Origin of the sequence: Burkholderia sp. BCC1640 (genome assembly GCF_902833125.1) — a bacterium.
GTDB classification, from domain to species: Bacteria; Pseudomonadota; Gammaproteobacteria; order Burkholderiales; family Burkholderiaceae; genus Burkholderia; species Burkholderia diffusa.
Map to the genome: position 1 here is coordinate 1 of NZ_CADFEF010000038.1, position 57,671 is coordinate 57,671.

At 66.2% G+C, this 57,671-nt stretch carries 51 protein-coding genes and 2 pseudogenes; 19 read left to right on the forward strand and 34 right to left on the reverse strand.

Annotated features, from left to right (window positions below):
• The 16 genes and pseudogenes from HWX25_RS29265 to HWX25_RS29335 all read right to left on the reverse strand — a co-directional run.
• A partial coding sequence (locus HWX25_RS29265) for an Ig-like domain-containing protein (protein ID WP_208457052.1) occupies positions 1-2,755 on the reverse strand: 2,755 nt, incomplete at its 3' end.
• A 551-nt stretch (positions 2,756-3,306) separates the two neighbouring features.
• The gene (locus HWX25_RS29270) at positions 3,307-4,542 is read right to left on the reverse strand and encodes a tetratricopeptide repeat protein (protein WP_244135288.1); all 1,236 of its coding nucleotides are present in this window, start codon (positions 4,540-4,542) and stop codon (positions 3,307-3,309) included.
• A gap of 191 nt (positions 4,543-4,733) precedes the next feature.
• The gene (locus tag HWX25_RS29275; protein ID WP_175911942.1) at positions 4,734-5,336 is read right to left on the reverse strand and encodes a lytic transglycosylase domain-containing protein; all 603 of its coding nucleotides are present in this window, start codon (positions 5,334-5,336) and stop codon (positions 4,734-4,736) included.
• A gap of 86 nt (positions 5,337-5,422) precedes the next feature.
• Positions 5,423-5,995, reverse strand: a complete 573-nt coding sequence (locus HWX25_RS29280; RefSeq protein WP_347879268.1) for a pilus assembly protein — start codon at positions 5,993-5,995, stop codon at positions 5,423-5,425.
• Between the two features lie 45 nt (positions 5,996-6,040).
• A pseudogene (locus HWX25_RS33925) lies at positions 6,041-6,235 on the reverse strand (TadE family protein); the annotation flags it as partial.
• The gene (locus HWX25_RS29285) at positions 6,195-6,539 is read right to left on the reverse strand and encodes a DUF192 domain-containing protein (RefSeq protein WP_175911945.1); all 345 of its coding nucleotides are present in this window, start codon (positions 6,537-6,539) and stop codon (positions 6,195-6,197) included. The pseudogene HWX25_RS33925 and the gene HWX25_RS29285, both read right to left, overlap by 41 nt.
• Positions 6,536-7,417, reverse strand: a complete 882-nt coding sequence (locus HWX25_RS29290; RefSeq protein WP_175911947.1) for a type II secretion system F family protein — start codon at positions 7,415-7,417, stop codon at positions 6,536-6,538. Before HWX25_RS29290 ends, HWX25_RS29285 begins: the two co-directional genes overlap by 4 nt.
• A 36-nt stretch (positions 7,418-7,453) precedes the next feature.
• Positions 7,454-8,302 (reverse strand): type II secretion system F family protein, encoded by an 849-nt coding sequence (locus tag HWX25_RS29295; protein WP_175911949.1) that lies wholly within the window; start codon positions 8,300-8,302, stop codon positions 7,454-7,456.
• Positions 8,299-10,104, reverse strand: coding sequence for an ATPase, T2SS/T4P/T4SS family (locus tag HWX25_RS29300; RefSeq protein WP_175911952.1), 1,806 nt, complete (start codon positions 10,102-10,104; stop codon positions 8,299-8,301). Before HWX25_RS29300 ends, HWX25_RS29295 begins: the two co-directional genes overlap by 4 nt.
• 25 nt (positions 10,105-10,129) lie before the next feature.
• Complete coding sequence (locus tag HWX25_RS29305; RefSeq protein ID WP_175912005.1) at positions 10,130-11,818, reverse strand: pilus assembly protein N-terminal domain-containing protein; 1,689 nt, start codon at positions 11,816-11,818, stop codon at positions 10,130-10,132.
• Between the two features lie 27 nt (positions 11,819-11,845).
• A complete protein-coding gene (gene cpaB, locus HWX25_RS29310) occupies positions 11,846-12,907 on the reverse strand; it encodes a Flp pilus assembly protein CpaB (RefSeq protein WP_175911953.1) in 1,062 nt (353 codons plus the stop codon).
• Positions 12,908-12,925: 18 nt separating this feature from the next.
• Positions 12,926-13,108, reverse strand: coding sequence for a hypothetical protein (locus HWX25_RS29315; protein WP_059820777.1), 183 nt, complete (start codon positions 13,106-13,108; stop codon positions 12,926-12,928).
• A 1-nt stretch (position 13,109) separates the two neighbouring features.
• A complete protein-coding gene (locus HWX25_RS29320; protein ID WP_236872432.1) occupies positions 13,110-13,727 on the reverse strand; it encodes a hypothetical protein in 618 nt (205 codons plus the stop codon).
• An 83-nt stretch (positions 13,728-13,810) separates the two neighbouring features.
• On the reverse strand, positions 13,811-14,662 hold the full coding sequence (locus HWX25_RS29325; protein ID WP_175911954.1) for a hypothetical protein: 852 nt from the start codon (positions 14,660-14,662) through the stop codon (positions 13,811-13,813).
• 23 nt (positions 14,663-14,685) lie between these two features.
• Entirely contained in the window at positions 14,686-16,281 is a 1,596-nt protein-coding gene (locus tag HWX25_RS29330) for a Tad domain-containing protein (protein WP_175911955.1), read from the reverse strand.
• Between the two features lie 22 nt (positions 16,282-16,303).
• A complete protein-coding gene (locus tag HWX25_RS29335; RefSeq protein WP_236873290.1) occupies positions 16,304-16,612 on the reverse strand; it encodes a pilus assembly protein in 309 nt (102 codons plus the stop codon).
• A gap of 591 nt (positions 16,613-17,203) precedes the next feature.
• Between HWX25_RS29335 and HWX25_RS29340 the strand changes: the two genes are divergently transcribed.
• Positions 17,204-17,965, forward strand: a complete 762-nt coding sequence (locus HWX25_RS29340; protein ID WP_059820772.1) for an A24 family peptidase — start codon at positions 17,204-17,206, stop codon at positions 17,963-17,965.
• Positions 17,966-18,213: 248 nt separating this feature from the next.
• Here the strand turns inward: HWX25_RS29340 and HWX25_RS29345 are convergent, their stop codons facing one another.
• A complete protein-coding gene (locus HWX25_RS29345) occupies positions 18,214-18,738 on the reverse strand; it encodes a hypothetical protein (RefSeq protein ID WP_175911956.1) in 525 nt (174 codons plus the stop codon).
• Between the two features lie 729 nt (positions 18,739-19,467).
• Between HWX25_RS29345 and HWX25_RS29350 the strand changes: the two are divergent.
• Positions 19,468-19,709, forward strand: a pseudogene (locus tag HWX25_RS29350) (porin); the annotation flags it as partial.
• Positions 19,710-19,877: 168 nt separating this feature from the next.
• On the opposite strand, the gene HWX25_RS29355 reads toward HWX25_RS29350, so the two are convergent.
• The 4 genes from HWX25_RS29355 to HWX25_RS29370 all read right to left on the reverse strand — a co-directional run bounded on the left by HWX25_RS29355 (position 19,878) and on the right by HWX25_RS29370 (position 22,791).
• Entirely contained in the window at positions 19,878-20,351 is a 474-nt protein-coding gene (locus HWX25_RS29355) for a hypothetical protein (protein ID WP_175912007.1), read from the reverse strand.
• Between the two features lie 154 nt (positions 20,352-20,505).
• The gene (locus tag HWX25_RS29360) at positions 20,506-20,973 is read right to left on the reverse strand and encodes a sodium:proline symporter (protein WP_175911957.1); all 468 of its coding nucleotides are present in this window, start codon (positions 20,971-20,973) and stop codon (positions 20,506-20,508) included.
• A gap of 34 nt (positions 20,974-21,007) precedes the next feature.
• Positions 21,008-21,667, reverse strand: coding sequence for a hypothetical protein (locus tag HWX25_RS29365; protein ID WP_059530720.1), 660 nt, complete (start codon positions 21,665-21,667; stop codon positions 21,008-21,010).
• Positions 21,668-21,834: 167 nt separating this feature from the next.
• Complete coding sequence (locus HWX25_RS29370; RefSeq protein WP_175911958.1) at positions 21,835-22,791, reverse strand: LysR substrate-binding domain-containing protein; 957 nt, start codon at positions 22,789-22,791, stop codon at positions 21,835-21,837.
• Positions 22,792-22,848: 57 nt separating this feature from the next.
• On the opposite strand from HWX25_RS29370, the gene HWX25_RS29375 reads away from it, so the two are divergent.
• The 3 genes from HWX25_RS29375 to HWX25_RS29385 all read left to right on the forward strand — a co-directional run bounded on the left by HWX25_RS29375 (position 22,849) and on the right by HWX25_RS29385 (position 25,859).
• Positions 22,849-23,751: a DMT family transporter gene (locus HWX25_RS29375; RefSeq protein WP_175911959.1), complete on the forward strand. Its 903-nt coding sequence runs from the start codon at positions 22,849-22,851 to the stop codon at positions 23,749-23,751.
• Between the two features lie 562 nt (positions 23,752-24,313).
• Positions 24,314-25,468, forward strand: a complete 1,155-nt coding sequence (locus HWX25_RS29380) for a branched-chain amino acid ABC transporter substrate-binding protein (protein WP_175911960.1) — start codon at positions 24,314-24,316, stop codon at positions 25,466-25,468.
• A gap of 88 nt (positions 25,469-25,556) precedes the next feature.
• The gene (locus tag HWX25_RS29385) at positions 25,557-25,859 is read left to right on the forward strand and encodes a hypothetical protein (RefSeq protein ID WP_059820767.1); all 303 of its coding nucleotides are present in this window, start codon (positions 25,557-25,559) and stop codon (positions 25,857-25,859) included.
• A gap of 82 nt (positions 25,860-25,941) precedes the next feature.
• Here HWX25_RS29385 and HWX25_RS29390 read toward each other — a convergent pair whose 3' ends face one another.
• The gene (locus HWX25_RS29390; RefSeq protein ID WP_175911961.1) at positions 25,942-29,001 is read right to left on the reverse strand and encodes an FAD-binding and (Fe-S)-binding domain-containing protein; all 3,060 of its coding nucleotides are present in this window, start codon (positions 28,999-29,001) and stop codon (positions 25,942-25,944) included.
• 152 nt (positions 29,002-29,153) lie between these two features.
• Between HWX25_RS29390 and HWX25_RS29395 the strand changes: the two genes are divergently transcribed.
• Positions 29,154-30,047, forward strand: a complete 894-nt coding sequence (locus HWX25_RS29395) for a LysR substrate-binding domain-containing protein (RefSeq protein WP_059530738.1) — start codon at positions 29,154-29,156, stop codon at positions 30,045-30,047.
• A gap of 24 nt (positions 30,048-30,071) precedes the next feature.
• On the opposite strand, the gene HWX25_RS29400 is transcribed toward HWX25_RS29395, so the two are convergent.
• Positions 30,072-30,923: a LysR substrate-binding domain-containing protein gene (locus HWX25_RS29400; protein WP_175911963.1), complete on the reverse strand. Its 852-nt coding sequence runs from the start codon at positions 30,921-30,923 to the stop codon at positions 30,072-30,074.
• Positions 30,924-31,029: 106 nt separating this feature from the next.
• Here HWX25_RS29400 and HWX25_RS29405 point away from each other — a divergent pair, with 106 nt between their 5' ends.
• On the forward strand, positions 31,030-31,677 hold the full coding sequence (locus tag HWX25_RS29405; protein ID WP_175911965.1) for a LysE family translocator: 648 nt from the start codon (positions 31,030-31,032) through the stop codon (positions 31,675-31,677).
• 141 nt (positions 31,678-31,818) lie between these two features.
• On the opposite strand, the gene sfnG is transcribed toward HWX25_RS29405, so the two are convergent.
• Both sfnG and HWX25_RS29415 read right to left on the reverse strand, forming a co-directional pair.
• Positions 31,819-32,922, reverse strand: coding sequence for a dimethylsulfone monooxygenase SfnG (gene sfnG / locus HWX25_RS29410; protein WP_175911966.1), 1,104 nt, complete (start codon positions 32,920-32,922; stop codon positions 31,819-31,821).
• Positions 32,923-32,991: 69 nt separating this feature from the next.
• Positions 32,992-33,369, reverse strand: coding sequence for a hypothetical protein (locus HWX25_RS29415; protein ID WP_175911968.1), 378 nt, complete (start codon positions 33,367-33,369; stop codon positions 32,992-32,994).
• 88 nt (positions 33,370-33,457) lie between these two features.
• Here HWX25_RS29415 and HWX25_RS29420 point away from each other — a divergent pair, with 88 nt between their 5' ends.
• Complete coding sequence (locus HWX25_RS29420; protein ID WP_175911970.1) at positions 33,458-34,534, forward strand: sigma 54-interacting transcriptional regulator; 1,077 nt, start codon at positions 33,458-33,460, stop codon at positions 34,532-34,534.
• A 163-nt stretch (positions 34,535-34,697) separates the two neighbouring features.
• Here HWX25_RS29420 and HWX25_RS29425 read toward each other — a convergent pair whose 3' ends face one another.
• Positions 34,698-35,894: a collagen-like triple helix repeat-containing protein gene (locus HWX25_RS29425; RefSeq protein ID WP_175911972.1), complete on the reverse strand. Its 1,197-nt coding sequence runs from the start codon at positions 35,892-35,894 to the stop codon at positions 34,698-34,700.
• A 341-nt stretch (positions 35,895-36,235) separates the two neighbouring features.
• Here HWX25_RS29425 and HWX25_RS29430 point away from each other — a divergent pair, with 341 nt between their 5' ends.
• The 3 genes from HWX25_RS29430 (at position 36,236) to HWX25_RS29440 (ending at position 40,692) form a co-directional block, all read left to right on the forward strand.
• Positions 36,236-37,945: a dihydroxyacetone kinase family protein gene (locus HWX25_RS29430; protein WP_175911974.1), complete on the forward strand. Its 1,710-nt coding sequence runs from the start codon at positions 36,236-36,238 to the stop codon at positions 37,943-37,945.
• Positions 37,946-38,074: 129 nt separating this feature from the next.
• Positions 38,075-39,463 carry an MFS transporter gene (locus HWX25_RS29435; protein ID WP_059530762.1) on the forward strand — a complete coding sequence of 463 codons (1,389 nt, stop codon included), beginning with the start codon at positions 38,075-38,077 and terminating at the stop codon, positions 39,461-39,463.
• 296 nt (positions 39,464-39,759) lie between these two features.
• Entirely contained in the window at positions 39,760-40,692 is a 933-nt protein-coding gene (locus HWX25_RS29440; protein ID WP_175911977.1) for an MBL fold metallo-hydrolase, read from the forward strand.
• A gap of 203 nt (positions 40,693-40,895) precedes the next feature.
• On the opposite strand, the gene HWX25_RS29445 is transcribed toward HWX25_RS29440, so the two are convergent.
• The 8 genes from HWX25_RS29445 to HWX25_RS29480 form a co-directional block, all read right to left on the reverse strand.
• Positions 40,896-42,290, reverse strand: a complete 1,395-nt coding sequence (locus HWX25_RS29445) for an aspartate aminotransferase family protein (RefSeq protein ID WP_175911979.1) — start codon at positions 42,288-42,290, stop codon at positions 40,896-40,898.
• A 20-nt stretch (positions 42,291-42,310) separates the two neighbouring features.
• Positions 42,311-43,789, reverse strand: coding sequence for an NAD-dependent succinate-semialdehyde dehydrogenase (locus tag HWX25_RS29450; RefSeq protein ID WP_175911981.1), 1,479 nt, complete (start codon positions 43,787-43,789; stop codon positions 42,311-42,313).
• A gap of 123 nt (positions 43,790-43,912) precedes the next feature.
• Complete coding sequence (locus HWX25_RS29455; RefSeq protein ID WP_175911983.1) at positions 43,913-44,383, reverse strand: Lrp/AsnC family transcriptional regulator; 471 nt, start codon at positions 44,381-44,383, stop codon at positions 43,913-43,915.
• A 13-nt stretch (positions 44,384-44,396) separates the two neighbouring features.
• Positions 44,397-45,434: a N(2)-acetyl-L-2,4-diaminobutanoate deacetylase DoeB gene (gene doeB / locus HWX25_RS29460; RefSeq protein WP_175911985.1), complete on the reverse strand. Its 1,038-nt coding sequence runs from the start codon at positions 45,432-45,434 to the stop codon at positions 44,397-44,399.
• 4 nt (positions 45,435-45,438) lie between these two features.
• Complete coding sequence (gene doeA, locus HWX25_RS29465) at positions 45,439-46,647, reverse strand: ectoine hydrolase DoeA (RefSeq protein ID WP_175911987.1); 1,209 nt, start codon at positions 46,645-46,647, stop codon at positions 45,439-45,441.
• 10 nt (positions 46,648-46,657) lie between these two features.
• A complete protein-coding gene (locus HWX25_RS29470; RefSeq protein ID WP_175911989.1) occupies positions 46,658-47,662 on the reverse strand; it encodes a cyclodeaminase in 1,005 nt (334 codons plus the stop codon).
• Between the two features lies 1 nt (position 47,663).
• The gene (gene eutB, locus HWX25_RS29475) at positions 47,664-48,635 is read right to left on the reverse strand and encodes a hydroxyectoine utilization dehydratase EutB (protein WP_175911991.1); all 972 of its coding nucleotides are present in this window, start codon (positions 48,633-48,635) and stop codon (positions 47,664-47,666) included.
• Positions 48,636-48,743: 108 nt separating this feature from the next.
• Entirely contained in the window at positions 48,744-50,156 is a 1,413-nt protein-coding gene (locus HWX25_RS29480; RefSeq protein ID WP_059530787.1) for a PLP-dependent aminotransferase family protein, read from the reverse strand.
• A gap of 401 nt (positions 50,157-50,557) precedes the next feature.
• On the opposite strand from HWX25_RS29480, the gene HWX25_RS29485 reads away from it, so the two are divergent.
• The 8 genes from HWX25_RS29485 to HWX25_RS29520 all read left to right on the forward strand — a co-directional run bounded on the left by HWX25_RS29485 (position 50,558) and on the right by HWX25_RS29520 (position 57,580).
• Positions 50,558-51,037 (forward strand): MarR family transcriptional regulator, encoded by a 480-nt coding sequence (locus HWX25_RS29485; RefSeq protein WP_175911992.1) that lies wholly within the window; start codon positions 50,558-50,560, stop codon positions 51,035-51,037.
• On the forward strand, positions 51,034-53,184 hold the full coding sequence (locus HWX25_RS29490; protein ID WP_175911993.1) for an FUSC family protein: 2,151 nt from the start codon (positions 51,034-51,036) through the stop codon (positions 53,182-53,184). The genes HWX25_RS29485 and HWX25_RS29490 overlap by 4 nt, the downstream gene beginning before the upstream one ends.
• 34 nt (positions 53,185-53,218) lie before the next feature.
• Positions 53,219-53,431, forward strand: coding sequence for a DUF1656 domain-containing protein (locus HWX25_RS29495; RefSeq protein WP_044849171.1), 213 nt, complete (start codon positions 53,219-53,221; stop codon positions 53,429-53,431).
• A 2-nt stretch (positions 53,432-53,433) separates the two neighbouring features.
• Positions 53,434-54,387, forward strand: a complete 954-nt coding sequence (locus HWX25_RS29500; protein ID WP_175911994.1) for an HlyD family secretion protein — start codon at positions 53,434-53,436, stop codon at positions 54,385-54,387.
• Positions 54,384-55,883: an efflux transporter outer membrane subunit gene (locus tag HWX25_RS29505; RefSeq protein WP_175911996.1), complete on the forward strand. Its 1,500-nt coding sequence runs from the start codon at positions 54,384-54,386 to the stop codon at positions 55,881-55,883. The genes HWX25_RS29500 and HWX25_RS29505 overlap by 4 nt, the downstream gene beginning before the upstream one ends.
• Positions 55,884-56,062: 179 nt before the next feature.
• A complete protein-coding gene (locus HWX25_RS29510; RefSeq protein WP_175911998.1) occupies positions 56,063-56,488 on the forward strand; it encodes a TOBE domain-containing protein in 426 nt (141 codons plus the stop codon).
• 16 nt (positions 56,489-56,504) lie between these two features.
• Positions 56,505-57,095, forward strand: coding sequence for a nitrogen fixation protein NifQ (locus HWX25_RS29515; protein WP_175911999.1), 591 nt, complete (start codon positions 56,505-56,507; stop codon positions 57,093-57,095).
• A 119-nt stretch (positions 57,096-57,214) separates the two neighbouring features.
• Entirely contained in the window at positions 57,215-57,580 is a 366-nt protein-coding gene (locus tag HWX25_RS29520) for a bleomycin resistance protein (RefSeq protein ID WP_175912001.1), read from the forward strand.
• Positions 57,581-57,671 lie beyond the last annotated feature (91 nt).

The window sequence follows — 57,671 nt, forward strand, 5'->3', positions numbered from 1 at the left end:
TCGGCGTCGTATCGTCCGTCGTCCCGTGGTTCACGATCGTGCCCTGCACTGCACCCACGTCGTCATGCGCCGACTCGATCGTCGGCCGATCCGGCGCCGTCACGTCCACCGTCAGCTCGAACGGCTCCGTCAGCGCGCTCTCCATCCCGTTCGTCGTCGACGACGCCGCGATCTCGTGCGCCCCCTCCGACAACGGGGCCGGCAGCTTCAGCGACCACTGTCCGTCGCCGCCCGCCTGCACCGAGCCAACCACCTCTCCGTCCACGTACACCTTCACCAGCGAGCCAGGCTTCGCCTTGCCCGTCACTTCCGGCTGGCGGTCGTCCGTCGTCTGTCCAGGCTGCAGCGGACCCTGCACCGTGCCAACGTGGTCGATCACCTGGTCCAGCGCGATCGACATCTTGCTCGTGTCCACCGTGAACTCGTGCGCATCCCCTCGCTCGCTCGTGTTCCCCGCCTTGTCCGTCACCGTCGTCGACAGTCGATGCGCACCGTCCGACAGCGGCTCCGACGGCCGGAACGTCCACCGTCCGTCCTGTCCCGCCACCGTCGAGCCGATCGCCTTCTCGCCGTCGTAAATCGTCACCACCGCGCCGGCCTCAGCCTTGCCGCTGTATACCGGCGTCGCGTCGTCCGTCGTCGTGCCATTCGCGATCTGGCCCGTCACGTTACCAACGTCATCCAGCAGCGTCTCGTCCTTCGACGCTTCCGGCGCAATCGTGTCCACCACGATCGAATAGTCGCCCGTCGACGGGCTCACCTTGCCATCCGCCGTTTGCGCGGAGGCCGAGAAGCTGTGCGAGCCCTCCGTAAGCGGCGTCTCAGGCCGGTAGTTCCAGCGGCCGAATCCATCAGCTGTCACGCTCGCGACGATCTTGCCGTCGACGAAGATGCGCACGATGCTGCCAGCAGGCGCGGTACCCGTTACGGTCGGTTGCGCGTCGTTCGTCACGCCGTACTTCTCGACGTTGCCGATGTGCGGTTCGACCGCGTCGAACACGCCCGTGATCGACGGCGTAACCGGTACGCCCCCGATCTGCAGCGTAAAGTCGAAGCCGTCGCCGAGCTCGCTCTCATTACCCGCAGCGTCGCGCGCGATCGCGCTCAGTTCGTGGTCGCCCTCCGGCAGCGGCGACGGCGGCCGGAACGACCAATGGCCGTCCGCATCTGCGCGCACACTGCCGAGCAACACCTGTTTGCCGAAGACCGTGTCGTAGATCAGCACGACACTGTGTGCTTCAGCGCTCCCCTTGATTTCCGGCCGCGCGTCGTCGGTCGTATCGTGCGGCTTCAACGGCCCGGTCACGTCACCGGCGTTGTCGATCACATCCGTGATAGCCGGCTTGGCCGGCGGCGTGGTGTCGACGTCGATCGTAAACGGGTCGCTCGCTTGGCTCGTATTGCCCGCCTTGTCCTCTGCGCGCACCGTCAGTACGTGCTCACCGTCCGCGAGCGGCTGGCTCGGCGTGAATGACCAATGCCCCCCCTGGTCGGCAACGGTCGAGCCGATCGCCTTGCCGCCGTCGTAGATCGTCACGATCGAACCCGCTTCAGCATTGCCCGACAGCGCGGGCTTCGGATCGTCGGTCGAGCTGTGATTGTCCAACGGCCCCTGAATCGATCCGACATGATCGACGACCTCGCCGATTGTCGGCTGCTCGGGTGGCGTCGTATCGACGACAATCTGGTATGCACGCGAAGGGGCACTCTCGCGGCCCAAGCGGTCCACCGCCTTCGCAGTGATACTGTGATTGCCGTCCGAGAGCGATTCGGGCACCTGGAACGACCAGGTCCCGCTGTCACCGATTGCAACGCTGCCGATCGGCGTCGCGCCGCCGTTGTCGTAAATATAGATAATCGATCCGATCTTGCCGCGCCCTTCGATCGTCGGTCGATCGTCGTTCGTCACGTCCTGGCGATTGACGATGCCGACGTGCGGATCGGCGTCGTCGATCACGCGGTCGATCAGCGGACGGCTTGGCGGCGACGTGTCGACCGTCAGCGAATAATCGGTCGAATCGCTGGCACGACCGGATGCATCGATCTCGACGATCGAGAACGTATAGTTTCCGTTGGAGAGCGGTTCGCTGAGCGAAAGCGACCATGTGCCGTCCGCACCGACGGTGGTCCGGCCAACGATTTCGGTACCGAGCCGGATTTCGATCGTATCGCCGGCCGTCTGCCCAGTGCCTTTGAATACCGGGGTCTCGTCATCCGTGTAACCCCCGTCCGGAATCGACTTCAACTCGGCGCCATTGTCGTCGTAGACGCCGGCAAGCGATGGTGCAGCGGGCGGAGCAGGCTGGTCCTCCTGCTTCAATTCCGACTGATCTCCGCTCGAGCGCCCGCCTGCGCTGGCCGCGATTCCGCCCGCAAGGGCCGCCACGGGGACGGCAAACGCGGTGCCCAGCGCGCCCAGCGTGCCGAGACCAAGCGATCCCGCCCCCTGCGCAGCCGCCATCGTTTCGGCGAAACCCGGCACCAGACCGGACTGGCTCAGTCCGACCGGCGCATCCACGTTCGCGGCGAGCGCGCCCAGTTCCGCTTCCCCGTCCGCGCTCGAGGAAACGACGTAGTCGTAGTACTGGCCGCCCTCTGCTTCGCCGACCAGTTGGCTGCTCGATCCATAGTAATCCTCGATGATGACCTGCGGCTCGTCCGCACTCGCACCATCCAGGCCAATATGCAGATCCTTACCGACGCGTTTGACCGTGACATGCCGGGGTGCCAGCCCGGTCGATTCGTCGATCAGCACGTATTTTCCGTTGGGAACCGCCTCGAGGACCTTTGGCGCCCCCGCCACACCAGGATTCAGTTCGACGGTTTTATTGATCGCCTTGCCGCTGACGACAGCGAGTTTGATGACACGAGTACTCACAAGCGCTTCCTTGGTTTATTGTTTGCCAATGACTTGAAAAAAAAGACGCACACGGCATTCGCTCCGCTTCCCCAGCAAAGACACAACCATCCACGTCTAAAACAACAGCCAATTCTTGCCATGAACCCGACTACCATCAAGTTGACTCGTCAGAAAATCACATATTTTTTATAGGTCGCCTTGAATCTCAATCAATCTAAATGTTATTCACAATTTATTCCGCAAAATCCTAAGAAAACTCTTAATTATTCAATTCAACAAAGATGAAGCACGGCAAATTAAATCTCCCTGTTACTGTCCGGAAAGCACCTCCCCAATCCCGATCCTCCCGCGAATATCTCGAAATAAGGGCATGAAAAAACCGACTCGTCATGCAATGACGGCCGGCTGTCGAATCACGGCCGTCCCAACGGCCTGACCTGAGTTTCCTACACGGGCTCGGACGCGCCCGCGTGCATCACGTCGATGCGCAACTCACCCTTCTCGAATGCATCGATCAGGAAGAACGGCAAATCGAGCGACCAATGCCCGTCGCGTACGATCGCGTCGTAGCGAAGCGGCCCGTCTGCCCCGCAGGTCATGATGACGGGCTGCGTTTCACCGTCGCCACGCGCGCTCGGGCCTCCGATTCGCCGGTAGCTTGCATTGCTGCCCACATGAAATTCGGCCGTGCGCCAACGCACGGGAGGATGCGGAGGAAACGGCCGGGCGTCGTGAAAACCAAACAGTTCGTCGTGGTTCAGCACGCTGTCGCGAATCGTCGGCCAAAGGACTTCACGCAGAAAGTGCTGGTCGGTGAAGCGACGCTCATCCGGATGTTGCCGTACATAGTCGGCCATCAGCTGCGCCACGGGCGGGAACACGCCACCGCAGCCTGCCCACATGCCGGCGAGCAACAGCTCCGTGTGCGTGAAGTAGTCGCGCATGTGATGAAACCAGCGGTCGCTGCCGATCCATGCGGCAATCGCTGATGTCTCACGCTCGGACAGCAGCGCGTCGGCATCGCGCACCATGAAGCGAGTCACGGACGGATCGTCGAGCACGAGAAAACGCCACATCGTGCCCGGTATTGCACGGCGGGTCACGGCGTCGACGGTCACCACCTGCGCCCCTCCATCGCGTAGACGCGTTCGTACGTGATCAGGCACCGTGTCATCGAGGTACACGCGACAGATCCAGCCCGGGAACAACTCGGCCGCCGTTCGTACGTTCATCACGGCCGTCTCGCCGTAGCGCGGATCGGCGCCGTACAAACTGTAGGCAATCACGTTGCGAGCAGGTTCGCTCGCATCGAAGGACGGCGGCGGCGCAACGGGCACCGTCCAGCGACGATTGCCAGAAAAACGGGCATCCGCGGCCGCGAGCGACCGATATCCGTAATGACGCAGCTCATCGGGCTTGTGCAGCCAGCCGCATACCTCGGCCAATCCGTCTATCCAGGTCGGAGAGACGAGGTTCTGTCGCGCCGGCGGCAGCGCGTCGATGCCTCGATAGACACGGTAGGCCGCATCATGGCGCCCTTCGCGCATCAGGCAAAGTGCGTAATCGCCCAGCACGGTCGGGTTGCCCGGCGCAATCGCGAGCGCGCGCTCGGCGAGACGGCGCGCCGCGCCGTAATGGCATGCGGCCATCGCCACACGAAATTCGTTGGCCAGCGCATGCATGCGCCTTTCGGCCGCGCCGGGGACGTTTGCAGCACGCGGGCCGCGTCCATAAGTAATAGGGGGTCTTCTGCTCATTGCACGAATCGAATGACTGGTCATGGTTTCCGTTACGACGCATACGCGGCTGGAAATGCGTGCTTGCGGCAGTATCTCCGTTCGCAACGCACGAACCAATTTGATTAGTCAGATTTTCACTGCACCGCCTGCGTCCATGCCTCGTCTGCGTGCGCATAGCGTGCATACAGGCCATTGACCCTCACGACGTAGCGTCTCGTTTCGTCGTAGGGCGGGATGCGGCCGCCGTAGCGATCGACCGCCCCCGCGCCCGCATTGAAGGCGGCCAGCGCGAGATCGCGCGAGCCGTAACGTTGCAGCAGGTCGCCCAGAAAGCGGGCGCCGGCCACAATGTTCTGTCGTGCATCGAACAGATCGGTCGCGCCGTATTCTGCGCCCGTGGCCGGCATCAACTGCATCAGGCCGGTCGCGCCTTTGGGTGAAATCGCGCGGCGATCGCCCGCCGATTCGGCATGGATGACCGCCATCAACAATGCCGCGTCCAGCCGAAACGCGTGCGCGATCTCCGCCACGAGCGGCGCCAGCGCCTGCATGCGCCGGTGTGCGTAAGCAGTCACCATCGTCCGCGGCTGCGCGCCGGCGACCGCGAACGTGAGCACCACGCCGCGTCGCGCGGCGGTATCAGGCGCCGCCGCCGTTTGCGCACCGCCGACGATCATCGCTACGCCGTGCGCCATCACATCACCGGCGGCAGCCGCTGGCGGGGCCACGGCGATCATCGCAACCGCCACGCTGCCCCAACACAGTGCACCGACCGGCCGCGCACCCTGCCTATGCGGGCGCGGCCGCCATGCATGCGGCGCGCTCATCGATCCATGACCTGTCCGACCGCACCGCGATAGGCCGACTGCATCCGCACGACGACTTCCGACTCCAACGCGATCGGCCAGCGCCCTGTTGTGCGCCCGTCTTCCAGCTTGCGCCTGCACATGAAGTCCGGCGTGGCGGGCGCACCGTACGGATCCTGGTTCGAATCGACGGGCTCGGTCGGTGACAGGCCATCGCGCGACACCGCTCCGATTGCGTTGACCGCGTAATACACGGCGCGATTCACAAACGGCACGACCATGTCATAGCAGTAGTGCACGCGAATCTTCAACAGGTTGGCGTCCTGGATGTCCGTGCCCGACGCGCGGCCGATTTCCGTCCGGCGATAGCGCAGCAGATCGTTCGGAATTTCAACGACCGTCGTGCGCGTCCGCGGGTCGTAGCGGGCCTGTCCGAAATCGTCTAGTTGCGCACGCGTCGGATTGACGATCGCGATCCGCGCATGCGCCAGCACATCCTGCCTGGCGCGCGCGAGCGCATTTTCAGCACCTTTAGCGCTCGCTTCGTGTGCGTAAAGGGGCGCAAGGCCGCGCGCGAGCGCGCGCTGCATCGGCGCGAGTTCGGCATGATTGACCGCGCCGTCGCGCGCTGCTTCCAACGCCGCCGAATCGAGCGTCGCCTTGGCTTGATACATCAATGCGTATTGCAGCAGGCCGAAGCAGAAGAACAACAATACGGGTGCAACGATCACGAACTCGACGAGAGACTGACCGCGCTGACGCGCACGTTTGAGACGAATCGCCATCGCGTCACGCATCCCACTCAAGGTCCATGCCGACGCCGATCCCATGACGCGCGGCGGCACCGGACGCCATCTCGAGCGTCTTCGCGCCGCGCCAGTGCATCAGGATGCGGCCCGCGCACACCCCGCGATGGACGGCGACGACCCGGTTCGTCCGGCTCACGAACAGCACGTCGATCGCAAAGCGCATCCCGAAGGTGTGCACGGCCCCGCATCGCGCAAGCAGCAATGCTTCGTCGGGGCCGAGCGCATCGCGCCCCAGCAGGCCCTTCATACGCTCGCGCGCCGATTCCGTAACGGCCACGCGCACGCCGGTTACGCGCCCCCCCACGACTAGTACGCGTTGCCTCACAGAAATCCTCCTTGCATGAACTTCATCGCGATCGGGAACCCGAGCACGACGAACGTCACGGGAAAAATGAACACCATCAACGGAAACACGAGCTTGACAGGCGCTTCCATCGCCTGCTTCTCGGCACGCTGGAAGCGCTCCGCGCGCCGTTGCTCCGACTGGAAACGCAGCGTGCTCGCGAGACCCGCGCCCATCCGCTCGGCCTGAATCACGGCACCGACCAGATTGGTGATCTCCTTGATCCCCTGCCGTTCGTCGAAGCGCCGCAGCGCATCGGCGCGATTCAAACCCGACTTGAGGTCGCGCATCACATGTTCGAACTCGCGCCGCAGCGGCCCGTCCGGCCCCTTTTCCACCGCCTTCTGAATCGCGCCGTTGATGTTGAGGCCCGCTTCGACCGCGAGCGTCAGGAAGTCCAGGTAAACCGGCAGCTGCTTCTGGATCGCGGCGATCCGTGCGCGTCGTACGTCGCGCATCCAGATGCGCGGATAGTAGTAACCCAGGAGCACGACAATGGGCGGCGCAAGGAACGAGAACACCCCGAGCACCGCCATCGCAGACAGCGCGAACGACGTCGCCACGGTGGCCGACACGACGCTCAGCGCCACGAACTGGCGCGCCGACATCAGGAAAATCAGGTGCGTGAGCCGCAATTGCAGATCGACCCGCTCGACATAGGCGGTACCGAGACGGTCACCCATCCAGTGCTCGACAACGTTGACGAGCGGCCAGATGACCCTCAGCCCCTTGGGCAACGGGTCGAGATACGCACGGTCCTCTTTCGGCACTGCCTGTTGCACTTGCAAGGCAAATCGCGTCAGCAGGAACAGCACGAACATCGCACCGAAGCCGACAAGCGCCGACATGAACAGAATCATCACTTCACTCCCGGATGACGACGCGGCACGCCCGGCTCATACGTCGATATTGGTAATCTTGGCAATCGCCTTGTAACCGAGGAACTCCATCACCCCGATCACGCCGAGCGTCATCCACCCGATCCGTTCGTGGAACAGAGGAGCCATCGCCTCCGGCTCCATGAAGTCGAGCACGAACATAAGCCCGACCGGCAGCAACGTCATCACCACGCCCTGCATCCGGCCCTGCGACGTCAGCGCACGGATCTTTCCTTCCATCTGCAACTTCGCACCCAGCGTCCGTGCGACCGATTCGAGGGCCTCCGCGAGGTTCCCTCCCACTTCACGCGAAATGGTGACGGCCGCCGTGACCATCAGGAAATCGGGCACCGGAATGCGTTTCTCGATGTTTTGCATGGCGATGTCGAGATCGATGCCGAGACGCAGCTCTCGTACGAGCAGTTCAAGCTCCTGGGAAATTGGCGCCGGCGATTCGGACACGACACTTTCGAGCGCGACCGCGAAGCTTGCTCCCGCGCGCAATGCGCCGGCCATCATCAGCAATACGTCCGGCAGTTGGCGTTCGAGTTGTGCGGTGCGCCGCTTGCGCATGACCGCGAACACGCGGCCCGGCGCCATCAGCGCCACGACGAGTCCGAGGCCCGCGAAGAACACGCTGTCGAACAGCTGATAGGCAAGCAACGGCAGCAGGACGATGGCCAGCAGCGACAGAAAGGCGACGCGCTGGCGGTTCGCGAACACGAATGCCTCCGCAAGCGATGCCTCGAGCTCGTTGACCACGCGCTTCGAGCGCGTGGTGACGGCACGCCGTCCGAGCTTGATCGCCACGACCAGGAAAATCGCAAGCCCGGCGAACACGGCCGCGAGCAGCACGACGATGTTCATGGGTGCGTGAGCTCCGCGCCGCCGGTGAATATCGTCGTATCGACCGGAATGCGCCGGCGGATCAGCTCCTGGTAGAAGTCGGGGACGTAAGCCGTCGGGCGGAACGTGCCCTGCACCTTGCCGTCCTCGCCGAACCCGTCCTGCTTGAATACGAACACGTCCTGCAGCTGGATCACGCCCGACTCCATTCCGCTCACCTCCGTTACGTACGTGACGCGCCGCGAGCCACACGAGAAGCGCGTCTGCTGGACGATGATGTCGACGGCCGAGCAAATCTGCTCTCGGATAGCCTGTACCGGCAAGTCCAGACCGGCCATCAGCGTCATCACTTCAAGTCGCGCGATGCAGTCGCGCGGTGAGTTCGCGTGCGCGGTCGTGAGCGAACCGTCGTGGCCGGTGTTCATCGCTTGCAGCATGTCGAGCGCTTCGCCGCCACGACACTCGCCCACCACGATCCGGTCGGGACGCATCCGCAGGCAGTTCTTCACGAGATCCCTGATATGGACCGCGCCCTTGCCTTCCATGTTCGGCGGACGCGCCTCCAGCGACACGAGGTTCGGTTGGGACAACTGAAGCTCTGCTGCGTCTTCGACCGTCACGATCCGCTCATCATCCGGAATGTAACTCGACAGCACGTTGAGCAGCGTGGTCTTGCCCGACCCTGTCCCGCCCGAGATGATGATGTTCGCGCGCTGCTCGACGGCCGTTTGCAGGAACTCGAGCATATCCGCCGACATGGAGCCGAAATCGATCAGGTCCTCGCCCGTCAACTTGCGCTGCGAGAATTTTCGGATCGTCATGCTCGGCCCTTTCAGCGCGAGCGGCGGAATCACTGCGTTGACACGGGATCCGTCCGACAGACGCGCGTCGACCATCGGCGAGCTTTCGTCGATGCGGCGTCCGATCGGCGCGACGATGCGTTCGATCGCACCGAGCACCGCACGATCGTCAGTGAAGATCACCGGCGACCGCGTCAACTTGCCACGCCGCTCAATGAAGATCTCGTCGTGGCAATTCACCATGATTTCACTAACGTCCGGATCGGCGATCAACTCCTCGAGCGGCCCCAGCCCGATCACTTCGTCGAATACGCTCTTTCGCAACGCATCGAGCGACACGTCGGGCGACCGGAAGCTCGGATCTCCGTTCAGGATCTCGTCGAGCGCGCTGCCCACCGTGCGCCGCAATTCATCCTCGTCCATTCTCGCGACGTTGAGACGGCGCAGATCGAACTCGGCGATCAGGCGCATATGCACCTGCTTTCGCAGTTCGATGCCGGCACGACTGTTGATCGACGACGTCCGTTGATCCGGCGCGACTGACGCGCGACGCGCCGGGCGCCGGTCCCGCCGCTCGGCACGTGTGGACGACGGCGACTCAGCGTCGAACACGGGGGCGGCATGGGCCCCCGGTTTCGCTTGCGCGGATGGCGTGGCCTGTGGCGCGGCTTCCTCGCTCGCCGCCGCCGTGGGCCGCGCCGCAGCGTCCGGCGCACCGCCAGCCGCACGGGGCTGCGTCTCCGTCACCACGCGAATCCTCGTCGTTCCTACCTCGATTTCGTCGGAATCCGTCAGTGGACCGAAATTCTCGACCGGTGAGCCGTTGACGAGCGTGGTGACGATCCCGCCCTGATCCTCGAGATACCACGCGTTGCCGTGTAGCGCGATGCGGGCCTGGATTCGGCCGATCAGCATCCCCTTGACCACGATGTCGCAATCCGGTGACTTGCCGATCGTGCAGACATCCTCGACCTGCACGATCCGCGGCGCGCCGTGACGGGCCTGTACTTGCAAACTCAGCATAACGTTCTCTCCTTTCGAGCGGTCGTCACGGCGCACCGGCAGCCGCCGCGCGGCCGGGCGCCTCTGCATCGACAGCGGAAGCCGGCACTGCCGGACGCCACGTCACCGGCGTTGCGAGAATTGTGTGCAACGGCCGCGCAGGACGCGCGGCCTCGTCCTTCGTGTCAAAGTCGCCCCGCGCGTTCTTTAAGTTCCGCTCGCCCGTCGTCGCTCGTTCGTCCGCCGTATCGGCCGAAGCCGGCCTGGCGTCGGCGCTACCGTCGCCGCGCCCGGCTGGTCCCGATGCGCCCGCCTCGTCGCCGCCCGGCGCAGCATGTAACGGTGCCGGCTGCACTCGAACGGGGCCGAACTGCTGCGGCCGGGTCGGCCCGATCGGATTCAGCGTGCCGTTCGAGCCGCGCGAATCGTCGGCAAGCGGACTCGGATCGCCGTGCTTGTCGTGGAATCCGCGGTTGATAAGGTTGGCGCGCGCGAGCATGTCCGTATTCGGTGCGAGCGTCGGATCCGAGATGAGCGGCGTGACCAGGATCACGAGATCACTGCGCTTCGAACGAAACTCGTCGGACCTGAACAGGCGCCCGATGATCGGTAGCCGCCCGAGAAAGGGCACGCGGCTCGCATTACCAATCGCGTCCGCATTGATCAGGCCGGAAATCGCCATGGTCTCCCCCGCTCGCAACGAGATATCGGATCGCGCGCTACGCGTCAGAAAGCCCGGGTAGCCGCCATAAGACACGGATGGATCGATCTGGCTGATCTCGGTGTCGATCTGCGCGGAGATCACGTTGTTCGCGTCGACGACCGGTTTGATATTCAGTTTGATCCCGTAGTCCTTGTACTCGACGTCGGTCGTACCCAGCGCGCCGGCGCGCGGAATCGGCACCTGCCCGCCCGCGAGGAAGCTCGCCGTGCCGCCGCTCTTCGTATTGAGCTCGGGGGACGCCAGCACGTAGGCATCGCCGTTGTTGACCATCAGGTTGATCATCGAGGTGATCTGCGTCGATATTCCCGCGAAAACCATGCCCGCCGCCGTGGCGGCCTGGCTTCCGATGAACCCTTGCGCACCCGCCTGCGGCCCGGCAATTTTCTGGTCCCACTGAATGCCGAGATTCTCCTGCGCATTCCGCGTGAGTTCCATGATCTGCACCTTGAAGTGGATCGTCTTCTTCAGCGCATCGCCTTCATCGACGATCGTCGCATCGAGCAGATTCGGCACGTCGACGGTCGCTGCCTTGATGCGGCCGAGCATGTCGCGGTGCACCGTGCCGGTCAGCACGATGTTCGGGCCGGATTCCACGACCTGCACGCCGGGGACACCGACCAGGACCAGGCGCAGCTGCGCGGCGGTTTCGTGCACGTTGCCCTTCGCGATGCGCACCGTCGTATTCACTGCGACGCCGTTCGTCGTCCAGACGACGAGCGACGTGATGCCGGGCTTCTCCGCCAGCAACATCAACCGACCATCGACGACATTCGCCGTCACCAGAGTGCCGTCACCGATCGCGATGCGCTTGATCTGGCCCGGTACGTCGATCATCCGGATCTCGCCGCGATACAAATCGAGTACCGCGGCACGCGCCGGCGCGACGTGCTCCTCGTGGTTGATACGTGGCGCGGCGAACGCTTGTGGCATGCCCTGGGCAGCAAGCACGCCGGCCAATGCGCACGACAACACCCTGCTGCGGCGCTCCGCCGCACAATCTATGACTTTCATGAACAACCCGTATTGCGTTCTCGAACGTTACCGCGGCGCGCTGGACGCACTCATTTCGGCTTGCAGGCGGTCTGCAAGCGCGTTTGCCTGCTGATAGGCTCCGCTCGCCGCCCGGGGCCGTGCGGCCGGTTTCGACACCGGAGCCGGCACTGGCGCGCTGCCGGGGATACCGGCATCGGCCGGCGACGCAGCGATCCGCGACAACGTCGCGCTACCTCTGCCGCCGGTGATGATTTCGACGACGTCGCTTTCGGCGACGGCACCGTCCGGCGCGGCCGCGAACAACCCCGGTTCATCAAGCCGCTTCGGCGGCGGCGCGGCACGATCCTCGCTGTTACGGAGGATCAGGCGCAACATGCCGACCTTCTGCGCGAGCACGATGCGGGCGGCCTCCGCGACCGGCACCTGTAACGTGACCGTCGCGTAGCTTTCGCGCTGCGCGCCGTCGGCCATGTCTCGCGCTGCCTCGCCTGCGTCGCGCGGTCGCACATCGTTGCCGGTCGCGAGCACGAGCACATCCGGCATCAATAGCAGGATGGACTGGGCGCCGCCAGCCGCGTCGTTGCCGCCGCTCATCGTCGAATCCGGGTTCTGGCCAATCCAGTAGAGATCCACGTGGTTGCCGGGACGCAGCATCGCATCGGTCGAATTGACCGTGTCGATCTGCAAGGTGAGCGCGCGCGTGCCGGACGGCAGGATGTCCGAGAAGTCGCGCGCCCGCAGCGCATCAATATCCTGCGCGCGCAACGCCCGCCCGCGCCTGACTGGCTTGACGAGCGTCGCGAGCCGGAACTGGTTGAAATCGGCCGCGCGCAGCATATCGTCATAGACGAGATCCGCCGGAATGTCGCGAGCAACGAACACGTCGCTCGTCAGCGGCGTACCGGCCGGTACGTCGGCACGCGGCACGACCACGGAGACGCCGCGCCCCTGATGACGTGTCTCGGCCTCGGCCTTTATGCGGGCCTCGCTGGCCGTGATGTAGCGGTACGTCATCCAGGTGATGCCGCCCGCTGTGATCATGGCAATGCTGACCAGCAGCCAAGTGTTCGCGAACAGCGAACGATAGTTGATTCGACTGAATATCACTGGACTATCCTGACGCGCTTAGGGCAACGACAACGCATAGCTGTATGCGCCGAAGAACGACTTCATCGCGACCAGAAGCGTATTCATGACCGACGTATCGCCACCCACGACGAGTCCTGCAATAATCAATCCAGCGACCACGAAGTACTCCACGTAGGCTTGGCCGCGTTGACGCCGCATGCGGCCAGTCAAACGTTGCATATCAACCACTCTCCATCACATTGATCACCGCCGTGGCTTGTCCAGCCTGTCCGGAAAACACGGCGTCCAGCTTGTACCTACCCTTTTGCATCGCGAGCCCGACATCGGGCGCACGCCGCACGTTCGACTGCGCAACCGTCGTACTCGACATCGTCCGCCATCCGGCACGCACCAGCGCGTCGCGATAGCGCGCGGCATGCTCGTCGGCGCGACCCGGCAACGCGATCACCCACGTGCGTCCCGCTCGCCCGGGATCGCGGCTTTCGAGGTCGGACAGAACACGGCCGGCCGGCAGTGCAGCAACCGACACCGGAATTGCATTCCGCGCCCCGGCAGAGTCGAGCTGCATCACGCTCAGGACGCCGCGGGTCGTGTCGCCGTGCTGGCCGGCCGGCAGTTCGAGCACGTATTGGCAAACGCCGTCGAGCCCGCTCATCGTCCGGCCGCGCGGGCCCGACATCCCGATCGCGGGCAATTCCGCGCGCTCCCAATAGGCGCGGAACGCGCGCTCGACCTGCTCGACCGTCATGTCGAACGTCAGCGCCCAGACCGCGGCCGGCATGCCGTTCAACAGCATGTCGCCGCCGATCGACTGCGCGCGAGCCGCAGGCACCGGCATTCGGTCGCAGGTCTGCGCGCTCGCGTGCGTTCCCGCCCAGACGGTGCCCACCAGCACCCAGCACCGCCACCATGACGCCGCACTCACTTCAGCACCCCCGCAGGCACCACGTCTGCCTCGATTCGGCCCGGCTTGAGGTACGCTGGCCCCAGCACGGTGCCTACACCGTCCATGGCCTTGACGAGCGTCTGCCGATCACGCGTCTGCAGCATCGCGTCGAGCTTTGCCGCCGGCGCCGCCACCTCGGGCCCGATCGCCGACACCAGGCCGAGCCTGCCATCCGGTGTCCAGGTATTGGTCACGAGCGTGGTCGTGTCCTGGAACGTCAGCTGCGCGAGCGACGGCCACAGCCGCTTTGCGCTCTCGCCGCGCAATCCGACATGCACCGATACTCGCCCGTCCTGAGCCGTGCGCGACGCCATCTGCAATGCCACCTCCTGGCGCACGCGCGGCGACTGATAGACGCCGATCGTCTTGTTTGCGAGCTTCGTCGTTCCCGCAGTCAGTCGATCGGTCGCGCGCGTGGATACCGCGATGTCGCGCGCCGATTCGACGAACGCCGCGCCACCCGGGTCGCGCCACGCGGCCGGCAACGCCGCCGACAGCGCAACACTGCCGTCGCTGCTTGACAAGGACGTGCGACGCGGCGCAACGACACGCGCAAGGAACTCGTTCAACAGCACGTCGTCCGTTTTGGTCACGGTTTGCGCACCCGCGCCGAATTTCTGATACCACCAGCTGTCGGAGCCCGTGCCCGCGTCGTCCGGATTCGTCCATACCGTGCGCTCCCATGCAACGTAGCGCGAGCCAACCAGCACCTTGTTACGCACGTCGTTAAGCTTGCCGAGCATCGCCATCGCGAGGAACCCGGCGACGAACACCAACCCGAGCCCGGCGACCATTTCGACCATCGCCTGCCCGCGTTGACGGCGCACGGAAGGCCTCCTGTACCGACGGTTCATCGCCCCCCTCCACTCGCCCGCGCTTCCTCCGGAACCGCAGCCAGCCGCGCTTCCCAGTACGGACTGAACAAGCTCGGGTACTCGGTTCGCCGGTCAGTGCGCGACCAGTTGGAGGGGTAACGCAGCAATCCGTAGACAGACCGCAGCCCCTTCTCGTCCGGCCTCACGAAATACGCCTCCCCGGAGGCGACGGCCATCAGCGGGCGCGGATCGTGCGAGAGCGCGAGTCGCCCGCCGCCGAGCAGGCGCGAATCGCTGATCGTCGAGCCCTGCGCGCGTGCCACGCGGATCGTGATGCGTGGCGCAGCGCTCGCCACGCCTTGTCCAGCCAGATCCCGATAGGGTTGCAAACCGCCATTCATGCTCATCGTCATGCCCGGCCCCGCTGCGTACTGCGATCGCATTGCCGACGACACCCATCCTGGCGAACCGCTTGGATAGCCGAAATTCAGGTACCCGCCATAGCCATACCAGCTCTGATAGCTCATCGCATTGCCGTTCCCCGCGCCCGCCCGGCCTTCCGTACTCGTGTCATCGATGCCCGCCCTGACGATCGTCTCTTCCCGACGTTCCCAGTGCCCCTTGGGGACAGGTAGTTCGCCATCACCCTGTTCACCCGCTTCGGTTGCCTCGCCCGCTTCGCCCTCTTCACCCACCTCGCTCTCGGGCGGCTCGTCCTCGACCCAGACCCATTTCGTGTAAATCTCGATGCAGTCGTGCGCGGTCCAGACGCGCGTCATCGCGCCATCGATGGCCTGCCACCCACTGCGATCGGGCCGCAATTGCGTGCCGCCATCCATCCTCGAACGACGACCGACGCTTCCCCAGCACCCCGGTACGAACCCACTCCCAAACTCTTCCACCGGCCGACTGCGCACGAAGTCGCCAAGCGTGCGGGCGTCAGCCACTACGTCGGCGAACCGATCGTCGTAGCCCGCACGCGGGTTGAACGTTGTCGAATGCGTCCGCCACGCGGCGAATTCCGTTCGAGATAGCCGATCGTCGAACGATCCGTCCATGACACGCGTATTCGGTTCGTTAACACGTGCGATCTCATCGGCGAGGTTGGGTGCACCGGCAAGCACTGCTTCGTGATACGCACGCTGCGCGCTGCTCAACGCCGCGATGATCGTGTCGAGACTGCGCGCCATACCCGGAAGATCGGAATCCAGGCGCTGACGCACCGGATGAATCATGTCCCTCGCCCGGCTCTTTTTCACGAACCAGTCATCCGCGCCACCACTGTATTGATCCGCCAAACGATCCGAACGCGAGCCGGGAGCAACATGTTCGTCCAGCATGTCGACGAACGATTTCAGACTGACCATCTGCGCGACTGCAGCTTGATTAGCAACCATGGCGCGATTGGTGTACGCGGAAAAGTTGTAGTCGCGCGCCTGCATCAACGCGACCGCATACGCCCCCGCATCCGCCGTGTTCTGCAACTTGATCTTGGCACTGGTCAGCTGGAGCGAATTGAACGCAAGGTTGAGCGCAACGCCGCCCACGACCAGAAACAGCAATGCGGGAACGAGTGCCTGCCCGCTCTCGCGGGCAGGCACCACTCCGCCTGAACAGGTACGGAACACCATTGCTTATGAGAGACGGCGTGTGTTACTTGCCACCCGAACTGTTGATCGAGTCGTTGGTGTAGCTGCCGAGGCCCTTCGTCTTGCCCGCCTCGGTCGTCGCCGTTCCCGCGTCAGCCTGCGCCGAGCTGATGTTGGACTGGCCGCTCTTGCCGGACAGCTCGGTTGCGAGACCCGCGGTCTGATCGCGCACCGTCTTGCCGAAGAATGCATACACGGCAATCGCCGACACGGCGATCAGCGCAACGATAATGATGTACTCGGTCATCCCCTGACCCAGCTGTTTACGAATTCGACGACGATTTTCCGCATTAAATTGTTTCATCAAAGGCATAACAGTATTTTCCAATCAAAAAATAAACGACGACCACCGACATATAAAAAACTCGCCACGCGCGAAATCACGAAAGCACCGATACTGCGATTCCAGCGCCCGGAATTCGACCAGTAACTGGCGCCACACTCCCCCGACTCGCGTGATGAGCAACATCAATCCACGCCGACGGCATTGATCGACCAGCGCAGTTCGGACTCGGCCCCACCGCGGCCACCCGGCATACCTCGCCGACGCATCTGCCACGAACAGCAGAATGCTATCGCCGCGATCCCTTGAATGACAGTTGATTAGTCAGATTTTTTGTCTCGATAAAAATTTATTACCGCTCGCGAGACCGCATCAGCCTAGGAGTTATAATTTCATTCATCCAATCGACAGTCCTGTTTTCGTCGCCATGGAATCCATCAATTTCTGAATTTTTCATTCGCCGGTTTCTCCACCGGTTTGTCTTGTTCAAGACGATCCGCAGCCATTCGGCTGAAGATTCTTTTTTCGAACCGCTGTCAATTCGCGATCGCGGCAATATCCCTGCGCCATCCTCGGGCCAGACACATCCCAGGCATTGGCGCCCGTCCAAATGAGTTCCCCATGACGTGGCTGCTTTTCATTTTGCTTGGCGGTGTGTCGGGCCTGCTGGCGACGTTCGCGGTTGCATATCTGCCAGGTGCCCTCGAACGCGACGGTGTACCAGTGCCCACTAGACCCGCGCACGGCACAAGTTGCGACCACTGCGACCGTATGCTGACACCGCTGGAGCGCGTCATATCGATCCGACTGCTGCGTCTCGCACCCAGTTGTTTTCGCTGCGGCGAACGTCTCGCGACACTGCTACCGTGGGTCACCGCCGCGTGTACGTTTTCGGCGGTTCTCGCGTGCTTCGCTTTTGGTCCGACGTTCGCGGCGGTGGCCGCGTGCGGATTCAGCGTGTCGCTCGTTGTGGCGAGCATCATCGACATACGGTATCGGCTGCTGCCCGACATGATCACCTTGCCGCTGTTGTGGGCTGGCTTGATAGTGAATCTCGCGGGCGTGTTCACGACGGTATCTAGCGCAGTGATCGGCGCAGTCTGCGGGTATCTGGTGTTGTGGACGCTCTACTGGCTGTTCAGGCTGCTGCGTGGTGTCGAAGGAATGGGATATGGCGATTTCAAGCTGCTGGCCGCGCTCGGTGCGTGGCTAGGATGGGCGTCACTCCCATGGATCGTCGTCATATCGTCGGTTGCCGGCGCAGTCGCCGGCATCATACTGATCGCCACCGGGCGCAATCGCGCCGACACGCCGATTGCATTCGGCCCGTTTATAGCCCTTGCGGGCATGGCGGTGCTCTATTCACGCTGCTTGCCGGCATGACGTGCGGAATGAAGGACATGCACTGTCACGTTGTTAGGAGCGATCGCGTAGGACAACGGAATGACGAGTGACGTCACTCTATCGCGAACACCATTTCCCAGCGGGGGTTATCGTGCAATGCGGCACCGTCGCTAAGCCGTTCAGACCGCCGGCAGATTCCGAAAGGCATCCGAGGACAAATGCGGGCGGACGCGTATACAAAGCGCTTCATTGACACCCGCGGTCGACGATACCCATCGGGGACTGTCTCACTCTCCAGCCGTCACGATTGTTCCCGGCACCAACTCACGCCCCGCGGAAGCAGTCGGCTCGAATATCAATACCATGTCTCCGCGATAACTGGCATTGGCTGGCGACGCCTCGCTGATGGCAAGTACTTTCGCGCTGATCTTCACTTGACGGACTTCGTCGAAACCACCGAAACCGTCGCATGCGGGTTTTTCCAGCGTTAGCACGCGACCGGCATTGGCAACAATTTCAACGTCGCCCGACTTGCCCATTAACTCGACTTTCGCATTGGCCAGATCGCCGCGGCCATTCGATAACCGCAGTGGCTGCTGCAGCGTGACGCGCACGTCGGGATCCGTCGTGCGGATATGGATCGGCACGGTCGCCGTCAACGCCGGACCCGAACTGCCAATCGCGGTCAACTCCACCACGCCATACGCAGTGCGGTCAAGTTTCGTTACGAACAGGCTGTCACCGATATGGGTTACCAGTTTGACCTGCTTGACGACCGTGTGCGATGTCTCCGGACCCGCATGGGCGATCATTGTCAGCGCTGAACACAGGCCAACTACTGCAACACATCGGCCGAATCTCATCTTTCACCCCGATTTGAGGATAGGCTGAATTCATTCTCGTTCACCCGCATCCATTCCAAACTGCCCAACAGCGCGGCGAACAACGCTCTTATCTCAGTATTAAGATTCATAAGCGCTCCGTCAACTGACATCCGGCAGAGAAAGAGGGGCTCGAACGACAGCTAACGGCATGCCTCGCCCCGTACCGACTGACAACTCGCATTCCGCGCATATCGCGACGCATGCACTTGAGACATCACCCGCGAATGCCTTGGCGATCGAGATCGGTGCCAGCCTTCGTTCAAAGGATGTGATCCTGACGCTGTCGAGAATCATGCGACTACGCGGCAGGGTCGCGTTCATATGTTCGGACATCCGAGCTGTTTTGAATCGGTTCTCGACCATATCTTGAAGGCATAATGCATCGCTCCAGCGCGACCTCGGTGACCACGGAAGCCTCAACGTCGGGTTTCTTCGAAATAACGATGCAAGCTAGATTGCACGGCGAGCCGCCGGCGTTCGGCTGATGAACGTAAGCGCTCTGCCGGTTCGAGCGAGGCACTTCGATGCTGAATGATGGAAGTCAGCAGCACTACGCAGCAGGCACGCTGGTTTGGACGCGAGGGCGCCTGTAACACTCGGTGCGATTCACATGAAGATGTGGTCACTTCGCAAGGCGCGTAGATGTGTTTAGCAAACCTCACCGAGAACAACTACTTCGACGCCGGGGGGACCTCGATAACGACGACAACAGTCTGCGCGTCAGCCATTCGGCGAAATACACGAGCCCGCTGATCTCCGGCTTCCAGTTCGCCGCGCTGTACGGCTTCGGCGGCGTCGCGGGCGCGACCGGCAGCGGCCGCACCTACAGCTTCGGGCTGAGCTACGCGAACGACACGCTGTCGTTCGGCACCGGCTATTTCTTCGCCAATGGCGGCTCGACGGTCGCGAGCGGTGCGATCGTGAGGCCGCGACATCGGTCGGCTCGTATGGCGTGAACTCGGGCACCGATACGCAGGAACGCTGGGATCGCCGGCATCCGCCACAAGTTCTGACGGTACCGTCCCGTCGCATTGACCCGGCGCCGGCACACCTTGATGTGCGTCGACTCAATGCCGGCGCATTCCACCGAACCCGTGCTCCCCGCCGACAAAGGCCGGGCCACGATGAAAGCCGCTGCCCATCGGAACGCCGACGCGGCCACGCATGCCCCCGTCGAAATGACCGACGTGACCGAAGTGGTCGAAGTAATGGCGATGATGGAAACGGTCGATGAAGACGAAACTGACACCCGTGCCGACGAATACCGCCGGCCCCCAGTACCATGGGTCGGCGTACGGATAAGCGGTGTCCGGATACCACACGATGGTACCGTCCTGGCTTTGCATCATCTGCCAGGTGCCGTCGCTTTGCCGGCACGCGCGCCCGACGATCTGCTGTTCCGTGCCGTCGATTTCCGCTTGCACGACGACCGCACGGCAACGGGCGCCCTCATCCGGCGTGTCGTCGTACGTTTGCGCAAGCACGCACATGGAGCAGCCGAGACAAACGACGCCCATCCCGACCCGAAACAAGTTGCACATGATCGGCTCCCGCATGATTGCCCCGACCACCCGATCCTTGGCATCACGAACGACCCGCGGCTTCGTATCGGGTCACCCGACCATTAGACGATGTAGCGTGCCGGATTATTCCAGGGGTCGGGATGCGAATGCGCGACGGAGGGACCGTCGGCGATCATGCGCGCGGCGAGCGCCGGACGATGCAGTACACGCCCGCCGCAACGACACCGAACGCCACATGGGCGACCAGCGTGATCGCGCCGCGCACTGCGGCGAACCACGGGAACACCGCGGTCAACACATGCAGGTTGATGCCGTAGAGAACGCATCCGAATGCGCCGCCAGCAAGCAGCGCGACGCCCGGCGACAGGCTGCGGACCATTCTCGCCAGCACGGCCGCATAGGCAAGCGACAGCGCGGCATGCACCAGCGTCGCCACGCCCATGATCGTCGGATCGAAGCCCGCTGACGCACCGAGCACGGATCGCCCCATCACGAGGGCGGCCGTCAGGCGCGCGTCGCGAAGCAGGTTGTGAAAGGCGTCTTCTCCGGCGATCGGCCAGAGCAGCAGCTCGACGACGGTCGAGCCGAACGCCGCGCCGAACGCTGCCCAGAGAATCGGGACCGCACCGGTCTGTTTCAATTGCCCTCCGCGGCGACGGCGCGCCGTGCGCGCCTTACAACGGGCGTTCGCAATCCGTCCAGTACGCGAACGGATCGCGATGCTTCGGGTAGTGCTCGTCGAGCCATTTCAGCAACGTCGCACGCGCGTTGTCCAGATCGGCCTTCGACGACGACGTCGTCATCTCGTGCACTTCGACGGACTTTTCCCGATCCATCACGTAGCAGTTCCAGTCGGGGCCGTCGAGATCCGGATCGTCGGACGCCTTCGACGACTTGCGCCAGCCGAACCCCTTGCGCGCATCGATGTAATAGCGCGGATGCACTTTCAGATACGACATCTCGCCGCCCTGTAGGCTGCTTTCCGCGCGCAGCACGTCGCGTTCATCGACGATCTGCGTGACTTCCGGCAGCCGGCGCGAGCGCCAGCCGGCCGGCAGCGTCGCCGTCGCCCGCACGGCGTCGTACGGGCCCCACGCGAGGCCCCAGGCTTCGGCCATGCGCTTCATGAACGCATCCGCGCCCGGATAGCCGCGCAACTGGATTCTCGTCGACAACGTGACTTCGACGCGGCCGTCGGCGCCCGCGGGGTCGCCTGCCGCTTCGAACGGATTGCCCGGACGCGACGCGCGCTGCTGCGCGTCTGCGGGCGCCATGCCCGAAAACAGCTGGTCGAGCGCCGCACGCGCTTTCGACGACTTGTCTGGTCTATTCATTACTCACTCTCTCCCTCTGCATCCGCACGTCTGCAAAAACTGTCGATTCTCGTTCATCTTCGGATCTCGCGGTTTTCCGCGGTCGCATTGTCGACGATCCCATGGCCGCGGTCGAGCACCAGCGGCGTCGACGCACGTTGTGTCGCCGGTCCCGACGCTGCCGTCGCCTACGCCAGCGCCGCCCGCATCCGCTCCATCAACGCAAGCACTTCCGGACGATTCTCGCCCTTCGCATGCACGAAGTGATACCTCAGCAGCGACTCGACCTCATGCCGGCTCACGCGCACGAGCGCGCTGCGCTTGAGATACGCATCGGCGAGCGGCATCCGCGCCAGGGCCACGCCGAGCCCGGCTTCGGCCGCCGCGAGCACCAGGTTGTAGTCCTCGAAGCGGCGATCCTGCGCGCGCGGCTTGAACGGAATGCCGAGCGCGTCGAACCAGGTACGCCAGCCCGTCACGTCGGAGTCGTGCAACAGCGGCATCTCGAGCAGCGCGGCGTCGCCGTTTCGACGGCGCAGCGCGGCCAGTTGCGCGGCGAGCCGCGGATGCGCGACCGGATAAAGCGTCTCCGGCATGAACTCGCGCGTCTCGAGCCGACGCCAGTTGCCGCGCCCGTAACGGATCGACAGATCCGCTTCGCCGGCGGCGATATCCACGTTGCGAACCTCGATGCCGAGCTCGATGCGCAACGCAGGCGCCTCGCTCTCGAGCGCATGCTGACGCTCGAGCAGCCAGAGCTGCGCGAACGCCGGCACCACACTCATCCTGACCAGTCGCGGCGTGCGTGGCGAGCGCCACTGATCGGCCGCGCCGTCGATGATCGCGAACGCCTGTTCGATCCGGCCGATGAAGCGCTGGCCATCCGGCGTCAGCCGCACGCCGCGCGCATGACGTTCGAACAATGCCATGCCCAGCCAGTTCTCGACGGCCGCCACGCGCCGGCTGATCGCGCCATGCGTGACGCCGGAGGCATCGGCCGCCGCCAGAAACGAACCCTGGCGCGCCACCGTGCAGACGGTCTCCAGACTGGCCAGCGGCGGACGCGGGCCGGGTGCCGACGCGAGGGCCGGCAGCGCGTCCGCCACACGCTGCCGCATGCGCACCGAGCTGTGAGCCATATTCATACCCGCATGTTGATCTGTGCGCTAGCTTAACATCTGACCACGCCGCACCATTGCCGCATGAACACGCTTTCTTCCCCCTCGTCGCGCGGCGCGCGACTGCCGCTCGTCGCGGCCGGCGCGGTGGCGTTCACGATCGTCTCGTGGGCCTCCGCCTTCCCGTTCATCCGGATCGGCCTGCACGGGCTGGCCCCGCTGCAGCTCGCGGCCGCACGCTTCGCGACCGCGGCCGTGCTCGTGATCGCATGGCTCACGTGGCGGCGGCCTCGACTGCCGGCCACGGGCGACGCGGTGCGCTTTCTCGTCTGCGGCTTGCTCGGCATCGCGCTCTACAACGCGCTGCTCAATACCGGCGAGCAGACCGTGTCGGCGGGCGCCGCGAGCTTCATCATGAACACGCTGCCGATCTTCACGGCGGTGCTGGCCGCGGTGTTTCTGCGCGAACGCTTCAATCGCTGGGGATGGCTCGGCTCGCTGGTCAGCCTGGCCGGCATCGCCGTGATCGCGCACGGACAGCCGGGCGGTCTCGTCCTCGGCTCCGGGAGCACGCTGATTCTCGGCGCGGCACTGTGTTCGGCCAGCTATTTCGTGTTGCAGCGGCGGCTGATTCCCGTGTACGGCGCGCTGCCCTGCGCCGCCTATACGCTGCTGGCGGGTGCGGTGCTGCTCACGCCATGGTTGCCCGGCGCGCTCATGTCGCTCGGCGGCGGGGCTTCGCGCGACACGGTGCTCGCCGTCCTGGTGCTCGGCGTCTTTCCCGCCGCGCTGGGCTACGCGACGTGGACCTTCGCGCTCGGCCACTTCGGCGCGGCACGCGCCGCCAATTTCCTCTATCTGACGCCGGCGGTCGCGACGGCATTGTCGATGGCGCTGACGGGCGAGCGCCCCGGCATCGAGACGGTGTGCGGTGGTCTGCTGGCAATTGCCGGCGTGATACTCGTGGCCTTGCGCGGACGGACATAGGCGAGCGGTTTCGTCGGACGGCAAGACTTGCTCGAGGAACGACGGGGGCGCGGTTCCGCGAAGCCGGGCCCCGTCGGCTGCAAAACTGGGCACACATGCAGTTCGACACCGCGCGCCAATTCATCGACGCTGGCGGACTTGACCGTTAGTTGCACCAATCGGATGGCCGATTTGCTGCGGCGTTCGTGACGATGAAAGTGTGCAGACAAACCGACCGAACAGTTCTCGATTGATTGCATTGCACTGTCCATGGTCATCGGTGGCGGTCCGGTCGAATAATCGGAGCATTCGACGGTACAAAACAGCCACATCTGCGCGAAAAGCGGCGCAAGCGCATCACATTTGCGCAAGGCTGGGCAATTCGCGCAAGCGGGCACAAACGGGTTCGGATATATTCATACCAATTACATGTCGTCAGACGAAATCGCCGGCCTCGACGGCCCGGCGACATGCAAGCCGAACCCGTCATGGGTCACGGAGACTTGTCCGGCTCGCCGATCGCCTCACGAGGGCGCGCGGCCGACCGGGCGGCAATAGAAATATCAATCAACCGAGATGGCAGATGGAACGAAGCATTGTCGGCATGCGCTGCAAACCCCTGATGACCGTCGCACTTGCCGCCGCCGCATTCGCGGCCGCATCGGGCGCGATGGCCGACCAGGTCGTGAAGATCGGCAGCGTCGAACCGACGACGGGCGGCATTTCGCACCTCGGCAAGGACAACGAGAACGGTGCTCGCCTCGCGGTCGAGGAGATCAATGCGAAGGGCCTGACGATCGGCGGCAAGAAGATCACGCTGCAGCTCGACGCGCAGGATGACGCGGCCGACCCGCGCCAGGCCACGCAGGTCGCGCAGAAGCTCGTCGACGACAAGGTCGTCACCGTCATCGGCCACCTGAACTCGGGCACGTCGATTCCGGCGTCGAAGATCTACAGCGACGCCGGAATCGTGCAGATCTCGCCGTCGGCCACGAACCCCACCTACACGCAGCAGGGCTTCAAGACGACCTACCGCGTGGTCGCGACCGACGCGCAGCAAGGTCCGGCACTCGCGAGCTACGCGCAGTCGAAAGGCGTGAAGAGCGTGGCGGTGATCGACGATTCGACCGCGTACGGCCAGGGCCTCGCGAACGAATTCGAAAAGAAGGCGAAGGCGCTCGGCCTGAAGGTGCTGTCGCACGATGCGACCAACGACAAGGCCGTCGACTTCCGCGCGATTCTGACGAAGGTCAAGGGCGAGAACCCCGACGCGATCATGTACGGCGGCATGGACGCCACCGGCGGCCCGCTCGCGAAGCAGGCGAAGCAGCTCGGCCTGCGCGCGAAGATCCTGTCCGGCGACGGCGTGTGCACCGACTCGCTGGCCGAGCTGGCCGGCCCGGCGGCCGACAACGTGCTGTGCTCGCAGGCCGGCGCGGCGCTCGAGAAGATGCCCGGCGGCGCGGCGTTCCTCGCCAAGTACCAGAAGCGCTTCAACCAGGGCATCAAGTTCGACGCGCCGTTCGCGTACGACGCGGTCTATATCGCGGTCGACGCGATGAAGCGCGCGAACTCGACCGACCCGGCGAAGATCCTTGCGGCGATGCCGTCGACGAAATATGAAGGCGTGATCGGCACGACGACGTTCGACGCGAAGGGCGACCTGACGCACGGGATCATCTCGATCTACGGCTACAAGAGCGGCAAGAAGACCTTCCTCGACCAGGTGAAGATGTAACGCCCCGCGACGCCGGCACGACGGGAACGCCATCCGTCGACGCCGGCGCCGCGCGGAGCCGATTCAAGTTTTGCGGAGATGAAGCGACATGTGTGCAATGGCGTATGCGGAATTTCAACAGGAGTTGAAGAAAGCGCAGTTGACGGCTCGGGAATTCGCCCGTCTGATCCGTATGAACGAAAGTTCCATCACGAACTATTCGAGCAAGGGCACCGTCCCTTCCCACCTCGCGGTCATCGCGACCCTGATCGGCGCGCTCGCCGCGCACGAGATCGATTTCCGGCACGTCATCGGTAAAACGGGCATCGAGCCGAAACGGCCGCGCGGCGTCGGCGCGTTTCCGGCAGCGCGCAAGCCGCGCGCCCGGAAGACCGCGAAAGCCGGCGCCTGAGCCAGGGCGGGCGTCAGTCGCGGCATCGCACGTGCCGCTCGATCCGACGCGTGCGCTGCCGCATCACACTCACCACCGCCCGTCACCCCGCCGCAGGCACGTGATCGAGCAGCGCCTGCAGCGGATGACGCAGCTGCCGGGCGGACATGCGCTTCACCTGGCTGCGGCACGAATACCCGGTCGCCAGCGCTTCGCCCGCCTCTTCCGGCGCATCGACATGCGCGGCCCACGATTGCGCATAGATCGCCTGCGACGTCTGCAGGTTGCGCGCCTCGTGCCCGTACGTCCCCGACATCCCGCAGCACCCGGCCGCCTGAACCACCAGACGCAGCCCGCGACGCGCGAACACCTGCGCCCACTGCTTGCCGCTGTCCGGCGCGTTGGTCTTCTCGGTGCAATGCGGCAGCAGCCGATACACCGCCGATACGTCGCCCGAACCCGCGCCCGCCGCGGCTTCCGGCAGCGCGTGCAGCAGCCACTCCTGCGGCAGCGCGACCTTCGGCACGTCGGCGAGCCCCGTCACCTTCAGGTATTCCTGCCGATACGTGAGCGTCATCGCCGGATCGAGGCCGACGAGCGCGACACCCGATCGCGCGAGCGCGGCCAGTTGCGTCGCGTTGCGAATCGCCGCCTGCTCGAACGCGCGGAGGAAGCCCTGGACGTGCAGCGCCTTGCCGTTCGGCGCGAGCGGTGCGAGCCACACCTGGAAGCCGACGCGCGCGGCCAGCTCGATCAGCGTCGCCAGTTGCTCGGTGTCGAAATAGCGCGTGAAGGTATCCTGAACGATCACGACGCTGCGCGTGCGCTGCGCATCGTCCAGCGCGGCGAGCGCCCGCGGATCGGCCGGCCGCACGTTCCACTGCCGGATCACGGCCGCGAGGTCGAAGCGGCTCAGGAGCGGGCTGTCGACCATGCCGACGTGCCGCTCGAGCAGCGTGCGCACCCAGCCGGCACGCATCAGGCCGTTGTACAGCGCGGGCACGCGCGCCATCCACGGCATCGTGAATTCGAGCGAGCCGATCAAATAGTCGCGCAGCGGCCGCTGGTAACGCTGGTGATACAGCTCGAGAAAACGCGAGCGGAGCTCGGGCACGTTGACCTTGACCGGGCACTGCCCCGCACACGACTTGCACGCGAGGCAGCCGGCCATCGCGTCGTACACCTCGTGCGAGAAGTCGGCTTCGCCGTCGCGCGCGGCGCGGCTGTTGCGCCAGCGCGCAACGAGGCCGGGCAGGAACGGCTGTCGCGCGCGCGCCGCCGCGACGACGTCGACGCCGGCCTGTCCTTGCAGACGCAACCATTCGCGCATCAGCGACGCGCGCCCCTTCGGCGACTGCACGCGCTCGCGCGTCGCCTTCCACGACGGGCACATCGCGTCGTCCGGGTCGAAGTTGTAGCACGCGCCGTTGCCGTTGCAGTGCATCGCCGTGCCGTAGCTCTGCCACACGCGCTCGTCGATCTGCCGGTCGTGGTCGCCGCGCGTCGGCACTTCGTCGATCTTCAGCAGCCGCAGCGTGTTGTCCGGCGGCGTCGCAATCTTGCCCGGGTTGAACTGGTTGTGCGGATCGAACGCGGCCTTCAGTTGCTGCAGCGACGGATACAGCTCACCGAAGAACGCCGGTGCATATTCGGAGCGCACGCCCTTGCCGTGTTCGCCCCATAACAGGCCACCATGCCGCTGCGTGAGTTCAGCAACCGCGTCCGACACCGGTCGCACCAGCGCGGCCTGCTTCGGGTCCTTCATGTCGAGCGCCGGGCGCACGTGCAGCACGCCCGCGTCGACGTGGCCGAACATCCCGTATTGCAGCCCGTGGCCGTCGAGCAGCGCGCGGAATTCGGCGATGTACGCGGCGAGATTCTCGGGCGGCACCGCAGTGTCCTCGACGAACGGCTGCGGGCGCGCCTCGCCCTGCACGTTGCCGAGCAGGCCGACCGCGCGCTTGCGCATCGCGTACACGCGCTTCACCGCATCGTCGCCGGTCGCGAGCGTGTGACCCAGCCGCTCGACGCTCGTGTCGGTGCGCAAATGCTCGACGAACGCGCGCACGCGCGCATCGACGTCGTCGGCATCGTCGCCGCTGAATTCGATCAGGTTGATGCCGAGCGTCGGACGCGCATCGTCCTGCGGAAAATACTCGGCCACGCTGCTCCACACGAAATCCTTCATCGCGAGCATCAGCACCTTCGAGTCGACCGTCTCGATCGACAGCGGCTTGAGTTCGAGCAGCGCACGCGCATCGCGCAACGCGTCCATGAAACCGGCGTAGCGCACGTTGACGAGCACCGAATACTTCGGGATCGGCAACACGTTCAGCTTCGCCTCGACGACGAAACCGAGCGAGCCTTCGGCGCCGCACAGCACGCTGTTCAGGTTGAAGCGGCCGTCCGGTTCGCGCAGATGCGCGAGATCGTAGCCGGTCAGGCAGCGATTGAGCTTCGGAAACTTCGCGTCGATCAGCGCCGCCTTTTCGTCGCTGATACGGCGCGCGGTGCGATACACCTTGCCGATGCGGTCCTGCTGCACGCAGCGGCGTTCCAGTTCGTCATCGGCGAGCGCGTCGCTGTGCAGCTGCTCGCCGCCCATCAGCACGAAGTCGAGCGCCAGCACGTGGTCGCGCGTCTTGCCGTACGTGCAACTGCCCTGCCCGCTCGCATCGGTGTTGATCATTCCGCCGACCGTCGCGCGGTTCGACGTCGACAGCTCGGGCGCGAAAAAGAGGCCATGCGGCTTCAGCGCGGCGTTGAGCTGGTCCTTGACGACGCCCGCCTGCACGCGCACCCAGCGCTCGCCGGCGTTGATTTCCAGGATCCGGTTCATGTTGCGCGACAGATCCACGACCACGCCGTCGGTCAGCGACTGCCCGTTGGTGCCCGTGCCGCCACCGCGCGCCGCCACGGCGACGTCGCGGTGCGCGGGCTCGGCGAGCAGGCGCGCGAGCAGCCGCACGTCGTCCGCATGCGCGGGACAGATCACCGCCTGAGGCAGGCGCTGGTAGATCGAGTTGTCGGTCGCCTGCACGGTCCGGTTCGCATGGTCCGAGCGGATTTCACCGGCGAATCCGGCCGCCTGGAGGGCGGCGAGAAAGTCGCGATAACGCCCCTCGGACGGGCTGACGGGACGGGGCAACGAAGCGATCGACATGGGATGAAAGCGCAGTGTGGATGGAGCGGCGCGTGGCTTCGCTCGGAAACATGAGTTTTGAGCAAGATTCCCCGCAACACTGAAATCCAGTATCTTGCGAATCATCGCGAGAAACAAACGAATTCTCACCCGGCAAAACTTGCATAAAACTCATGAATTATCGCCGCCTGACTCCGTCCATGTCGTTGCTGCTGGTGTTCGAAGCCGCCGCGCGCCACGAAAGCTACACGCGCGCGGCCGACGAGCTGTCGCTGAGCCAGAGCGCGATCAGCCGGCAGGTCCAGACGCTCGAGGATCAGCTCGGCGTGCCACTGTTCCGGCGTGAGGGCCGCTCGGTGAAGCTGACGGAAGTCGGACGGCGCTACTTCGTCGAGCTGAGCGGCGCACTCGGGCGCATCCGCGGTGCGACGCTGCAGGCGATGTCGCATCAGGCCGGCGCCGGCACGCTGCGGCTCGCGACCTTGCCGACTTTCGGCTCCAAATGGCTGCTGCCGCACCTGCACGATTTCTACGCCGCGCATCCGGGCGTGACCGTACACCTGCATTCGCGGATCGGCGGCATCGACTTCCACACCGACGACCTCGACGCGGCCATCACCGTCGGCGCGGGCGACTGGCCCGGCCTGCACGCGCACCGGCTGTACAACGAGTTCCTGATCGCGATCGCGAGCCCCGATGCGGCGGCCGGGCGCCGCAAGGCCGGCCCGCGGGCGCCTGCGTGGGCGGTGGGGCAGACGCTGCTGGGCGTGACGAGCAATCAGCACGCGTGGGCCGAATGGTTCTCGCATTTCGGGCTCGATCATCGCGAGATGCGGATCGGCCCCAGTTTCGAGCTGACGTCGCACCTGATCCAGGCCGTGCGGGCCGGGATGGGGATCGGCCTCGTGCCGAAGGTGCTGGTGGAGGACGAGCTGAGCCGGAACGAACTGGTGTCGATCGGCGACGCGATCACCAGCCAGCGCAGCTATTACCTCGTGTATCCGCCGGAAAACGACACGTTGCCGTCGCTGGTGGCGTTTCGGGAATGGCTGCTGAAATCGTGCTGACGCGCGGGCGGACGGACAGCGCGATCACGCGCGCCATTCATTGAGAATCTGTTCGGCGAGGTAATCGCACGGCGGGCGCGCCGACTGCGCGCTGCGCGCCAGCACGACGTCGAGCGCGTCGAGCGGCGGCAACCCTTCGTTCGGCGACAGTTGAACCAGATGCGCGGGAATACTGCAGCGCGCGAGCGGCGCGACCGCGAGGCCGGCCTCGACCATGCTGAGCAAGCCGAGGAAGCTCGGGCTCTCGTATGACATCCGGAACGGAATCTTCTGCCGGTTCAGCGCCTTGATCGCGTGATCGCGCGCCATGCTGCCGCCGTGCGTGAAGAACGCGACCGGCAGCGGCCGCTCCTCCCACACGTTCCGTTTCGCCGAGCCCGTCCACACGATCGGCTCGCGCCGCACCAGTTCGCCGGTCACGCCCTTGATGCGCGTGAGGCAGGCAAGGTCGACGGTGTTGTCCCTCAGCATCGGCACGAGCGCGCTGCTCGGCTGGCCGATCACGCGTACTTCCACGCGCGGATGCATCGCGGCAAACTTGCCGAGCACCTGCGGCAGCAGCGACGAGATGTAGTCGTCCGGCACACCGATCGTCACGCGCCCACGGATCTCCGGGCGCACGACCGACGCCCACGCCTCGTCGCGCATCGCCAGCATCCGGCGGCCGTATTCGGCGAGCATGCGGCCGTCGTCGGTGGCCGTGACGTTGCGCGTGTCGCGAATGAACAGCGGCTTGCCGAGCGCATCCTCCAGCGCCTTGATCTGCATGCTCACCGCCGACGGCGACCGGTGCACCGCTTGCGCGCCTTGCGCGAACGAACCGGATTCCGTCACCGCCACCACCATTGCCAGCACATCGAGATCGAGCTTTTTCATGGTATTCAGAAAATCTGATCAATCGATTCAGTTTATCCCGTTTTACTGGCCACCTCCATCGCTGGAAAATGAATGCCATCGACATTCATCGCGGGAAGCAGCAACCATGCACACCTCCGGCTCGCTCTACGGATTCCTGGTCATCGGCGGCATGCTCGCGATCACGCCGGGGCCGAACATGGTCTACGTGATGTCGCGCTCGATCGCGCAGGGGCGCACCGCCGGGCTGATATCGCTGGCGGGCGTGATGGTGGGCTATCTGTTCTACATGTTCGGCGCCGCGTTCGGGATCACGACGCTGTTCCTGAGCGTGCCGTACGCGGGCACCGTGCTCGGCGTGGTGGGCGCCGCGTATCTGCTCTACCTCGCGTGGCAGGCAGTCCGGCCGGGTGGCCGGTCGCCGTTCGAGGTGAAGACACTGCCGAACGAGCAGCCGCTGCGGCTGCTCGCGATGGGCGCGACGACCAGCGTGCTGAATCCGAAGCTCGCGATGCTGTTCGTGTCGCTGCTGCCGCAGTTCATCGATTACCGGCAAGGCAGCCTGTTCGGCCAGTCGCTCTTTCTCGGTTCGTTGCTGATCGCGGCGTTCGCGTCGGCGAACGGACTGGTCGCGATCTGCTCGAGCGGCATCGCGAAGTACCTGCATGGGCGTCCGGCGCTGCTGCTCGCGCAGCGCTGGGCGATGGGCGCGGTGCTTGGTGGCCTCGGCGTGCAGATGCTCGTCGAGGCGTCGAGAATGGCGGGTGCGGCGTGACGCGGGCGCCAGGACGCGGATCGGATGAATTCACGCCCGGCCCGCGCCGCTCGTCGTGACGCAGCGATCGTTGTTGGCCGGCGGCACGCGGCGCCGGCCGTGACGTTCATGCGATCGCCACGTCCTGCACACCCGCGCGCATCACGCGGCAACCGCCTGCCGCTGCGCTTCGAGCTCGCGCACGAGCGGCAGCACGCGCTTGCCGAAATACTCGACTTCCTCGATGAAATGCAGGAACCCGGCGAGCACGAGATCGACGCCGATCGCCTTCAGCGCGACGATCCGCTCGGCGATCTGTTGCGGCGTGCCGATCAGGTTCGTGCGGAAACCGTCGTTGTACTGCACGAGATCCTCGAACGTGGATTTCGCCCAGTTGCCCTCGCCTTCCGGTGATGCCTTGCCGGCCTCCTTCACCGCATCGCCGAACGCATGCACGGCCTCGACGTGTGCGTGCCGGACGATGTCGTCGAGCACGGCCCGCGCCTCTTCCTCGGTGTCGCGCGCGAGCACGAACGCGTTGACGCCGATCCGCACGCGATGGTCGTTCGCGGCGGCCTTCGCGCGGATGTCGTCGATCTGCGCCTTCAGGTTCTCCGGCGTATTGCCGTTCGTGAAGTACCAGTCCGACACGCTCGCCGCGTTGTCGCGCGCCGCGCGCGAACTGCCGCCCTGGAATATCTCCGGGTGCGGTTTCTGAACAGGCTTCGGGCTCAGCGTGTAATCGTTGAAGCGGTAAAAGTCGCCCTTGAACGTGAAATTGTCCTGCGTCCAGATGCCCTTCAGCGCCTGGATGAATTCCTTCGAGCGCCGATAGCGTTCGTCGTGCTCGAGCCACGGCTCGCCGATCGATGTGAATTCGCCCTTGAACCAGCCGCTGACGACGTTGATCGCGATGCGTCCGTTGGAAATGTGGTCGATCGTCGCGAGTTGCTTCGCGACCACGGCCGGATGCCACGGCCCCGGCAGGATCGCGGCGAGCACCTTCAGTTTCGTCGTCGCATGCAGCAGCGCCTGGCTGAACGAGACCGACTCGTGCTGGTATTCGGCGCCATAGCCGGCCGTGAAGCGGATCTGGCTCAGCGCGTAGTCGAAGCCGGCCGCCTCGGCCGTGCGCGCGAGCTTCTGGTTGTACTCGAGGCTCCAGTCGGTACGCTGCTCGATCGTGCTGACGACAAGGCCGCCGCTGACGTTCGGCACCCAGTACGCGAATTTGACGCCGTCGGCTGCTGGTTCGTGAATGCTCATGAGAGGTCCTGATCGAATGAAAAAAACGAAAGACGGGCTACGCGGCGGCGACAAGCGCGCGGATGCAGGTCAGGTTCGCAAGGAGCGTGCCATTGTCGACGGATGCACGATCGCGCATATCATCTGCATCACGAAGTTTAAATCGATCGCCCATCGGGTATGGCTTTCGCGGCCAAATAATCGGCCATGGAAAGCGTTTCGCCAGTCGCATCGCATCGATATTCCGCAGCGCGATGAACCGACGGAAACAGCGTTGCTGATGCGCTGCTGCTCGATCAGCAGTTTCGCGCCCGCCATTCGGCGGATCGCCGCGACCGGACGCCATTGCATCGAACGCGATGACGTCGAATCCGCTGTCGCGACGGCGCGCTTCCGCGCCGTTGCATCCTGCGCAGCAATCCGGCTTTCGTTATCAGAAATCGATGTTTCCCGTGCGACGCAAAACACTGAACACTCTGCTGACCAGGCAGCAACCGGACCGCGGCGCCAGTCGACGCTGGTTCGAACCGTTCGATCGACTCACGCCTTCATCGCCATGACCTCCCTGTTTGCCACGCCGCGTCCGGTCAACCTTCGTGTCGTCACCGCGCAGCCGGACGAATCGCGCGGCGCGCCCGTGTTCGTCGATCCGCGTTCGCTCGCGCTGCTCGAACGCGTGCGGCTCGTCGCGCCGAGCGACGCGAACGTGCTGATCGTCGGCGAGACCGGCACCGGCAAGGAGTTGATCGCGCGCCACGTGCACGACGTCAGCCATCGCGGCGGCGGCCCGTTCGTCGCCGTGAACTGCGGCGCGCTCTCCGACACGCTCGTCGACAGCGAACTGTTCGGTCACGAGAAAGGTGCATTCACGGGCGCGGTCGGCGCGAAGCACGGCTGGTTCGAAGCCGCGAACGGCGGCACGCTGTTTCTCGACGAAATCGGCGACCTGCCGCTGTCGATGCAGGTCAAGCTGCTGCGCGTGCTGCAGGAGCGCGAGGTCGTGCGGCTCGGCTCGCGCACGGGCATTCCGATCGACGTGCGCGTGGTGGCCGCGACCAACGTCGACCTGCAGCAGGCGGTGGCAGACGGACGGTTTCGCGCCGACCTGTTCTACCGGCTCAACGTCGTGCGGCTCGACGTGCCGACGTTGCGCGAACGGCCGGGCGACATCCTGCCGCTCGCACGCCACTTCCTCGACGAATACCGCAGCCGCGTCGGCCACGGGCCGCGCAGCATCGACCCGCGCGCGGCGCGCCGCCTCGAAGCGCATTCGTGGCCCGGCAATATCCGCGAACTGGAGAACGTGATCCATCACGCGCTGCTGGTGAGCCGCCACGATGCGCTGCAGGAAACCGACCTGAACCTGTCGACGTCATGCGTGCGGGCCGTGGCTGCCGGCGCGCGGGAAGCGGCGGGCCGCGTGCCCGGTCAGGAAGCGCTCGAACTGGCACTGTGCGCGCTGTTCGACGAGCCGCACGAGAACCTGTTCGAACGCATCGAGGACACCGTGATGCGGGTCGCGTTCGACTTCAGTCACCACAATCAGGTGCAGGCTGCTCGACTGCTCGGCATCAGCCGGAACGTGCTGCGTGCGCGGCTGATTCGCGCGAAGGCGATCGCGGCGGTCAAGTAATCGCGAGCGCGGCTGCACGCGGTGCCGCGCGTCGGCGATGCGGGCGCCCGATGCTTCGGCTTGTGGCAATTCATCGACGGCATGGACCGGTAAAGCCGATGCGCTGCTCGCCTTCCTCACGGCGAGCAGCGCGTGGTCCAGCCGCTCGCCGTGCGGTACGCCGCTATTTCCCGACGCCGCCCGTCACGCCGCCGAGCAACGACGTAACGGGCGCGAGCGGATTCGCCGAGGAACCGGCTCCGCCCGCCGCGCCACCGAGCGTGCCGGTGACCGTCGACACGAGATTCGTCACCGGCGCCAGCGGGCTTGCCGCACCGGCACCGGTCGTGCCGCCGAGCGCACCGGTCAGCGACCCGAGCGGCGTCGAGCCGAGCCCCGACAGCACGCCGCCGAGCGGGCCGGACGCGCTCGAACCGTTCGACGGACCGTTCTGCACGGTGGTAATGGAAGCGCCCGCGAGACTCACGATCAGGCCGGGAATCGGCGCGACGCCATTCGGGCCGTTGTAGTTCACGAGACCACCCGCGTTCGTGACGGTATTGCCGAGCGCGCCGACGAGCGCCCCCACCGCGCCGACGGCCGGCTGCGACGAAACGGACCCCATTCGCGAGCCCGTCGTCGCCAGCGGGCTGCCGACTTGTCCGAGCAGACCGGCCACCGGCTGCCCGAGGCCCGTGGTCGCGCCAATCTGCTGCGTCGCCTGGCCAGCCGTGATGACGAGCGGCGTGACGGCCGAGCTGAGCGGCTGCGTGACCTGTTGCACGGCGCCCGTCGCCAGCGTCGCGCCGACCGTATTGCCTGCCGTGCCGAGTCCGCCGGCCACGGTGTCGAGCACCGCGCCGACGGGTGTCGTCACCGGCGCGAGCGGCGCCAGCGGCCCCGAGCCGAGCGCGCGGACGGTCTGCGCGAGGCCCGCGACCGGATTCGCCGTCGCGCCGACGACGTCGCCAAGGCCGGCGACCGTCGTGCCGACCGGGTTCGACGTCGAACCGATCTTGCCGAGCCCGTTGCTGAGCGCATCGGTCGCGGCGCGCGAAATCGTGCTGACGCTCGAGATCGTGTCGCCTGCGCTACGCGTCACGGTATTCCCGAGTACCGGCAACGATATCGCGCTGACGGTCGAGCCGACGCCGATCGCGAGCGCGCCGGCGGTGCTCACGACGCCACGGGTGCCGGGGGCGCCGCTGGTGCCCCAGCCACCGTCCGAGGTGTCGCTGCCCGGCGTATTGCCGCCGACGGTTGCGCCGCTGGTGCTCGCGTTCGCGCTCGACGGTGCGGCGACGTCGTTGCCGCCACAGGCGGCCAGCATGCCGGCGGCGGCGAGCAACGCCGCGGACGTGACAATGCGGGTTCGATACATGGTGGTCTCCTCGCGGTCCGGGCGATGGAAATGTTCGGTTGAGGACCGGGAGAGAAACAGCATTTTCCATGCCATTGGCGCCAGGCGAACGGGCCTGCCCGCCGCAACGCCAGCCTCAGCGCGCCCGTGCGAGTGCTGCCCGCAATCATGCTCGATACGTTTCGGCCCCCATGAGCGGCTCTGTTTTCGTTACATTCGTGCTACGAATGCTTCGATGTTACGTAACGCCGGCCACGCGGCGCGCCACCTTCGGGGTGCGCCGTCTACTATCTAAAGTTCGAAGCCCGGCGGCACGGCATGCGTGCCGCCGGGCTTCGTCCCACCGTCAGGAACCCGTTGCCATGAAAAAGCTCGTGAACCAACCGTCCGATGTCGTGCGCGAAATGCTCGAAGGCATCGCGCGGCAGTCGCCGCATGTCGCGATCCTCGGCGACGAGCAGGTGCTCGTGCGCCAGCCGTTGCCCGAGCCGTCGCAGCGCCCCGTCGCGATCCTGTCCGGCGGCGGCAGCGGCCACGAGCCCGCGCACGGCGGCTATGTCGGCGAAGGGATGCTGAGCGCGGCCGTCTGCGGCGAGGTATTCACGTCGCCGCCGACCGACGCCGTGCTCGCCGCGATCCGCGCGTGCGCCGGCCCGAACGGCGCGCTGCTCATCGTGAAGAACTACACCGGCGACCGCCTCAATTTCGGGCTGGCCGCCGAACTTGCGCGCGCCGAGGGCATTCCCGTGGAGACCGTGATCGTCGCCGACGACGTGTCGCTGCGCGGCCGCGTCGAACGCGGGCAACGACGCGGGATCGCGGGCACCGTACTGATCCACAAGCTGGCCGGCGCGGCCGCCGCGCGCGGGTTGCCGCTCGCCCGCGTCGCGGCAATCGCGCGCGACGCAGCCGCCGAACTCGGCACGATGGGCGTCGCGCTCGACGGCTGCACGATCCCCGGCGCCGACAAGTCGGGGTTCAGCCTCGCCGATCACGAGATCGAGCTCGGCCTCGGCATCCACGGCGAGAAGGGCGTCGAACGCACCGCGCCGCTGCCGGCCGACGCGCTGGTCGAGACGCTGCTGTCGAGCATCGTCGCCGACCTCGTGCTCGATCGCGGCGAACGCGTCGCACTGTTCGTCAACGGTCTCGGCGCGACGCCGGACATGGAACTCGCGATCGTGCTGCGCGCCGCGTACGACAACCTGAGCCGGCGCGGCATCACCGTCGCGCGGGCATGGGCCGGCACGTTCCTGTCGGCGCTGAACATGCCCGGTTGCTCGATCTCGCTGCTGCGGATGAACGACGAACGCGCCGCCCTGCTCGACGCGCCGACGCAGGCGCGCGCATGGCCCGGCGGCGGCGCGGTCAACGCGCAGATCCGGGTGGCCGCGGCAGCCGCGCCCGACCAGCCGCTGCCGCCGCCCGATGCGGCCGGCCACGCGTGGGCAGCGCGGCTGCAGCCGGCGCTGCACGCGGTCGCGCAAGCGTTGATCGACAACGAAGCGACGCTGACGGAGCTCGACACGGCCGCCGGCGACGGCGATCTCGGCGCGAGCATGTATCGCGCCGCGCAGGCGATCCTCGCGTTGCCGGAAGCCGCGTACGGCACGCCGGCCGGCACGCTCGCGGCGCTGAGCACCGCATTGCGTCGAGCGATCGCGGGCAGCTCGGGACCGTTTTATGCGACCGCGCTGCTGCGCGCGTCGCGGCGCCTCGCCGATGCCTCGGATATCGCCGCACCGTCGGCGCGCGACTGGGCTGCGGCATTGCGCAGCGCGGTGGATGCGATCTCCGAACTGGGCGGCGCACGTGCCGGCGACCGGACGATGCTCGATGCGCTGGTGCCGGCCGCCGATGCGTTCGATCGCGCGCTCGATCATGATCGCGACCCCGCTGGCGCATGGGCGCAAGCCGTCGAGGCGGCGGAACACGGCGCGCAACGAACGGCCGGCATGACGCCGCGCGCGGGGCGTGCGAGCTATCTCGGCGAACGCGCGATCGGCACGCCGGATGGTGGCGCGGTGGCGGTCGCGTCCTGGCTGCGCGCGTTGCTGCCGCACGTGCGGTAAACAGCGACCACGGCACGGGAAAACCCCGATCCCCACATCGTCCTATGACATCGGGCATCGCCAATTGGCGGGATTACTTTGATCCTCGTCGGCGCCCATCCGGGCGCATGCTGATAGCGAGGACCCCTCATGCGATATGTGCCATCGTGGACTTCCGTTTCCGCTGCCACGTCCGTTCCGGACGAGACGGCTTCCCGCGGCGACGAGCCGCACTGCCTGCCTCGGGTCGCGATCGCGGCCGCCGCCCTCGGCAATGCGACCGAATGGTTCGATTACGGCATTTACGCGTACGGACTCGCCTACATCTCCGCCGCGCTGTTTCCCGGCAACACGGCCAGCGCGACGCTGTTCGCACTCGGCACCTTCGCGATCTCGTTCCTGATCCGCCCGCTCGGCGGCCTGTTCTGGGGCCCGCTCGGCGACCGCCTCGGCCGCAAGCGCGTGCTCGCGCTGACCGTTCTCACGATGTCGGGCGCGACCCTGCTCGTCGGCGTGCTGCCGACCTACGCGAGTGCCGGCTGGCTCGCGCCGGCCGCGCTGATCGTGCTGCGCATGGTGCAGGGCTTTTCAACCGGCGGCGAATACGGCGGCGCGGCGACCTTCATCGCCGAATACGCACCGGATTCGCGACGCGGCCTGTGCGGCAGCTTCCTCGAATTCGCGACGCTCGCCGGGTTCTCGCTCGGCGCGCTGCTGATGCTCGGCTTCGCGCTGCTGCTCGGCGACACCGCGATGCATGCGTGGGGCTGGCGCCTGCCGTTCCTCGTCGCAGCGCCGCTCGGGCTGATCGGCTTCTATCTGCGTTCGCGCCTCGAGGAAACGCCTGTGTTCCGCGAACTCGAGGAGCAGGCGCATCGGCGCGAGCAGAACACCGCCGCGACCGCGCTGCCGATCGGTCAGCTGCTGGTCCGTTTTGCGCGGCCACTGCTGCTGCTCGGCGGGCTCGTCGTCGCACTGAACGTCGTCAACTACGTGCTGCTCGCGTACATGCCGACCTACATGCACAAGGAGCTCGGCGTCAGCGAGAACATGTCGTTGCTGATTCCGCTGATCGGCATGCTCGCGATGATGGTGCTGCTGCCGTTCGCCGGCTGGCTGTCGGATCGCGTCGGCCGCAAAGCGATGTGGTGGATCTCGCTGGTCGGGCTGTTCGTCGCGGCCGTGCCGATGTTCACCTTGATGACGCACGGCGTGCTCGGTGCATTCGTCGGCTTCGCGGTGCTGGGCCTGCTTTACGTGCCGCAGCTCGCGACCATCTCCGCGATGTTCCCGGCGATGTTCCCGACCCACGTGCGGTATGCGGGCATGGCGATCGCGTACAACGTGTCGACGTCGCTGTTCGGCGGCACCGCGCCGATCGTCAACGACTGGCTGATCGGCAAGACCGGCAATGCGCTGATTCCCGCGTATTACATGATGGCGGCCTGTGCGATCGGGCTGGTGGCGCTGTCGGGCGTGATCGAGACGCGCGGATGCTCGCTGCGCGGCGAGACGGTGCCCGGGCGACAGCCGGGTTGATACCGGATGCGGTGCGCACGTCGCTCCCATAAACGGCATCCCTTGCATCGCCCGCGGTCCGACGACGGACGGCGGGCGATGTGCATTTCAGCGCCATGAACCTGCCGGCGGATTGTTGTCGCGAGGACAACACGATGTTCGCAGGCGCGGTGCTTCAGGCGTTCGCCGGGCCTACCTACAATCGCCGACATGCTCGATCGGCATGCGCGCGACACGAAAAGCGCGTCATGCACGATCGCGCGCGAACCGCGCTGCGCAGCGTGGAAGACCCCACTCGATGAAGAGGACGATTGAACATGAACGGATCAATCCACAACGTGCGGCCGGTAACGACCCCTCTTGGCAAGGAAGCGGCTGGTGAGCTCGTTCCATCCCGCTACGCGGTGCGCATCGGCGACGTCGACGTCGTGCTGATCAGCGACGGCGTTCTGCCGCTGCCGACTTCCACGATGTCCACCAATGTGAGCGAAGCGGACCGCAACGAATGGTTCGACGGACGGTTCCTGCAACGCGACATGTTCGACTGGGCGCTGAATATCGCGCTGGTGCGCAGCGCCGATCGCCTGATCCTGATCGACTCGGGCGTGGGCGACGGCTTCGAATACTTCACGCGCGCGGGACGGTCGGTGATGCGTCTCGAGTCCGCCGGCATCGATCTCGCCGCGATCACCGACATCGTGATCACCCACATGCATATGGATCACGTCGGCGGCCTGAACGTCGACGGCGTCAAGGCCCGGCTGAGCCCCGACGTGCGCATTCACGTGTCGGCCGCGGAATTGGCGTTCTGGAAGAATCCGGACTTCAGCAAGACGGTGATGCCGGAAACCGTCCCGCCCGCGCTACGCAAGGCCGCGGCGCGATTCGTAGAGCTGTATCGCGAGCACATCGTACCGTTCGACCACACCGTGGAAGTTGCGACCGGCGTATCGGCGCGCGTGACCGGCGGCCATACGCCGGGACACTGCGTAGTCGATATCGCATCGGACGGCGAACGACTGACGTTCGCGGGCGACGCGATTTTCGAAGTGAACTTCGACCATCCTGACTGGCAAAACGGCTTCGAGCACGATCCGCAAGCGGCTACTGACGTCCGGATCGCACTGTTCAACGACGCCGCCGAAACCGGCGCGATGCTGGCCGCGGCGCATGTCGCGTTTCCGTCGATCGGCCACATCGCGAGAGACGGCGACGGCTTCCGTTTCGTCCCTGTCGTGTGGGACTACTGAGTGATTCGGGGCACGCAGCGGGCGCCGTGCGGACCGTATTGACGATATTCGAGCGATCGCAGCCGTTCTTGCAGCGATGGTGATGCGTCATGGCAAGAAGCACCGCTTTCGCGACTGATCCCCCGTGAAGCAAAAACGCCGCCGCACTTCCGTGCGACGGCGTGACTTCGCGCGCTTGCGCGCGCATCGGACCCGCAGGAGACTCAGGCGACGCTCGAAACATTGCGCTCCGCGACCTCGTCCACCGCTTCCTTCACGATACCGACGATCTCGTCGGCTTCGGCGCGCGTCATCACGAGCGGCGGTGCGAAGCCGAGAATGTCGCCGTGCGGCATCGCGCGCGCAATGACGCCACGCTGCAACGCCGCGGCCGATACCTGCGCGCCGATCTTCAGCGCCGGATCGAACGGCGTGCGTGCATCCTTGTCGGCCATGAATTCGAGCGCCGCCAGCATCCCGACGCTGCGGACCTCGCCGACGAGCGGATGCGCGCCGAACGCGTCACGCAGCTTCGCGCCGAAATACGCGCCCACTTCGGTAGCGTTGCCGACCAGGTTCTCGCGTTCGAGGATCGCGAGGTTCGCGAGTGCGGCGGCCGCGCACACGGGGTGGCCCGAATACGTCCACCCGTGCCCCATCGGCCCGTGCACCTGCGAGCCGCGCGCGATCACGTCCCACACCTTCTCGCCGACGATCACGCCCGACAGCGGCGCATACGCACTCGTCAGCCCCTTCGCGACCGTGATCAGATCGGGCGCGATCCCGAAGTGCTGCGCGCCCATCTTCGACCCCAGACGCCCGAACCCGCAGACGACTTCGTCGGAGATCAGCAGGATGTCGTGCTTGCGCAGCACGGCCTGGATCGCGGGCCAGTAGCCGGCCGTCGGCTCGATGATGCCGCCCGTGCCCATCACCGGCTCCGCGATGAACGCGGCGATCGTGTCGGCGCCTTCGCGCGCGATCAACTTTTCGAGTTCGTCGACGCAGTACGCGACGAACTGCGCTTCGCTCATGCCGGCCGGCGCCTTGCGATACCAGTGCGGACACACCGTATGCTTCACGCGGTCGATCGGCAGGTCGAAATGCTGGTGGAAACTCGGCAGGCCCGTGAGGCTGCCCGTCACGATGCCGGAGCCGTGATAGCCGCGCTCGCGCGAGATGATCTTCTTCTTGTTCGGGCGGCCGAGCACGTTGTTGTAGTACCAGACGATCTTAACCTGCGTCTCGTTCGCGTCGGAACCCGACATCCCGTAATAAACCTTCTTCATCCCGGCCGGCGCCCAGTCGATGATGCGCGACGACAGCTCGATGATCGCATCCGACGAGTGGCCGACATACGTGTGGTAGTACGCGAGCTGCTTCGCCTGCGCGTACATTGCGTCGGCGACTTCGGTGCGGCCGTAGCCGATGTTCACGCAGTAGAGGCCGGCGAACGCGTCGATATAGCGCTTGCCCTGGTGATCCTCGATGTGAATGCCGTGCGCACCGCGCACGATCTTGCCGGGCAGCGCGCCGGTCTCATGGTCGTATGCGTGCGTCGACGGGTGCATGAAGTGGGCACGGTCCTCGCGCAGCAATGCGTCGATCGATTGTTTCATGATGGGCTCCTTTGAATGGATCAGGCCGTCGCCGCGACGGGCAGGCCGAGATTGCCGAGGCAGAAATACTTGGTTTCGGTGAACGGTTCGAACCCTTCGGCGCCGCCTTCGCGCCCGAGGCCCGACGCCTTCATCCCGCCGAACGGGATCGGCGCGCCGGTGAATTTCACGCCGTTGACCGACACCATCGCGAAGTCGAGCCGCCGCACGAGCTGGAAGATCGTATCGATGCGCGTCGCGCACACGTAGGCAGCGAGGCCATATTCGGTGTCGTTGGCCTTGTCGACCACTTCGTCGAGCGTGTCGAACGCACACACCGCCGAGATCGGCGCGAAATTCTCCTCGTCGTACACGCGCATGCCGGGTGCGGCATCCGCGATCACGGTCGGTTCGTAGAACCAGCCGCCGAGCGCGTGCGACCGCCCGCCCGTGACGATGCGCGCGCCGCGTGCACGTGCGTCGTCGACGCGTGCCGCCGTCGCATCGAACGCGGCCTGGTGCATCAGCGGACCGACGTCGACGTCCGGCTCGAACGCCGGGCCGGTTTTCAGTTCGCGCACCGCGTTCGCGTAGCGGTTGACGAATGCTTCATAGAGCGGGCGCGCGACGAAAATCCGGTTCGCCGCGCAACAGTCCTGGCCGGAGGTCTGGAACTTCGCGCCGACGGCGATCCGCACCGCCTGCTCGAGGTCCGCGTCCTCGGTCACGATGAACGGCGCGTTGCCGCCCAGTTCGAGCGCGACCTTGCGAATGCCGGCCTTGGCGGCGGTCTCGGTGACGAGCCGCCCGACGCGCGTCGATCCGGTGAAGCTCACCGCGCGCACGCGCGCATCGCCGACGAGCGTTTCCATCGCCATCTGCGGCTCGCCGAGCACGACGTTGAACACGCCGGCCGGGAAGCCGGCCTCGTCGGCGAGCTGCGCGAGCGCGAGCGCCGAAAACGGCGTCTCGTGCGCGGGCTTCACCACCACCGCACAGCCGGCCGCGATCGCGGCGGCGGCCTTGCGCGTGATCATCGCGGCGGGGAAATTCCACGGCGTGATCAGCGCCGCGACGCCGACGGGCTCCATCAGCGTGCCGAGATGCGCGCCGTCGATGTGCGTCGGGATCGTGCGGCCCGCAACACGCTTCGCCTCGTTCGCGAACCACTCGACGAAGCTCGCCGCATAACGGATCTCGCCGCGCGACTCGGCGAGCGGCTTGCCCTGTTCGAGCGACAGCAACGCGGCGAGATCGTCGAGATGCCGCAGGATCAGCGCATGCCAGTGCAGCAGCGCCGCGCTGCGCACGGCTTGCGGCGTCCAGCGCCACGTGTCGAACGCACGCTGCGCGGCGTCGACGGCCGCGACGATCTGTGCGCGCTCCAGCATCGGCACATGGCCGATCACGGCCTGATCGGCAGGGTTCACGACGGCGACCGTCGCGGCACTGTCGCTGTGGATCCAGCGACCGTCGACGTAGCACGTCGACTTGAACAGAACGGGGTGTCCGGGCAGCATGCTGCGTCTCCTCGTTTGGGTGGGCACGAGCTTCATTCTGTCGTGCCGCCGGGTGCGGAAATTTCGGTTTCGGCACCCACGCCTTGCGGTTTTTTCCGTATTGGCCCGCGTTCGCACGAAGTTTCAGTGCCAGTCCGGCGCGCCGCCCGATTCGCACTTCACGACCTTCGTCACGATGTACGTGAAGTAGCGCTCGATGCCGAGGTCGTCCATCAGCAGTCCATCGATGAAGCGCTGGTAGTGGTCGATGTCGCGCGCGACCACGTGCAGCACGTAGTCGACGCCGCCGCCCGTCGCATAGCACTGCGCGACTTCGGGCGCCGCGCTCACCCGATCCTCGAAGCGCCGCATGTCGGGCGCGGTATGACGCGACAGCGTCACCTCGACGACGATGCGGCTGCCCGAGAACGTGCCGATCCAGTCGACGTCCGCGCGATAGCCGCGGATCACGCCGCTTTCCTCGAGCTTGCGCACGCACTCCCACGCGGGCGAGATCGACAGGTTCACGGCCTCCGCGAGCTTCGACTTCGTGATGCGCCCGTCGCGCTCGAGAATGCGCAGGATCGCCAGGTCGTATCGGTCGAGCTTGATCACGTCGTGCGCATCCTCATGCGGCCACCGGAATGTTGCGTCCGACGATGTCGGCGACCACCGCGATCGTGTCGCCGGCCTGCACGATGCCCGGGAAGTGCCGCGCCGCGAGCAGGCCGCGCCGCCGCGCGACGTATTCGACCGGCGCGATGCCCGTGCGGTCGATGTCGTGCACGCGCGCGAGCACGTCGCCCGCGTCGACCTCGCTGCCGAGATCGCGGCACATCTCGAGCAGCCCGCGATGCTCGCTGGTCGTGAAACACGAGCCGTCCGGCATGTCGAGCAGCGTGGTCGTGCGTGGCGCGCCGCGCGTGCGGCCGCGCTCGCCGTCGCCGCTCGCGAGCACGCCCGCATGCGCGAGAAAGCCGCGCACGCCGCGTTCGGCGATCGCGACGCTCGCGGCCGTCGACGATCCGCCGCCGCCGAGCTCGGTCGACACGAACACCTTGCCGGCCGCCTCGGCCGCGGTGTCGAAGAGCCCGACGCTGTCGAGCTCCAGCATGCGCATCGAGTACGGCGCGCCGAACGCGCGCATCGCGCGTTCGCAGCGTGCTTCCTGGTCGCGATCATCCAGCACGTGGATCGCCGCGAACGGCACGAAATCGAGCGTGCGGCCGCCTGCATGGATATCGAGCACGTGCGTCGCGAGCGGCAGCAGATGCCGCTGGAAGTAGTCGGCGATCTTCTCGGTGACGGTGCCGTCCGGACGCCCCGGAAAACTGCGGTTGAGGTTGCCCGCATCGATCGGCGACGTGCGGCAGCCGGCGCGAAACGCCGGGTAGTTCATGAACGGCACGACGATCACGCGGCCGGTCACGTCGGCCGCCTTCAGCGAGCCGGCAAGCTTCGACAGCGCGACCGGCCCTTCGTATTCGTCGCCGTGATTGCCGCCGGTCAGCAACACCGTCGGCCCGTCGCCGCGCTTCACGACGGTCACCGGAATCATGATTGCGCCCCACGCAGAATCGTCGCGCGAGTAAGGCAGCTTCAGAAAGCCATGCTGTTCGCCGTCCGCGTCGAAATCGACGGTCGGCGTGATCGGAGAAGCACGCATCGCTCTACTCCTTCACGAACAGCTTGCGCGGCACGTTGCAGAACGTCTCCACGCCGGTCTCTGTGATCAGGATGCTTTCGGTGATCTCCAGCCCCCAGTCGTCGAGCCACAGTCCCGGCATGAAATGGAACGTCATGCCGGGTTCGAGCACCGTGCGATCGCCCGGGCGCAGGCTCATCGTGCGCTCGCCCCAGTCCGGCGGATAGCTCGCGCCGATCGGGTAGCCGCAGCGGCTGTCCTTCTCGATGCCGGCACGGCGCAGGACCGCGAAGAACGCGTTCGCGATGTCTTCGCATACGTTGCCGGGCTTCGCGGCGGCAAGCCCCGCCTCGATCCCCTCCACCACCGCGCGCTCGCCTTCGACGAAGTGCGCGGGCGGCTTGCCGAGATAGACGGTGCGCGACAGCGGGCAGTGATAGCGGCGGTAGCAGCCCGCGATCTCGAAGAACGTGCCCGCGCCGCGCGCGAATGTCGTGTCGTCCCAGGTGAGATGCGGCGCGGCCGCGTCGGCGCCGGTCGGCAGCAGCGGCACGATCGCGGGATAGTCGCCGCCGAAGCCGTCCGCGCCGCCGATCCCGGTCGCATAGATCTGCGCGACGAGATCGCTCTTCTTCATGCCGGGCTCGATCGTGTCGACGATATGCGCATGCATGCGCTCGACGATCCGCGCGGCGACACGCATGTACTCGATCTCGCGCGGCGACTTCACCGCGCGCTGCCAGTTCACGAGCGCCGTCGCATCGACCCAGCGCGCGGCCGGCAAGTGCTTCTGCATCGACGCGTACGCCGCCGCGCTGAAGTAGTAGTTGTCGAGTTCGACGCCGATGCGCAACATGCTCCAGCCGCGCGCGGCGATCACCTCGGTCGACAGGAAGTCCATCGGGTGGCGGGCCGTCGACTGCACGTAATGATCCGGATAGCCGACGATGTTGTCGTGCGCCATGAACACGGTGCGCTTCGCGCCATTCGCGTCCTGGCCGCGGCCGTACCAGACGGGCTCGCCGTCCATCGGCAGCAGCACGCACTGGTGCACGTAGAACGACCAGCCGTCATAGCCGGTGAGCCAGGCCATGTTGGTCGGGTCGGTGACGATCAGCAGGTCGATGCCGGCCCGCTGCATCGCCGCGCGCGTTTTCGCAATGCGCGCGGCATACTCGCTGCGCTCGAACGCGAGGCGCGGCGCGGCTTCGTGGGTTTCGATGACTGCGGACATCTGTCTCCTCTCAAGTCGTGAGGTCGTTGTGAAAAATCGTGCCCACCTCGGCCGCGCGGGCGCGCTGCAGCGCGAGCACGGCAATGGCGGTGTCCTGCGCGCCGGTGCCGGTCAGGTCGCAGATCGTAATGTCGTCGCGATGGGTGCGGCCCTCGCGCTGCCCGGCGATCACTTCGCCGAGTTCCGGAAACACCGCGTCGGGCGCGACCACACCGGCGGCGATCGCGTGCGCAAGTTCGCCGGCCGCACGGGTCTGCTGCAACCGGTCGCAGAAGTAGCGCGCCGCGCCAAACACCGACGGCGCGAGTTCGGTCTTGTAGTCGGCGTCCGAACCCATTGCCGTCACGTGCAACCCCGGATGCAGATCCTCGGCGTGCACGAGCGGCTCGCGGCTCGGGGTGGTCGTCACCGCGATGTCCGCGTCGGCGAGCGCCGCATGCACCGAGCGCGCGACAACCGCGTCGATCCCGTGCGCGGCTCGCACGTCGGCCGCGAAGCGCGTGGCACGCTCGGCGTCGCGCGCCCAGACCGTCACGTGCACGATATCGCGCACGAGCATCAGCGCGTCGAGCTGCAGCCGCGCCTGTTCGCCCGCGCCGATGATCGCCGCGCGGCGTGCATCGGCGCGCGCGAGCCGGCGCGCGGCCACCGCGCCGGCCGCCGCGGTGCGCACTGCGGTCAGGTAGCCGTTGTCGAGCAGCACGGCCTCGGTCAGGCCGGTGCGCGCGGACAGCACGAGCATCAGCCCGTTCAGGCTCGGCAGCCCGAGCGACGGGTTGTCGAAGAAGCCGGGACTGACCTTGATCGCGAAGCTGTCGAAGCGCGGCAGATACGCGGTCTTCACGTCGACCTCACCGTGCCGCGCCGGCAGCGCGAGATTGAGGATCGGCGGCATCGCGACCGCATCGGTCGCGAGCGACGCGAACGCGGCCTCGACCTGGTCGATCGCGGCGAGATCGAGCGGGACCAGTGCGCGCAGTTGCGCCTGTCCGAGCAGCGTGACGGGATGGGCCATGTCAGTTCTCCGAAACGAGCCGGCGATGCACGGCCATGTCGATGTTCGCGCCGCTGACGATCACGACGATCGGGCCGCCGCGATCTCTGTGCGCGATCCGTTCGTCCAGCAATGCGGCAATGCCGACCGCACCCGCGCCTTCCACGACCAGGCGCTCTTCGCGGTACGCATGTGCGATGCCGCGCGCGATCGCCGGCTCGTCGAGCAGCACGACGTCGTCGGCCAGCGCGCGCGTCATGTCGAACGTATAGCGGTTGTCCAGGCCGATGCCGCCGCCGAGCGAATCGGCGAGCGTCGGCTGTTCATCGATGTCGACCGGTCGTCCGGCCGCGAGACTCGCGTGCATCGCGGCGCCGCGCGCCATCGACACGCCGATCACCTCGATCGCGGGCCGGATCGCCTTCGCGGCAAACGCGACGCCGCTGAACAATCCGCCGCCGGACAGCGGCACGACGAGCGTGCACGTATCGGGCAGCGCTTCGAGAATCTCGACGCCGATCGTCGCCTGTCCGGCGATAATGCGCGGATCGTCGAACGGCGGCACGTACGCGTAGCCTTCGTCGCGCACGAGGCGCCGCGCCGCGGCCTGCGCATCGTCCTGGCTGTCGCCGGCGATCACGACCCGCGCGCCGAGCGCGGCGACCGCGTCGACCTTGTTCGCCGGCACGAGCGACGACATGCAGACGGCGGCCTCGATGCCGAACGTGCGCGCCGCATGCGCGACCGCACGGCCGTGATTGCCGGTCGACGCGGTGACGACGCGCGTCACGCGCCGTGCCGCGAGTTCGGCGAGCGCGTTGGTCGCGCCACGCAGCTTGAAGCTGCCGGTCGGCTGCAGCGTTTCGAGTTTGAGGTGGACAGAAGCGCCGACCCGCGCGGACAACGCGGCGGACGCGACGAGCGGCGTGACGCACGCATGCCCGGCGATGCGTCGGCGCGCGCGGTAGACGTCGGACAGCGACAGAAGGGACATGGATCGCACGCCTCATCATTGATGTAGTGCGATCCAGTCTAATGTTCCAAATTGCGCTTTCGAATGTCCTGATACATTGTGCGTCGCTGGCACGACGCCCGCTTCGCTTCAGTGAAAGTCGTGCACGTGCGGATACTGCTCGAACACGCCCGCGATCGTCGCGAGCGCGGCATTGCATGCGGCATCCGTCGTCTCCGCACCGATGCACACGCGCACCGCGTTCGGCCGCTCGGTACCGCCGACGAGGAACGGATCGGGCGACGTCACGGCGATCTTGCGGGTCCGCAATTCGCGTACGAGCCGGTCGGCCTGCCAGTAGTCGGGCACGCGCAGCCACGCGGACAGCGCATTCGGATGCGCACCCAGCACATACGGGCCGAGCGTGGCCTTCACCATGTCCTGGCGCACCGCGAGCCGTTGCCGCTGCAGTTCGACGAGCCGTCGCGCGGTGCCGTCCGCGATCCAGCGCGTCGCGATCTCCGCGATCGGTGACGTCGCCATCCAGCTGCTCACGCGCAGCACGCTCTCGACGCGCAGCGCGAGCCGCCTCGGCATCGCGAGATAGCCGGTTCGTAGCCCGGTCAGCACCGATTTCGTCATGCTCGTGCAGTAGAAGCCGAGGTCCGGAATCAGGCTCGCGATCGGCGTGGCCGTCTTCGCGGGCAGCGGGCCGTATACGTCGTCCTCGATCACATACACGCCGTAGCGCGACGCGATGCGCGCGATCGACTTGCGGCGCGAATCGGACATCATCGATACCGTCGGGTTATTGAGGGTCGGCGTGCAGACGAGCGCACTGATTCGCTCGCCGTCGCACATTTCCTCGAAATGTTCGGGACGGATCCCGTGTTCATCCATCTCGAGCCCCTTCAGCGTAAACCCGAGCACGTTCGCGGAGCCGATCACGCCGTGGTCGGTCAGGCTCTCGCACAGCACGGTGTCGCCCGGCCCGACGATCGACGCGAGCGCGAGAAAGATGCCGTGCGCGGCACCGTTCGTGATCAGCAACGATTCGGGATGAATCGGCAGATTCAGCGACGCGAGCCATGCGGCACCGGCCTCGCGATGCGCATCGAGGCCCGCGATCGGCCGGAACGAGCGGATCCACGGCTGGTCGTCGGCATCGGCCAGCGCCGCGCAGACGGCCCGCCACGCGGCGTCGTGCTCCGGCGTGTGCACGATGCGCGCGATCGAGAAGTCGACCAGTTCGCGCTCGGCCGTATCGAGGATGTAGTTCGACATCGATTCGGTCACGCGCGCGGCCACGAAGCTGCCGCGCCCGACTTCGCAGCGGATCAGGCCCTGTCTTTCGAGTTCCTTGTAGGCATTGGTGACGGTCTGCACGCTGACGCCGAGGCTCGACGCCACGTCGCGCTGCGGCGCGAGCCGCGCGCCCGGTGCGAGGGCACCGCTTTCGATGTCGGCGGCGATCGCCTTCACGAGCCGCTTGTATTTCGACTCGATGCCGTGCACCGCGCCGATCGCGTCGTGCCAGCGCGCCGATACCTCGGTCCGTCCCATCTCGATGTCTCCGTCGTTGCTTCCGCATGGTCGCTCAGAAAGACACCCGGAGATTATTGTCCTAGTGCAATCGCGTGCGGAGCCAGGACGGTACGACGCGCATCGCGCGATCCCGGTCGGTCGGCACGGCCGGTACGCGATCATCCGAATCGCATCTTTCTTACAACGCCCCTACAACCCACGCCTGACCGCCGACCCGCCACGTGCGATCGCCGCGTTCGATCCGGATTGCACGCGACACGTAAGGATCCGCCGCTCGCTTGCAATTTGACAGCTTGACCGGCGCCGGACCGACCGCCTAAATTGCTCGTTGCAGGTCGGCGCCCGGGCGTGCGGCATGACATGTGAGTGACAAAAACGATAGTTTGCTATCGAATGTTTTTGCCCCTATCATCTCGCCCATGACCAATCTGCACGACCTCCGCCTCGCCGTCAGCAGCCTGCTGGTGCTCACCGCGCGCAAATGGCGCCGCACGAGCGACACCGTGCTGACCGCGTACAACGTGTCCGAAGCCTGCGCGACGCCGTTGCTGATTGCCGGCCGCCTCGGCGAAGGCGTGCGCCAGGGCACGCTCGCCGAACACGTCGGCATCGAGGGGCCGTCGCTCGTGCGCCTGCTCGACCAGCTGTGCGCGGCCGGCCTCGCTCGCCGCGACGAGGATCCGCACGACCGCCGCGCGAAGACGATCTCGCTGACGGCTGCCGGCCGCGCGGTCACCGCGAAGATGGAGGAAGACCTGCGCGTGCTGCGCGCCCAGGTGCTCAAGGGCGTCACCCGTGCCGATCTCGAAGCGACGCTGCGCGTGTTGAACGCGTTCAACGCGGCTGACGTGCAGCATCCGGCGTCGCGTCCGTCTCACCCCGCCGATTCCGCGCCATGACCTATCCGAGCCTTCGCGACTGGCTGTTCTCGGGCAAGACGTTCGCCGCGTCGATGCTGGCGTTGTACCTCGGCCTGTATTTCCAGCTGCCGCGCCCTTACTGGGCAATGGCGAGCGTCTATATCGTGTCGAACCCGTTCGTCGGCGCGACGCGCTCGAAAGCGCTGTATCGCGCGCTCGGCACCGCGCTCGGCGCGGCCGCCGCGATCCTGTTCGTGCCGCCGTTCGTCGAGACGCCGTTCCTGTTCAGCATCATCGTCGCGACGTGGTGCGGCACGCTGCTCTACCTCGCGATCTCCGACCGCACCGCGCGCAGCTACGTGTTCATGCTCGCCGGCTACACGATGCCGCTGGTCGCGCTGCCGACGGTGACCGATCCGTCGACGATCTTCGACGTCGCGATCGCGCGGACCGAGGAAATCGTGCTCGGCATCGTGTGCGCAAGCGTGGTCGGCAGCGCCGTGTTCCCGAACCGCCTCGCGCCGACGCTGATCGAGCGCACCGACGCATGGTTCAAGGACGCGGCGTTCTACGGTCGCGAGACGCTGTCGGGGCACATCGCGGGCAAGGCGCTGTCGGCGTGCCGGCAACGCCTCGCCGCGACCATCACCGGCCTCGAATTCCTGCTGAGCCAGTTGAGCTACGACCATGCGCACCCGCGCGTGCTCGCTCGTGCGCAGGCGCTCGCGGGCCGCATGCAGCTGTTCCTGCCGCTGATGTCGTCGCTCGCCGATCCGCTGATCGCGCTGATGCGCGACCTGCACGTGCGGCCACCGGCACTCGACGCGCTGCTCGCCGACGCGGCAAAGTGGTTCGACGCGCCGCTGCCGGCCGTGAAGACCGGCACCGACGGCGACGTGGCCCACGATCCGGTCGCGGACAATCTGCGCGAGCGCATCGCGTCGATGCAGCCGTCCGACAACGCGCTCGCGAGCTGGGACGGCGCACTGCTGTCGAACGCGCTGTGGCGGCTGCATCAGGTCATCGACATCTGGCAGGACTGCCGCTCGCTGCGCGCGCTGATCGCGAACGAGTCGGGCGTCTGGCAGCCGCGTTTCCGACACTGGCGGCTCGGCGGCACCGAACGCTTCTTCGATCGCGGGATGATGCTGTTCTCCACGCTCACCGTCGTGCTCGCAATCGTGGTCGCATGCTCGCTGTGGATCTCGTCAGGCTGGCACGACGGCGCCGCGGCCGTCACGCTCGTGGCCGTGTCGTGCAGCTTCTTCGCCGCGCTCGACGAACCGGCACCGCTGGTGTTCAAGTTCTTCCTGTCGACGGCCGCGAGCGTCGTGTTCGCCGGGCTGTACCTGTTCGTCGTGCTGCCGCACGTGCACGACTTCCCGATGCTCGTACTGATGTTCGCAGGGCCGTTCATCCTGATCGGCACGCTGCTGCCGCGCCCGCAGTTCAACATGGTGACGATGCTCGTCGCGGTGAACACCGCCACCTTCATCAGCATCCAGAGCGCGTACGACGCCGATTTCTTCGTGTTCCTGAACAGCAACCTCGCGGGCGTCGCCGGGCTGCTGTTCGCGTACGTCTGGACGCGCGCGACGCGTCCGTTCGGCGCGGAACTCGCGGTGCGGCGCCTGCTGCGTTCGGGCTGGGAGGACGTCGCACGCTCCGCATCCACGCAGCCGCTCGACGACCAGCGCAACCACGCATCGCGCATGCTCGATCGCGTCACGCAACTGCTGCCGCGCCTCGGCGCGTCGGACGATCACCGCCATCCGTCGATCGAGAGCTTCCGCGACCTGCGCATCGCGCTGAACGCGCTCGACCTGCGCCGCTCGCGCCGCAAGCTGACGGGCGACGTGCCCGACGCGATCGACCGCGTGCTGGCCGGCGTCACCGATCACTACGCGCGCTGCGCGGCCGCGAATGCGCGACAGCCTGCACCGCCGGCGCTGCTCGCATCGATCGACGACGCGCTGCAGCGCGTGGCCGGCCGCAACCTGCCCGGCACGGCCGCCGCATCGGCGGGCGACGGCACGACGCACGCCGCTCCCGCAGCGCCGACCACGCCCGCGACACACCGCCGGTTGCGCGACACGCTGCACGCGCTCGTCGGCCTGCGCCTGTCGCTGTACCCGGCCGCGTCCGCGCAGCCGCCGCGTGCCGCACCGGACGGAGCGCCCGCATGATCCCGCTTTCCAACCTGTCTTTCCGACCGCGACCATGATCGGCGAAATCGACATCTTCGGCGTATTCGTGCCGGCTCCGCTCGTGCTGATGCTGATCGCCTATCTGATCAACATCGTCGTGCGCGCGCTGCTCGAACGCGTCGGCTTTTACCGCCTCGTCTGGCACCGTTCGATCTTCGACCTCGGCATATACGTGTTCGTGCTTGCCGCAGTCGTCATCGTGTCTCACCATCTCGTGGCTAGCTAACCGTGAAAAAAACCTGGCTCTCGGCAGGGCAGATCCTGCTCACCCTGATCGTCGTCGTCGTGGCCGCCCTCGTACTGTGGCGGATCATCAACTACTACATGTTCTCGCCGTGGACACGCGACGGCCATGTGCGCGCCGACGTGATTCAGGTCGCGCCCGACGTGTCGGGGCTCATCACCGCGGTGCAGGTCGCCGACAACCAGGAGGTGAAGCGCGGCCAGGTGCTGTTCGTGATCGACCAGGCCCGCTACACGCTCGCGGAGCGGCTGGCCGAAGCGACGCTCGCGCAGCGCCGCGCGACGCTCGCTCAGGCGAAGCGCGAATATGCGCGCAACCTGCAGCTCGGCAACCTGGTCGCCAGCGAGCAGGTCGAGGAAAGCCGCACGCGCGTCGAACAGGGCGAAGCTGCCGCCGCCGATGCACAGGTGTCGCTCGACACCGCAAAGCTCAATTTGCAGCGCACGACGATCGTGAGCCCCGTCGACGGCTACCTGAACGATCGCGCGCCGCGCGTCGGCGAATACGTGCCGGCCGGCCGCGCGGTGCTGTCAGTCGTCGATCGCAATTCGTTCCGCGTCGACGGCTACTTCGAGGAAACCAAGCTGCGCGGCATCGGTATCGGCCAGCCGGTCGACATCGTCGTGATGGGCGAGCCGCATCCGCTGCGCGGCCACGTACAGAGCATCGTCGCCGCAATCGAGGATCGCGACCGCACGCAGGGCGCGAACCTGCTGCCGAACGTGAACCCCGCATTCAGCTGGGTGCGGCTCGCGCAGCGCGTGCCGGTGCGCGTCGTGCTCGACGAGGTGCCCGACGACTTCCGGATGATCGCCGGCCGCACCGCGACCGTCGCGGTGCGAACCGACACGCGCCGCGATGACAATGCGAAGTCGGCCGCAGGCGCGTCCGCGGCATCCGCACCCGCGGCCGTCAGCGCGACGGGAGCATCGCAATGAAGCGGCACGGCCTGCGCCTCGCGGCGGCACTCGCGCCGCTCGCGCTCGCACTCGGCGCGTGCAAATCCGTCGGCCCCGACTACAAGCTGCCGCAGCAGGCATACGTGAATGCACCGCTCGCAAATCATGCGCTCGACGACGCGAACGGCGCGCTCGTGTCGCGCGACGCAGTGCCCGGCAACTGGTGGCAGCTGTACGACGATCCCGTGCTCGACGAACTCGTGCGCAGTGCGCTGAAATCGAACACCGACCTGCGCGTCGCCGCGGCCAACCTCGCACGTTCGCGCGCGGCGCTGGAAGTCGCGAACGAACAGGGCGGCTTCTCCGGGAGCGCGGAAGCAGCCGTGCAGCGCGCGCAGGAATCGGCCGAGCAATATCTGCTCGAAAACAAGTTGCCGGTCGTGAACGAAGGCGCGGTCGGCATCAGCGTGTCATACGAGCTCGATCTGTTCGGCAAGCTGCGGCGCGGCGTCGAGGCCGCGCGCGCGGACAGCGAAGCCGTGCAAGCGGCCGCCGACCTCGCGCGCATCACCGTCGTCGCGGACGTCGTGCGTGCATACGTCGAATCGTGCTCCGCCGGTGACGATCTCGCGATCGCGAAGCAGTCGCTCGCGCTGCAGCAGCAGCGCGTGAAGCTGTCGCAACGCCTGCGCGACGCGGGACGCGGCAACCAGACCGACGTCACGCGCGGCGTCACGCAGGTACGCACGCTCGCGGCCGACATCCCGCGCTTCGAAGGCCGCCGCAAGATCGCGCAATACCAGCTCGCCGCGCTGCTCGCGCGTTCGCCCGCGGACCTGCCGAAGGCGGTCGCCGAATGCGAGCGCCTGCCGAAGCTGCGCCAGCCGATTCCGATCGGCGACGGCGCAGCGCTGCTGCGTCGCCGTCCCGACGTTCGCGAAGCCGAGCGTCAGCTCGCCGCCTCGACCGCACGGATCGGCGTCGCGACCGCCGCGCTGTATCCGTCGATCAGCATCGGCGCGTCCGCCGGTTCGGTCGGCGTCGCCGCCGATCTGTTCTCGTCCACCACGAATCGCTGGTCGTTCGGACCGCTGATCAGCTGGTCGTTCCCGGTCAACGGCCAGCGCGCGCGCGTGCGCGAAGCCGAGGCGGCGACCGGCGGCGCGCTCGCTCACTTCGACGGTGTCGTACTGAATGCGCTGCGTGAAACGCAGTCGAGCCTCGCGACCTACGCGGCCGACGTGCAGCGCACCGATGCGCTTCGCACGGCCTACGAATCGGCGCGCAGTTCCGCCGACGAAACGCACCGGCTGTATACGGCCGGCCGCGAGTCGTTCATTTCGGATCTCGATGCGACGCGCACGCTGACGAGCGTGCGCGCGCAGGTCGCCGCGGCCGAAGGTCAGGTCGCCGCCGACCAGGTGAAGTTGTTCCTTGCGCTCGGCGGCGGTTGGGAAGGCGATATAACGGCCGCGGCGGTGCGGCAGACGTCGGCGGCGGGCGCGCCGGCTGCTGCGTCGGCCGCTGCGAAGTAAGCGCGCGGGGCGGCACGGCGTGCACGAGACACCTGCTGTCGCGCAGCATCGTGCGCCGTTTCGCATGTCCGGTATGTCGATGCCGACGTCGCGCTTCACCTGCAATGCCGGTAAACTCGTCCGCAGTTTCCGCCGTTCGCTCGCCGCCCGCCGGGCGGCCCCTTTCCTGGAGAGTCATCATGCGCACCAGCGCCCGTAATCAATTCGCCGGCCAGATCAGCGCCGTCAAGCCCGGTGCCGTCAACGACGAAATCACGCTGCGTACCCAGGACGGCCTCGACATCGTCGCCGTGATCACGCACGGCAGCGTCGCATCGCTCGGCCTCGCGGCCGGCGCGAAGGCCTTCGCGCTCGTCAAGGCATCGTCGGTGATCGTGATGGTCGACGTCGACGGCAGCAAGGTGTCGGCGCGCAACTGCGTCGCGGGCACCGTGTCATCGATCGCGAAGGGCGCGGTCAATTCGGAAGTCGTGATCAAGGCGGCAGGCGGCGCCGAGATCGTCGCGATCGTCACCAACGACAGCGTCGATCGTCTCGGCCTCGCAAGCGGCAAGGCCGCGTCCGCGATCTTCAAGGCGTCGAGCGTGATCGTCGGGGTCGAGTGATCCTCCGGTGATTGCAATGACGTCCGCGCTCGAGCATGCGCATCGACGCATATTGCAAGCGCTGCTGTCCGGCGCGGCCGATACCGATTCTCCGGATGCACGTCTGTTCGGTGAACTCATTGCGGCACGCGCATGCCGCAACGAGCTCGCGCTGCTCGGCCTGTCTCCCGCCCGGTTGAACGGCCTGCTTGCCCGCCAGTTTCCGCGCCTGAGTTCCGCCGATGCGTCGGCGCTCGCGCCGACGGCCACCGTCGCACCGCTGCCGGCCGCGCACGCGCAATTCGTCGAGACGCTGCACGCGCTGCTGATGCGGGATGCATATCCCGCCGTCGCGCACGACGACGCCGACTGCGTCGCTGCAATCATCGCGCATGCGTGCCTGCGCCCCGATCACCTGTGGCGCGATCTTGGCCTTGACGGACGCGACGCGGTAACCGCGATGCTCGATCGCTATTTCCCCGCGCTTGCCGCACGCAATGTCGCGCAGCTGCGCTGGAAGAAATTCCTCGCGCAGGAAGTGGCCGCATCGCTCGGCCGGCCGCCCGGGCCCGCGCCCGGATGCCCGGGCTGCGAGGATTTCGGATTCTGCTTCCCCCCGGGGCGATAATCGCGACGGCGGCATGCGCAGCTTGTCGGTGCGCATCGTTTGACCGATGATGCGCGACATCCCGTCCGCGCGTTTTCCCGCGCGTTCGTTCGACCGCAACGCTCACTGGAGAACCAGCCTTGACCGACTTTGCGAGTCCCAATCTGCCGTCGCGCGATTTCGAAGCCACGTCGCTGTTCTACGCGAAGCTCGGGTTCGTCGAAACTTGGCGCGATGACGGCTGGATGATCCTGAGACGCGGTGATCTGCTGCTCGAATTCTTTCCGCATCCCGGTCTCGACCCGGCCACGAGCTGGTTCAGCTGCTGTTTCCGGCTCGGCGACGTCGGTGCGTTTTGCGACGATGTGCTCGCCGCCGGCATTCCGGAACAGACGACCGGCTGGCCACGCGCGCATCGGCCGAAGCGCGAGGCATGGGGCGGCACCGTCGGCGCGCTGATCGACCCGGACGGGTCATTGATCCGGTTGATTCAGATGGAAGACTGAGTCGCAATCGAACGACGTCGATGCGCCCCCGCGGGCACCCGATAACGTCCCCATAAACAGCTACTTTGCGATGCGCATTGCACGCCGCGCG

Bases quoted from the DNA above. Each gene is read 5' to 3' on its own strand.
- HWX25_RS29270 (WP_244135288.1), bottom strand. From the start codon at position 4,542: ATGCATGCGCTGGCCAACGAATTTCGTGTGGCGATGGCCGCATGCCAT.
- HWX25_RS29275 (WP_175911942.1), bottom strand. From the start codon at position 5,336: ATGATCGCCGTGGCCCCGCCAGCGGCTGCCGCCGGTGATGTGATGGCG.
- HWX25_RS29280 (WP_347879268.1), bottom strand. From the start codon at position 5,995: ATGCAGCGCGCGCTCGCGCGCGGCCTTGCGCCCCTTTACGCACACGAA.
- HWX25_RS29290 (WP_175911947.1), bottom strand. From the start codon at position 7,417: ATGATTCTGTTCATGTCGGCGCTTGTCGGCTTCGGTGCGATGTTCGTG.
- HWX25_RS29295 (WP_175911949.1), bottom strand. From the start codon at position 8,302: ATGAACATCGTCGTGCTGCTCGCGGCCGTGTTCGCCGGGCTTGCGATT.
- HWX25_RS29300 (WP_175911952.1), bottom strand. From the start codon at position 10,104: ATGCTGAGTTTGCAAGTACAGGCCCGTCACGGCGCGCCGCGGATCGTG.
- HWX25_RS29305 (WP_175912005.1), bottom strand. From the start codon at position 11,818: ATGAAAGTCATAGATTGTGCGGCGGAGCGCCGCAGCAGGGTGTTGTCG.
- HWX25_RS29315 (WP_059820777.1), bottom strand. From the start codon at position 13,108: ATGCAACGTTTGACTGGCCGCATGCGGCGTCAACGCGGCCAAGCCTAC.
- HWX25_RS29320 (WP_236872432.1), bottom strand. From the start codon at position 13,727: ATGCCGGTGCCTGCGGCTCGCGCGCAGTCGATCGGCGGCGACATGCTG.
- HWX25_RS29330 (WP_175911955.1), bottom strand. From the start codon at position 16,281: ATGGTGTTCCGTACCTGTTCAGGCGGAGTGGTGCCTGCCCGCGAGAGC.
- HWX25_RS29335 (WP_236873290.1), bottom strand. From the start codon at position 16,612: ATGCCTTTGATGAAACAATTTAATGCGGAAAATCGTCGTCGAATTCGT.
- HWX25_RS29340 (WP_059820772.1), top strand. From the start codon at position 17,204: ATGACGTGGCTGCTTTTCATTTTGCTTGGCGGTGTGTCGGGCCTGCTG.
- HWX25_RS29345 (WP_175911956.1), bottom strand. From the start codon at position 18,738: ATGATCGCCCATGCGGGTCCGGAGACATCGCACACGGTCGTCAAGCAG.
- HWX25_RS29355 (WP_175912007.1), bottom strand. From the start codon at position 20,351: ATGTGCAACTTGTTTCGGGTCGGGATGGGCGTCGTTTGTCTCGGCTGC.
- HWX25_RS29365 (WP_059530720.1), bottom strand. From the start codon at position 21,667: ATGAATAGACCAGACAAGTCGTCGAAAGCGCGTGCGGCGCTCGACCAG.
- HWX25_RS29370 (WP_175911958.1), bottom strand. From the start codon at position 22,791: ATGAATATGGCTCACAGCTCGGTGCGCATGCGGCAGCGTGTGGCGGAC.
- HWX25_RS29375 (WP_175911959.1), top strand. From the start codon at position 22,849: ATGAACACGCTTTCTTCCCCCTCGTCGCGCGGCGCGCGACTGCCGCTC.
- HWX25_RS29380 (WP_175911960.1), top strand. From the start codon at position 24,314: ATGGAACGAAGCATTGTCGGCATGCGCTGCAAACCCCTGATGACCGTC.
- HWX25_RS29385 (WP_059820767.1), top strand. From the start codon at position 25,557: ATGTGTGCAATGGCGTATGCGGAATTTCAACAGGAGTTGAAGAAAGCG.
- HWX25_RS29390 (WP_175911961.1), bottom strand. From the start codon at position 29,001: ATGTCGATCGCTTCGTTGCCCCGTCCCGTCAGCCCGTCCGAGGGGCGT.
- HWX25_RS29395 (WP_059530738.1), top strand. From the start codon at position 29,154: ATGAATTATCGCCGCCTGACTCCGTCCATGTCGTTGCTGCTGGTGTTC.
- HWX25_RS29400 (WP_175911963.1), bottom strand. From the start codon at position 30,923: ATGAAAAAGCTCGATCTCGATGTGCTGGCAATGGTGGTGGCGGTGACG.
- HWX25_RS29405 (WP_175911965.1), top strand. From the start codon at position 31,030: ATGCACACCTCCGGCTCGCTCTACGGATTCCTGGTCATCGGCGGCATG.
- sfnG (WP_175911966.1), bottom strand. From the start codon at position 32,922: ATGAGCATTCACGAACCAGCAGCCGACGGCGTCAAATTCGCGTACTGG.
- HWX25_RS29420 (WP_175911970.1), top strand. From the start codon at position 33,458: ATGACCTCCCTGTTTGCCACGCCGCGTCCGGTCAACCTTCGTGTCGTC.
- HWX25_RS29425 (WP_175911972.1), bottom strand. From the start codon at position 35,894: ATGTATCGAACCCGCATTGTCACGTCCGCGGCGTTGCTCGCCGCCGCC.
- HWX25_RS29430 (WP_175911974.1), top strand. From the start codon at position 36,236: ATGAAAAAGCTCGTGAACCAACCGTCCGATGTCGTGCGCGAAATGCTC.
- HWX25_RS29435 (WP_059530762.1), top strand. From the start codon at position 38,075: ATGCGATATGTGCCATCGTGGACTTCCGTTTCCGCTGCCACGTCCGTT.
- HWX25_RS29440 (WP_175911977.1), top strand. From the start codon at position 39,760: ATGAACGGATCAATCCACAACGTGCGGCCGGTAACGACCCCTCTTGGC.
- HWX25_RS29445 (WP_175911979.1), bottom strand. From the start codon at position 42,290: ATGAAACAATCGATCGACGCATTGCTGCGCGAGGACCGTGCCCACTTC.
- HWX25_RS29450 (WP_175911981.1), bottom strand. From the start codon at position 43,789: ATGCTGCCCGGACACCCCGTTCTGTTCAAGTCGACGTGCTACGTCGAC.
- doeB (WP_175911985.1), bottom strand. From the start codon at position 45,434: ATGCGTGCTTCTCCGATCACGCCGACCGTCGATTTCGACGCGGACGGC.
- doeA (WP_175911987.1), bottom strand. From the start codon at position 46,647: ATGTCCGCAGTCATCGAAACCCACGAAGCCGCGCCGCGCCTCGCGTTC.
- HWX25_RS29470 (WP_175911989.1), bottom strand. From the start codon at position 47,662: ATGGCCCATCCCGTCACGCTGCTCGGACAGGCGCAACTGCGCGCACTG.
- eutB (WP_175911991.1), bottom strand. From the start codon at position 48,635: ATGTCCCTTCTGTCGCTGTCCGACGTCTACCGCGCGCGCCGACGCATC.
- HWX25_RS29480 (WP_059530787.1), bottom strand. From the start codon at position 50,156: ATGGGACGGACCGAGGTATCGGCGCGCTGGCACGACGCGATCGGCGCG.
- HWX25_RS29485 (WP_175911992.1), top strand. From the start codon at position 50,558: ATGACCAATCTGCACGACCTCCGCCTCGCCGTCAGCAGCCTGCTGGTG.
- HWX25_RS29490 (WP_175911993.1), top strand. From the start codon at position 51,034: ATGACCTATCCGAGCCTTCGCGACTGGCTGTTCTCGGGCAAGACGTTC.
- HWX25_RS29495 (WP_044849171.1), top strand. From the start codon at position 53,219: ATGATCGGCGAAATCGACATCTTCGGCGTATTCGTGCCGGCTCCGCTC.
- HWX25_RS29505 (WP_175911996.1), top strand. From the start codon at position 54,384: ATGAAGCGGCACGGCCTGCGCCTCGCGGCGGCACTCGCGCCGCTCGCG.
- HWX25_RS29510 (WP_175911998.1), top strand. From the start codon at position 56,063: ATGCGCACCAGCGCCCGTAATCAATTCGCCGGCCAGATCAGCGCCGTC.
- HWX25_RS29515 (WP_175911999.1), top strand. From the start codon at position 56,505: ATGACGTCCGCGCTCGAGCATGCGCATCGACGCATATTGCAAGCGCTG.